Annotated in this window: 58 protein-coding genes and 1 riboswitch (1 of these 59 cut by a window edge); of the genes, 52 read left to right on the top strand and 6 right to left on the bottom strand. The window is 72.4% G+C overall.

The window, feature by feature from the left end; all coding sequences use genetic code 11:
* The 14 genes in view from ACPOLA_RS04420 to ACPOLA_RS04355 are tightly spaced (at most 20 nt apart) and all read left to right on the top strand, a layout consistent with a single transcriptional unit that may run on beyond the window.
* Positions 1-272 carry the 3' portion of an MlaE family ABC transporter permease gene (locus ACPOLA_RS04420; protein WP_435769182.1) on the top strand. 568 nt of this gene lie to the left of the window's left edge, so only the last 272 of its 840 coding nucleotides appear in the window; its start codon lies off the left edge, out of view; it ends in the stop codon at positions 270-272.
* Between the two features lie 7 nt (positions 273-279).
* On the top strand, positions 280-1,596 hold the full coding sequence (locus tag ACPOLA_RS04415; protein WP_435769181.1) for an MCE family protein: 1,317 nt from the start codon (positions 280-282) through the stop codon (positions 1,594-1,596).
* Positions 1,593-2,702 (top strand): MCE family protein, encoded by a 1,110-nt coding sequence (locus ACPOLA_RS04410; protein ID WP_435769180.1) that lies wholly within the window; start codon positions 1,593-1,595, stop codon positions 2,700-2,702. Before ACPOLA_RS04415 ends, ACPOLA_RS04410 begins: the two co-directional genes overlap by 4 nt.
* The gene (locus ACPOLA_RS04405; RefSeq protein ID WP_435769179.1) at positions 2,699-3,679 is read left to right on the top strand and encodes an MCE family protein; all 981 of its coding nucleotides are present in this window, start codon (positions 2,699-2,701) and stop codon (positions 3,677-3,679) included. The genes ACPOLA_RS04410 and ACPOLA_RS04405 overlap by 4 nt, the downstream gene beginning before the upstream one ends.
* A 4-nt stretch (positions 3,680-3,683) precedes the next feature.
* Positions 3,684-4,916: an MCE family protein gene (locus tag ACPOLA_RS04400; protein ID WP_435769178.1), complete on the top strand. Its 1,233-nt coding sequence runs from the start codon at positions 3,684-3,686 to the stop codon at positions 4,914-4,916.
* Positions 4,913-6,265 (top strand): MCE family protein, encoded by a 1,353-nt coding sequence (locus tag ACPOLA_RS04395; protein ID WP_435769177.1) that lies wholly within the window; start codon positions 4,913-4,915, stop codon positions 6,263-6,265. The genes ACPOLA_RS04400 and ACPOLA_RS04395 overlap by 4 nt, the downstream gene beginning before the upstream one ends.
* Positions 6,262-7,533, top strand: a complete 1,272-nt coding sequence (locus tag ACPOLA_RS04390; RefSeq protein WP_435769176.1) for an MCE family protein — start codon at positions 6,262-6,264, stop codon at positions 7,531-7,533. The genes ACPOLA_RS04395 and ACPOLA_RS04390 overlap by 4 nt, the downstream gene beginning before the upstream one ends.
* Complete coding sequence (locus ACPOLA_RS04385) at positions 7,530-8,138, top strand: Rv1363c family protein (RefSeq protein ID WP_435769175.1); 609 nt, start codon at positions 7,530-7,532, stop codon at positions 8,136-8,138. Before ACPOLA_RS04390 ends, ACPOLA_RS04385 begins: the two co-directional genes overlap by 4 nt.
* Positions 8,139-8,149: 11 nt before the next feature.
* Positions 8,150-8,947, top strand: a complete 798-nt coding sequence (locus tag ACPOLA_RS04380) for a hypothetical protein (protein ID WP_435769174.1) — start codon at positions 8,150-8,152, stop codon at positions 8,945-8,947.
* Between the two features lie 20 nt (positions 8,948-8,967).
* Entirely contained in the window at positions 8,968-9,996 is a 1,029-nt protein-coding gene (locus tag ACPOLA_RS04375; RefSeq protein WP_435769173.1) for an NAD(P)/FAD-dependent oxidoreductase, read from the top strand.
* 1 nt (position 9,997) lies between these two features.
* Positions 9,998-10,468, top strand: a complete 471-nt coding sequence (locus tag ACPOLA_RS04370; protein ID WP_435769172.1) for a pyridoxamine 5'-phosphate oxidase family protein — start codon at positions 9,998-10,000, stop codon at positions 10,466-10,468.
* 12 nt (positions 10,469-10,480) lie between these two features.
* On the top strand, positions 10,481-10,681 hold the full coding sequence (locus ACPOLA_RS04365) for a ferredoxin (RefSeq protein ID WP_435769171.1): 201 nt from the start codon (positions 10,481-10,483) through the stop codon (positions 10,679-10,681).
* Entirely contained in the window at positions 10,678-11,577 is a 900-nt protein-coding gene (locus ACPOLA_RS04360; protein ID WP_435769170.1) for a 3-oxoacyl-ACP reductase, read from the top strand. The genes ACPOLA_RS04365 and ACPOLA_RS04360 overlap by 4 nt, the downstream gene beginning before the upstream one ends.
* 2 nt (positions 11,578-11,579) lie before the next feature.
* The gene (locus ACPOLA_RS04355) at positions 11,580-12,350 is read left to right on the top strand and encodes an SDR family NAD(P)-dependent oxidoreductase (protein ID WP_435769169.1); all 771 of its coding nucleotides are present in this window, start codon (positions 11,580-11,582) and stop codon (positions 12,348-12,350) included.
* A gap of 22 nt (positions 12,351-12,372) precedes the next feature.
* Here ACPOLA_RS04355 and ACPOLA_RS04350 read toward each other — a convergent pair whose 3' ends face one another.
* Entirely contained in the window at positions 12,373-12,984 is a 612-nt protein-coding gene (locus ACPOLA_RS04350; protein WP_435769168.1) for a TetR family transcriptional regulator, read from the bottom strand.
* Between the two features lie 239 nt (positions 12,985-13,223).
* Between ACPOLA_RS04350 and ACPOLA_RS04345 the strand changes: the two genes are divergently transcribed.
* The 3 genes from ACPOLA_RS04345 to ACPOLA_RS04335 are packed head-to-tail and all read left to right on the top strand — an operon-like array spanning position 13,224 to position 16,367.
* Entirely contained in the window at positions 13,224-14,477 is a 1,254-nt protein-coding gene (locus ACPOLA_RS04345; RefSeq protein WP_435769167.1) for a glycosyltransferase family 4 protein, read from the top strand.
* 4 nt (positions 14,478-14,481) lie between these two features.
* Positions 14,482-15,231, top strand: coding sequence for a class I SAM-dependent methyltransferase (locus tag ACPOLA_RS04340; RefSeq protein WP_435769166.1), 750 nt, complete (start codon positions 14,482-14,484; stop codon positions 15,229-15,231).
* A complete protein-coding gene (locus ACPOLA_RS04335; protein WP_435769165.1) occupies positions 15,228-16,367 on the top strand; it encodes a prenyltransferase in 1,140 nt (379 codons plus the stop codon). The genes ACPOLA_RS04340 and ACPOLA_RS04335 overlap by 4 nt, the downstream gene beginning before the upstream one ends.
* On the opposite strand, the gene ACPOLA_RS04330 is transcribed toward ACPOLA_RS04335, so the two are convergent.
* Positions 16,344-17,021 carry a class I SAM-dependent methyltransferase gene (locus ACPOLA_RS04330; RefSeq protein WP_435769164.1) on the bottom strand — a complete coding sequence of 226 codons (678 nt, stop codon included), beginning with the start codon at positions 17,019-17,021 and terminating at the stop codon, positions 16,344-16,346. The two genes, ACPOLA_RS04335 and ACPOLA_RS04330, sit on opposite strands and share 24 nt — an antisense overlap.
* Before the next feature lie 93 nt (positions 17,022-17,114).
* Between ACPOLA_RS04330 and ACPOLA_RS04325 the strand changes: the two genes are divergently transcribed.
* Positions 17,115-19,253, top strand: a complete 2,139-nt coding sequence (locus ACPOLA_RS04325; protein ID WP_435769163.1) for an acyl-CoA dehydrogenase family protein — start codon at positions 17,115-17,117, stop codon at positions 19,251-19,253.
* Here the strand turns inward: ACPOLA_RS04325 and ACPOLA_RS04320 are convergent.
* On the bottom strand, positions 19,250-20,539 hold the full coding sequence (locus ACPOLA_RS04320) for an alpha/beta hydrolase fold domain-containing protein (RefSeq protein WP_435769162.1): 1,290 nt from the start codon (positions 20,537-20,539) through the stop codon (positions 19,250-19,252). The genes ACPOLA_RS04325 and ACPOLA_RS04320 overlap by 4 nt on opposite strands.
* Positions 20,540-20,621: 82 nt before the next feature.
* Between ACPOLA_RS04320 and ACPOLA_RS04315 the strand changes: the two genes are divergently transcribed.
* From ACPOLA_RS04315 to ACPOLA_RS04245, 15 genes are all read left to right on the top strand, one after another.
* The gene (locus ACPOLA_RS04315) at positions 20,622-22,034 is read left to right on the top strand and encodes a WS/DGAT/MGAT family O-acyltransferase (RefSeq protein WP_435769161.1); all 1,413 of its coding nucleotides are present in this window, start codon (positions 20,622-20,624) and stop codon (positions 22,032-22,034) included.
* Positions 22,035-22,053: 19 nt separating this feature from the next.
* Entirely contained in the window at positions 22,054-24,252 is a 2,199-nt protein-coding gene (locus tag ACPOLA_RS04310) for an acyl-CoA dehydrogenase family protein (RefSeq protein ID WP_435769160.1), read from the top strand.
* Positions 24,249-24,785, top strand: coding sequence for an FAS1-like dehydratase domain-containing protein (locus ACPOLA_RS04305; RefSeq protein WP_435769159.1), 537 nt, complete (start codon positions 24,249-24,251; stop codon positions 24,783-24,785). Before ACPOLA_RS04310 ends, ACPOLA_RS04305 begins: the two co-directional genes overlap by 4 nt.
* Positions 24,782-25,219: a Zn-ribbon domain-containing OB-fold protein gene (locus ACPOLA_RS04300; protein WP_435769158.1), complete on the top strand. Its 438-nt coding sequence runs from the start codon at positions 24,782-24,784 to the stop codon at positions 25,217-25,219. The genes ACPOLA_RS04305 and ACPOLA_RS04300 overlap by 4 nt, the downstream gene beginning before the upstream one ends.
* On the top strand, positions 25,216-25,629 hold the full coding sequence (locus tag ACPOLA_RS04295) for a MaoC family dehydratase (RefSeq protein WP_435769157.1): 414 nt from the start codon (positions 25,216-25,218) through the stop codon (positions 25,627-25,629). The genes ACPOLA_RS04300 and ACPOLA_RS04295 overlap by 4 nt, the downstream gene beginning before the upstream one ends.
* The gene (locus tag ACPOLA_RS04290; RefSeq protein ID WP_435769156.1) at positions 25,626-26,798 is read left to right on the top strand and encodes a lipid-transfer protein; all 1,173 of its coding nucleotides are present in this window, start codon (positions 25,626-25,628) and stop codon (positions 26,796-26,798) included. Before ACPOLA_RS04295 ends, ACPOLA_RS04290 begins: the two co-directional genes overlap by 4 nt.
* Positions 26,799-26,951: 153 nt before the next feature.
* Positions 26,952-28,784, top strand: a complete 1,833-nt coding sequence (locus tag ACPOLA_RS04285) for a hypothetical protein (protein ID WP_435769155.1) — start codon at positions 26,952-26,954, stop codon at positions 28,782-28,784.
* 8 nt (positions 28,785-28,792) lie between these two features.
* On the top strand, positions 28,793-29,281 hold the full coding sequence (locus ACPOLA_RS04280) for a DinB family protein (protein ID WP_435769154.1): 489 nt from the start codon (positions 28,793-28,795) through the stop codon (positions 29,279-29,281).
* A gap of 209 nt (positions 29,282-29,490) precedes the next feature.
* Positions 29,491-29,620: riboswitch (FMN riboswitch) on the top strand.
* A 130-nt stretch (positions 29,621-29,750) separates the two neighbouring features.
* On the top strand, positions 29,751-30,764 hold the full coding sequence (gene ribD / locus ACPOLA_RS04275) for a bifunctional diaminohydroxyphosphoribosylaminopyrimidine deaminase/5-amino-6-(5-phosphoribosylamino)uracil reductase RibD (RefSeq protein WP_435769276.1): 1,014 nt from the start codon (positions 29,751-29,753) through the stop codon (positions 30,762-30,764).
* Positions 30,764-31,405 (top strand): riboflavin synthase, encoded by a 642-nt coding sequence (locus ACPOLA_RS04270; protein ID WP_435769153.1) that lies wholly within the window; start codon positions 30,764-30,766, stop codon positions 31,403-31,405. The genes ribD and ACPOLA_RS04270 overlap by 1 nt, the downstream gene beginning before the upstream one ends.
* On the top strand, positions 31,402-32,652 hold the full coding sequence (locus tag ACPOLA_RS04265; protein ID WP_435769152.1) for a bifunctional 3,4-dihydroxy-2-butanone-4-phosphate synthase/GTP cyclohydrolase II: 1,251 nt from the start codon (positions 31,402-31,404) through the stop codon (positions 32,650-32,652). The genes ACPOLA_RS04270 and ACPOLA_RS04265 overlap by 4 nt, the downstream gene beginning before the upstream one ends.
* A 1-nt stretch (position 32,653) precedes the next feature.
* A complete protein-coding gene (gene ribH, locus ACPOLA_RS04260) occupies positions 32,654-33,142 on the top strand; it encodes a 6,7-dimethyl-8-ribityllumazine synthase (RefSeq protein WP_435769151.1) in 489 nt (162 codons plus the stop codon).
* Between the two features lie 66 nt (positions 33,143-33,208).
* Positions 33,209-33,472, top strand: coding sequence for a phosphoribosyl-ATP diphosphatase (locus ACPOLA_RS04255; RefSeq protein ID WP_435769150.1), 264 nt, complete (start codon positions 33,209-33,211; stop codon positions 33,470-33,472).
* An 8-nt stretch (positions 33,473-33,480) separates the two neighbouring features.
* Complete coding sequence (gene hisG, locus ACPOLA_RS04250; protein WP_435769149.1) at positions 33,481-34,323, top strand: ATP phosphoribosyltransferase; 843 nt, start codon at positions 33,481-33,483, stop codon at positions 34,321-34,323.
* Complete coding sequence (locus ACPOLA_RS04245) at positions 34,307-34,759, top strand: PH domain-containing protein (protein ID WP_435769148.1); 453 nt, start codon at positions 34,307-34,309, stop codon at positions 34,757-34,759. The genes hisG and ACPOLA_RS04245 overlap by 17 nt, the downstream gene beginning before the upstream one ends.
* Positions 34,760-34,768: 9 nt before the next feature.
* On the opposite strand, the gene ACPOLA_RS04240 is transcribed toward ACPOLA_RS04245, so the two are convergent.
* From ACPOLA_RS04240 to ACPOLA_RS04230, 3 genes are read right to left on the bottom strand one after another with little or no spacing between them, the layout of a single operon-like run.
* A complete protein-coding gene (locus ACPOLA_RS04240; protein ID WP_435769147.1) occupies positions 34,769-35,671 on the bottom strand; it encodes an aldose 1-epimerase family protein in 903 nt (300 codons plus the stop codon).
* Positions 35,672-35,698: 27 nt separating this feature from the next.
* Positions 35,699-36,259 (bottom strand): uridine kinase family protein, encoded by a 561-nt coding sequence (locus ACPOLA_RS04235; protein ID WP_435769146.1) that lies wholly within the window; start codon positions 36,257-36,259, stop codon positions 35,699-35,701.
* Positions 36,243-37,487, bottom strand: coding sequence for an amino acid deaminase/aldolase (locus ACPOLA_RS04230; protein WP_435769145.1), 1,245 nt, complete (start codon positions 37,485-37,487; stop codon positions 36,243-36,245). Before ACPOLA_RS04230 ends, ACPOLA_RS04235 begins: the two co-directional genes overlap by 17 nt.
* A gap of 26 nt (positions 37,488-37,513) precedes the next feature.
* Between ACPOLA_RS04230 and ACPOLA_RS04225 the strand changes: the two genes are divergently transcribed.
* From ACPOLA_RS04225 to ACPOLA_RS04135, 19 genes are all read left to right on the top strand, one after another.
* Positions 37,514-38,089, top strand: a complete 576-nt coding sequence (locus ACPOLA_RS04225) for an SseB family protein (RefSeq protein WP_435769144.1) — start codon at positions 37,514-37,516, stop codon at positions 38,087-38,089.
* A gap of 223 nt (positions 38,090-38,312) precedes the next feature.
* Positions 38,313-39,029, top strand: coding sequence for a translation initiation factor IF-3 (gene infC / locus ACPOLA_RS04220; RefSeq protein WP_435769143.1), 717 nt, complete (start codon positions 38,313-38,315; stop codon positions 39,027-39,029).
* A gap of 38 nt (positions 39,030-39,067) precedes the next feature.
* A complete protein-coding gene (rpmI, locus tag ACPOLA_RS04215) occupies positions 39,068-39,262 on the top strand; it encodes a 50S ribosomal protein L35 (protein WP_435769142.1) in 195 nt (64 codons plus the stop codon).
* Positions 39,263-39,289: 27 nt separating this feature from the next.
* On the top strand, positions 39,290-39,685 hold the full coding sequence (rplT, locus tag ACPOLA_RS04210; protein WP_435769141.1) for a 50S ribosomal protein L20: 396 nt from the start codon (positions 39,290-39,292) through the stop codon (positions 39,683-39,685).
* 4 nt (positions 39,686-39,689) lie between these two features.
* Positions 39,690-40,496: a TrmH family RNA methyltransferase gene (locus ACPOLA_RS04205; protein ID WP_435769275.1), complete on the top strand. Its 807-nt coding sequence runs from the start codon at positions 39,690-39,692 to the stop codon at positions 40,494-40,496.
* A gap of 6 nt (positions 40,497-40,502) precedes the next feature.
* Positions 40,503-41,588, top strand: coding sequence for a sensor histidine kinase (locus ACPOLA_RS04200; protein WP_435769140.1), 1,086 nt, complete (start codon positions 40,503-40,505; stop codon positions 41,586-41,588).
* A gap of 42 nt (positions 41,589-41,630) precedes the next feature.
* Positions 41,631-42,728, top strand: a complete 1,098-nt coding sequence (gene pheS / locus ACPOLA_RS04195; RefSeq protein WP_435769139.1) for a phenylalanine--tRNA ligase subunit alpha — start codon at positions 41,631-41,633, stop codon at positions 42,726-42,728.
* Between the two features lie 16 nt (positions 42,729-42,744).
* Entirely contained in the window at positions 42,745-45,261 is a 2,517-nt protein-coding gene (gene pheT / locus ACPOLA_RS04190; RefSeq protein WP_435769138.1) for a phenylalanine--tRNA ligase subunit beta, read from the top strand.
* A 60-nt stretch (positions 45,262-45,321) separates the two neighbouring features.
* The gene (gene argC, locus ACPOLA_RS04185; RefSeq protein ID WP_435769137.1) at positions 45,322-46,350 is read left to right on the top strand and encodes an N-acetyl-gamma-glutamyl-phosphate reductase; all 1,029 of its coding nucleotides are present in this window, start codon (positions 45,322-45,324) and stop codon (positions 46,348-46,350) included.
* On the top strand, positions 46,347-46,748 hold the full coding sequence (locus ACPOLA_RS04180) for an ACT domain-containing protein (RefSeq protein ID WP_435769136.1): 402 nt from the start codon (positions 46,347-46,349) through the stop codon (positions 46,746-46,748). Before argC ends, ACPOLA_RS04180 begins: the two co-directional genes overlap by 4 nt.
* A gap of 33 nt (positions 46,749-46,781) precedes the next feature.
* Positions 46,782-47,945: a bifunctional glutamate N-acetyltransferase/amino-acid acetyltransferase ArgJ gene (gene argJ / locus ACPOLA_RS04175; RefSeq protein WP_435769135.1), complete on the top strand. Its 1,164-nt coding sequence runs from the start codon at positions 46,782-46,784 to the stop codon at positions 47,943-47,945.
* Positions 47,946-47,962: 17 nt separating this feature from the next.
* Complete coding sequence (gene argB, locus ACPOLA_RS04170) at positions 47,963-48,901, top strand: acetylglutamate kinase (RefSeq protein WP_435769274.1); 939 nt, start codon at positions 47,963-47,965, stop codon at positions 48,899-48,901.
* Positions 48,898-50,157: an acetylornithine transaminase gene (locus tag ACPOLA_RS04165; RefSeq protein WP_435769134.1), complete on the top strand. Its 1,260-nt coding sequence runs from the start codon at positions 48,898-48,900 to the stop codon at positions 50,155-50,157. Before argB ends, ACPOLA_RS04165 begins: the two co-directional genes overlap by 4 nt.
* Positions 50,154-51,089 (top strand): ornithine carbamoyltransferase, encoded by a 936-nt coding sequence (gene argF / locus ACPOLA_RS04160; RefSeq protein WP_435769133.1) that lies wholly within the window; start codon positions 50,154-50,156, stop codon positions 51,087-51,089. The genes ACPOLA_RS04165 and argF overlap by 4 nt, the downstream gene beginning before the upstream one ends.
* Entirely contained in the window at positions 51,086-51,616 is a 531-nt protein-coding gene (locus ACPOLA_RS04155) for an arginine repressor (RefSeq protein ID WP_435769132.1), read from the top strand. The genes argF and ACPOLA_RS04155 overlap by 4 nt, the downstream gene beginning before the upstream one ends.
* Positions 51,613-53,043 (top strand): argininosuccinate synthase, encoded by a 1,431-nt coding sequence (gene argG, locus ACPOLA_RS04150; protein WP_435769131.1) that lies wholly within the window; start codon positions 51,613-51,615, stop codon positions 53,041-53,043. Before ACPOLA_RS04155 ends, argG begins: the two co-directional genes overlap by 4 nt.
* Positions 53,043-53,543: an NUDIX hydrolase gene (locus tag ACPOLA_RS04145; RefSeq protein ID WP_435769130.1), complete on the top strand. Its 501-nt coding sequence runs from the start codon at positions 53,043-53,045 to the stop codon at positions 53,541-53,543. Before argG ends, ACPOLA_RS04145 begins: the two co-directional genes overlap by 1 nt.
* Positions 53,540-55,024, top strand: coding sequence for an argininosuccinate lyase (gene argH / locus ACPOLA_RS04140; protein ID WP_435769129.1), 1,485 nt, complete (start codon positions 53,540-53,542; stop codon positions 55,022-55,024). The genes ACPOLA_RS04145 and argH overlap by 4 nt, the downstream gene beginning before the upstream one ends.
* Positions 55,008-55,613 carry a DNA-3-methyladenine glycosylase gene (locus ACPOLA_RS04135; RefSeq protein WP_435769128.1) on the top strand — a complete coding sequence of 202 codons (606 nt, stop codon included), beginning with the start codon at positions 55,008-55,010 and terminating at the stop codon, positions 55,611-55,613. Before argH ends, ACPOLA_RS04135 begins: the two co-directional genes overlap by 17 nt.
* Positions 55,614-55,972: the final 359 nt, after the last annotated feature.

The raw sequence follows: 55,972 nt of genomic DNA, 5'->3' as shown, positions 1-55,972 counted from the left end.
ACGGTCAGTCGGCGGGCACCTACGACCACTACTTCCTGCAGTTCCTCCCGCCGATCGACATGGTCTGGTCGTTCTTCAAGCTGCTGTTCCTCGCCGTCGCGGTCATCCTGATCCACTGCTACTACGGCTACACCGCCTCGGGCGGTCCGGCGGGCGTGGGACGTGCGGTCGGCAGGGCGATCCGCACCAGCATCGTGACGATCGTGGTCGCGGACTTCTTCCTGAGCTTCGCGATCTGGGGATCCACCACCACCGTCCGGATCACGGGGTGAGCCGCCCATGCTGGTGAACATCCACCACGACAGCGCCCGGGAGCACAACCGGCTGCTGGTCGCCGGCGTCGCCTTCCTCACCGTCATCGGCCTGCTGATCTGGCTGTCGATCGCCATCTACAACAAGGCCTTCGACAACGTCACCACGGTGACGGTGAAGGCCGAGCGGGCCGGGCTCCAGCTGGCGAAGTTCGGTGACGTCCGGATCAACGGTGCCCTCGTCGGTCGGGTCGACCGGATCGACCAGGACGGCGAGCAGGCCGAGATCACGCTGGCGCTGGAGCCGGAGGCGGCGGAGAAGATCCCCGCCAACGTCGGGGTGCACATCGTGCCGACCACGCTGTTCGGGCAGAAGTTCGTCGCCCTGGTCCGGCCCGACGTGCCCTCCGACCGTGCCCTCGAGGACGGCGACGTGATTCCGGCCGACCGGGTGGAGACCAATGTCGAGCTCAGCCGGATCCTCGCCGACCTGTTCCCGCTGCTGCGCGCCGTGCGGCCCGCCGACCTCAACGCCACCCTGAACGCCCTCGAGACCGCCCTCGCCGGGCGTGGCGACCAGCTCGGCCGGACGATGGACGAGCTCGGCCAGTACATCGGGGCCATCGACGAGCACCTGCCGACCCTCCGGCAGGACCTGATCGAGCTCGCCGAGGTGGCCGATGCCTACGACATCGCCGCTCCCGACCTGCTCGACACGCTCGACAACGTCACCGTGACGAGCAAGACCGTGACCGAGAAGGCGAGGGACCTCGACGTCTTCTTCTCCGACCTCACCGGGCTGGCCCGCACCGGCACCCGGCTGCTCAACGACAACGAGCAGAACCTGATCCGGATGGGCGAGGTGACGGCGCCGGTCATCGCGCTGCTGGCGGAGTACTCGCCCGAGTTCCCGTGCCTGATCCGCGGCGCGGCCAACTACGAGCCGATCCTGTCCAAGACCTTCGAGGGCAACTGGGTGAAGCAGTACATCGAGTTCTTCCAGCCCCAGTGGCGTGCGTTCGACGAGCGGGACCTGCCCGTCTACGGCGAGGTCGGACACGGGCCCTGGTGTGCGGGACTGCCCGACTTCGAGATCCCGGCGAAGCCCCGGCCGCTCGACCAGGGGTCCACCCTGGACGAGCAGCCAGGCAGGTTGCCGCTGCCCAACTTCGGGCTGTTCGACCCGATCAGCGCGATCGACAGCGGCCATGCCGGCACCGCCGCGGAGCAGAAGGTGGTCAACGCGCTGCTCGCCGGCCAGAGCGGTCGCGAGCCGGAGGCGTACGGCGCCCTGGGCTCCCTGCTCTACGGCCCGGTCGTGCGCGAGGGGAGGGCGGCCGGATGAGCCAGCCCGTCTCCGTCGCCCAGCTGCGACGCCGGCGCAACGCAGCGACCGTCTCCGCGGCGATCAAGCTGGGGATCTTCACCGTCGTCTCGCTGCTGGTGACCGGCCTGCTCGCCGTCATCATGGGCAACATCGGGTTCGGCGACCGCAACGAGTTCAAGGCGGTCTTCACCAACGCGACGATGCTGGAGGAGGGCGACGACGTCCGGGTCGCCGGCGTCAGCGTCGGCGAGGTGTCCGAGGTCGAGCACTACAAGCGGTCCATGGCGCTGATCAGCTTCAAGGTGGACGCAGGCGTGAAGATGACGACCGCGTCCCGCGCCGAGGTGCGGTTCCTCAACCTGGTCGGCGACCGCTACCTCGCCCTTCAGGAGGGCACCGGGGCCGACGACGCGGAGCCGCTCGAGGACGGTGCGACCATCCCCGTCGAGCGCACGAAGCCGGCGCTGGACCTGACCGTGCTGTTCAACGGGTTCAAGCCGCTCTTCGCCGCGCTGACGCCCGACCAGGTCAACGAGCTGAGCATGAACATCGTGCAGGTGCTGCAGGGCGAGGGCGGCACCGTCCGGAGCCTGCTGTCGCACACGGCGTCCCTCACCACGACGCTCGCCGACCGGGACAAGCTCATCGGTGAGGTGGTCACCAACCTCAGCGAGACCCTCAAGACCGTTGACGACCGTCACGAGCAGCTCAGCACCCTGGTGGTGGAGCTCAAGGACTGGATGACGGACCTGGCCCGCGACCGGGAGACCATCGGCTCGTCCCTGGACAACATCTCCCAGCTCACGGTGACCGTCGCCGACCTGCTCCGTCGCGGCCGCCCGCTGCTCAAGGAGGACATCGCCGCCCTGCGCTCCCTGGCCCGGCTGCTGAACAAGAAGGAGAACCGCGCCAACCTGGCGGAGCTGCTGGACCGGATGCCGGAGACCATGACCGACCAGACCCGCACCGGGACCTACGGCTCCTGGTACCAGTACTACGTGTGCGGCGTCTCCGCCCGCATCCGGCTTCCGCTCATCGCCAACCAGCCGATCATCCGGGAGATCACCAAGTACATCGAGAACTTCTCGTTCCAGTCGACCGCGCCGAGGTGTCAGGACAAGTGAGCCGCACCAACGACGCCCGCATCCTCCGACTGGGGGTGATCACCATCGTGCTGATGGCGGTGGTCTCCGCCGCGACCTTCAACCTCGGCAAGTTCCCGGGGTTCCGCGGCACGACCTACTACGCCGAGTTCAGCGACGCCAGCGGCATCCACAAGGGCAACATCGTCCAGGTCGGTGGCATCCGGGTCGGGCGGGTCACCGACGTGACCCTGGACGGCGACCGGGTGAAGGTGCGGTTCGAGGTCGACGGCGACGTCGAGTTCGGGCCGGACAGCAGCGCCTCGATCGAGGTCTTCAACCTCCTCGGCGAGAAGTACCTCGACCTGCAGCCGGCCGGTCGCGGGCAGCTCGCCGACGGCGCCACCATCCCGCTCGAGCGCACCGAGTCGGCCTACGACATCGTCGGCGTCTTCGGCGACCTCGCCACGACGACCGAGGAGATCGACACCGAGCAGCTCTCCCGGGCGCTCGACACCGTCGCCGACACCCTCGACGTGTCCGCCCCCGAGATCCGGGCGTCCTTCGACGGCATCGCCCGCCTCTCCCGCAGCGTCGCCTCGCGCGACGAGGAGCTCCAGACCCTCTTCGAGAGCTCGCAGGAGGTCAGCAAGGTCCTGGCCGCGCGCAGCGACGACATCGTCAAGCTGATGCGCAGCAGCGACCTGGTGTTCAAGGAGCTCACGAAGCGCAAGCGCGCGGTGCACGACCTCCTGGTCAACGCGCGTTCGCTCGCCAGGGAGCTGCGCGGGCTCGTGCGGGACAACGAGGCCCAGATCGGCCCGGCGCTGGCCGAGGTCGACGGCCTGCTGTCCTTCCTCCAGTCCAAGGAGAAGAGGCTCAAGCAGACGCTCGACGCGCTCGGCCCCTACGTGTCGATCCTCAGCAACATCGTCGGCACCGGTCCCTGGTTCGACGCCTACGCGTCCAACCTGCTGGCCCTTCCGACCGGCGAGTTCGTTCCCGGATTTCCGGAGTGATGTCATGGTGAACACGGTCCTGAGGCGCATCGACCGCCGGCTGCTGATCCTGCTGGTCGTGCTGTTGGTCGGCGCCGCGCTGGTCAACGTCTTCCGGTCGCCGCAGGAGGTCAAGACGGTGACGGCCCACTTCCCGCGGGCGGTGAGCGTCTACGAGGGCACCGACGTGCGGATCCTCGGGGTCAACGTCGGCGAGGTGACGGCCGTGACGCCGGCCGGCAACTCGGTGCGGGTCGAGATGGAGTACGACGCGTCGTACGACGTGCCGGCGGACGCCCAGGCGGCGATCGTGACGCCGACCCTGGTCGCCGACCGGTTCGTGCAGCTGACCCCGGTCTACAAGGGCGGCGAGGTGATGGCCGACGGCGCCGAGATCCCGCTGCCGGAGACGGGCGTGCCGGTCGAGCTCGACCGGATCTACGCCAGCCTCCAGACGCTGACGCGCGCGCTGGGGCCGAACGGCGTCAACGCCGACGGCACGCTGGACAACCTGCTCGAGGCGGGCGAGAAGGCGTTCGAGGGCCAGGGGGCTCGGGGCAACGAGATGATCCGCGAGCTCGCCCAGGCGGCGGAGACCTTCGGCGACGGCGCCGGGCCGCTGTTCGAGACGGTCACCTACCTGGCGAAGTTCACCCGGACGCTGGCCCAGAACGACACGCTCGTCCGCGCCTTCATGACCGACCTGACCGGCGTCTCGGCGATGCTGGCGGAGGAGAGCGACGAGCTCGAGGCCGCGGTGGAAGCGGTGGCCCGCGCGGTGGGCAGCGTCGAGGGCTTCGTGAAGGACAACCGGGAGGCGCTGGTCGCCGACGTCCGGAAGCTGACCGACGTGATGAGCACCATCGCCTCGGAGAAGGAGAACATCAAGAAGGCGGTCGAGGTCGGTCCGGTCGCGATGGGCAACCTGCACATGGGCTTCGACCACGTGAGCGGCTCGCAGAGCTCGCGGGTCGGCATCGGCGGCTACGTCTGGGACGCCGACGGGTTCATCTGCGCGATCATCCAGCAGAACCGGCTGATGCCCGTGCCGTTGCGCGACGTCGCCTGCGACGTGATCGAGGCGCTGATCGAGCCGATCGTCGCCAACCTGCCGTGGCTGCCCCCGGAGTACGACTCCTACCTGCCGAAGCAGGCCGCGAGCGAGCGCGGCGTCCGGCTCCCCGAGGTCAAGGAGGTCGCCTACTCCAGTGGCGACGACGCCTCGGTCGAGACCCTCCTCGGTGGAGGTGCCCGATGATCGGGGCGCTCCGGCTCCGGGCGGCCGGCAAGGTCGTGGCCGCAGCGGTGGCCGGCGTCCTCCTCGCCGGCTGCAGCGACTTCGACGGGGCCTACGACCTGCCGCTTCCCGGTCACCCGGTCGACGCCGACGACGGCTTCGAGGTGACCGCCCACTTCCGCGACGTCCTCAACGTGGTGCCGCGCTCACCCGTGATGGTCGACGACGTGGTCGTCGGCGAGGTGACCGAGGTGGAGCGCGTCGGCTGGAACGCCAAGGTGACCCTGCTGCTGAGGCAGGACGTCAAGCTGCCCGACAACGCGATCGCCGACATCCGGCAGGTCTCCCTGCTCGGCGAGAAGTACGTCGCGCTCGAGGCTCCCGAGGAGCAGGAGCCGGTCGGGCGGCTGTCCGCCGGCGACACGATCAAGCTGCCGGCCACCGGCCGGAACCCGGAGGTCGAGGAGGTGCTCGGCGCCCTCTCCTTCCTGCTGAGCGGCGGCGGCGTCGCCCAGCTCGGCACGATCATGCAGGAGGCCAACCAGGTGATGTCCGGCCGGGAGGGCCGGCTCAAGAGCCTGATCTCCTCCCTCGACTCCGTCGTCGGGACGCTCGACGCGCAGAAGGTCGACATCATCAACGCGCTCGAATCGCTCAACAACCTCACCTCCACGCTCAACGCCGAGAAGGAGACGATCGGCGAGGCTCTGGACGCCGCCGGACCCGCGATCGAGGTGCTCGCCGCGCAGCACGACGAGCTGGTGTCCATGCTGGGGGCCCTCGACGAGCTGGGCCGGGTCGGCACCCGGGTGATCAACGCCAGCAAGCAGGACGTGCTGGAGATCCTGCGGGACCTGAGCCCGATCCTCAGGAAGCTGCGGCAGGCCGACGAGCAGCTGGCGCCGGGGTTGAACCTCCTGGTGAGCTTCCCGTTCCCGCAGTCGGCCAACAAGATCGTGCAGGGCGACTACGCCGACACCATCGCGCGCGCGGAGATCGACCTCGCCAACCTCTACAAGTCGCTGCGGATACCGGAGGTCCAGCTGCCGCCGCTCGACGACGTCGTCGACCAGGTGGTCCGCTGCCTGCGCAGCGGCAAGCTCACCGGCACCGCGTGCGCCAAGGTGCTCAACGACGTCAACCTGCTCAAGGACCTGCAGGACCAGTGCAAGTCGAAGGACCTGCGTGGCAGCCCGGTCTGCCGGCTCCTCAACGCGCTGCCGGAGGTCGACCTGGGCAAGCTCCTCCAGGGAGGCGGCGGGCTGCTCGGGCGGGACGGCCCTCTCTCGGGACTGACGAAGGGGCTGACCGGGTCCCAGGCGTCGTACGGCGACCAGTCCACGGAGAGCCTGTTGGGAGCATCGGCATGAGTCGCGGGGTCCGCATCCGGCTGATCGCGTTCGTGGCCCTGAGCGCGGTCGGCATCACCTACATCACGGCGAGCTACCTGGGGGTGGTCGACCGGCTGCTGGGTCGCGGGCTCACGGTCACGGCGAGCCTTCCCGGGTCGGGAGGACTGTTCGAGGGCAGCGAGGTCACCTATCGCGGCGTCAAGATCGGCAAGGTCTCCCGCCTGGAGGCGACCGAGGAGGGCGTCGACGTCACCGCCGAGCTGGAGCACGGGACGAAGCTCCCGTCCGACTCCCGCGTCGTCGTGCACAACCTCTCGGCCGTCGGCGAGCAGTACCTCGACTTCCAGCCGCCGGACGACGAAGGACCGTACGCCCAGGACGGCACCCGGTTCGTCGGCGACGAGCGCTCGCTGCCCGTCGACGAAGGGGACCTGCTCGTCGACCTCGACCGGTTCGTCCGGTCCGTGGACAAGGACAGCCTGCAGGTGGTCGTCGAGGAGCTCGGCCTGATGTTCGGCGACACCGGCCGCGAGCTGCAGCGGTTGCTCGACGGCGGCTCGGAGTTCATCGCGGAGGCCAACGCCCACACCGACGAGACGATCCAGCTGCTCGACAGCGGGCTGACGGTGCTGCGCACGCAGCGCGGGCAGAAGGAGAACATCCGGCGTTTCGCGCGTGATCTCGAGACCCTCAGCTCGGCGCTCCGACGCAAGGACGCCGACCTCCGCACGGTCCTCAGCGCCACCCCCGGCGCTGCCCGCGCGCTCGACCGGATGCTCAAGGACCTCGAGCCGACGCTGCCCGTGCTGCTGGGTGACCTGATCAGCGTCGGGCAGATCCTGGTCACCGAGCTGGCCGGCATCGAGCAGCTCCTCGTCACCTACCCGGCGCTGCTCGCCGCCGGTCCCACCGGCAGCACCGCCGACGGCTGGGGACACGTCAACGTCCAGCTCGACTACAGCGTGCCTCCCTGCACCCAGGGCTACCTGCCGCCGGAGGAGTGGCGATCGACGCAGGACCTCACCGACAAGAAGCCGGCCGACGTGAACTGCACGGCGCCGCCCCCGTACGCCATCAGGGGACACCAGCACGTCCCCGCGGAGCGGAGGAACCGCGCGTCCGCCCCGCGCGTCTACAGTGGCGCCTACGACCCGTCCACCGGCGCGGTGCCCGGACTGGTCGACGAAGCGGGGGCTCCGGTCAAGCTGCGACCGTCGGAGAACCTGTCCGTCCTGGGAGGGGATGCGTGGAAGTGGCTGTTGGTGGGTCCGGTGGCGAGCCGGTGACGGAGGAGGCCACCCGGGTCCGCCTCAACATCGGGCTGTACGCGGCCGCCGTCGTGTGCCTGTGCGTCGCGGTCCTCGGCGCGGTGCTGATGCACGATGCGGGCAGGCTGCCGTTCCAGGACGCCGCCGCGAGCGGCGGCGCGGAGTACGCGCCGCGGGCGGGGGAGGACGTGGGCCGCGGCACCGTGGAGGCGGTGCCCGCGGCGAGCGAGGAGGAGCAGCGCCGCACGGCCGCGCAGCTGAGAGCGGCGACCAGGATGGTCGACGCCTTCGTCAACTTCAGCTACGAGGACCCGGACGCGACCATCGACGCGGTGAGGTCGCTGTCGACGGGGACCTTCCTCGAGCAGTACTCGAAGGGTGCCGCGGACCTGAAGAAGATCGCCCGACGCGCCAAGTCGGAGATGGTGGCCGACGTGGTCTGGTCCGGGCTGGTCGCCGGTGACGAGGACTCCGCCACCGTCATCGTCGCCACCAGCGGCACGGTGAAGAACAAGACGACCAAGTTCAAGCCGGAGGCGCGCAACTACCGCATCCAGGTCGAGCTCGAGCTCGACGGCGGACAGTGGCTGACGCGTGACCTGCAGTACGTGGCGCTGGGTTGAGGAGAACGACGATGAGCCGCCCCCATGCCCGCCGCCCTGCCAGCTCGCGCGGCGCCACCCCACGACCGCGCAAGATCGCCGGTCAGTCACCCGGCGCCCGTTCCGAGGTGGCCGATGCGCCGGACGAGCTCCGCGGCGACGAGAGCTCCGATGCGCCGGCGACCGAGTCGTCCGACAGGCTGGGTCTCGGCAAGGCGGCTCGAGCCGCCCGATCCGCCGAGCCGTCGCCGCCCCTGCTGTCCAGCCCGCGGGTGACCCGGGTGCTGATCGCGGTCCTGGCGGCGCTCGCCCTCGTGCTCGCCGCCCAGGCCGTCTGGTGGCTCGTCGGCGAGGAGGCGGAGCCCGCAGTCGCCCGCGACCCGGGGCGGGTGGCCGTGCCCGAGGATCTGCCGGTGGTCGCGAGCGAGCTGGCGGTGCTCGAGGGTGTCGACGCCGCAGCCAAGGCGGCCGAGGAGATCGTCGCGGTCGACCACGCCAAGTACGACGACGAGGTCGACGCCGCTGCGGCCCTGATGACGGCCGACTTCGAGGAGCAGTACCGGGAGACGGCCCGCGACATCGAGAAGCAGCTGGTGGACCAGCAGACGAAGGTCCAGGTGAACGTGGTCGCCCAGGGAGTCGTGCGGGCCAACCGCACGGAGCTCGAGGCGCTGATCTTCCTCAACCAGGTGGTCGAGCGGGTCCGGGACAAGGAGCCGGAGACCGTCGTGACGCCGTTCAAGGTGCTGGTCACGATGGTGCACACCGATCAGGGCTGGCTGGTCGACGACCTCGAGACCGACGCCTCGGCGGAAGACAACGGCGAGTAGAACACGTTACAGTTCTGCCCGTGTCCACCTCTGAGAGCGGAGCAGCGTCGCCCGCCGTGTCCGGAGGCACCGTCGAGTGCGACGTCGTCGTCGTCGGTGCCGGACCCACCGGTCTCTTCGCCACCTACTACGCCGGGTTCCGCGGGCTGCGGGTCGCGCTGGTCGACTCGCTGCCGGAGCTCGGCGGCCAGGTCACGGCGATGTATCCGGAGAAGCAGATCCTCGACGTCGCCGGGTTCCCCTCGGTCAAGGGCCGCGACCTGGTCGACGGACTGGTGACCCAGGCGCTCACCGCCGAGCCGGTCCAGCTGCTCGGCCGCACCGCGAGCGACCTCGTGGTCGAGGACGACGGCCTGACGCTGACGCTCGACGACGGCACGCTGGTCCGCAGCCGGACCATGATCGTCACCGCCGGGATCGGCAAGTTCAGCCCGCGGCCGCTGCCGGCCGCCGACGGCTGGCTCGGCCGGGGCGTGGAGTTCTTCGTGCCGAGCTTCGAGCCCTACGCCGGCAAGGACGTGATCATCGTCGGTGGCGGCGACAGCGCCTTCGACTGGGCGCTGCACTTGGAGCCGGTGGCCCGGTCCGTCACCCTGGTGCACCGGCGCGACGCCTTCCGTGCCCACCAGCGCACGGTCGAGCAGGTGCGCGCGTCGTCGGTGGAGATCGTCACCAAGGCGGAGGTCACCGCCCTCGTCGGTGAGGACGGCGGCGACTCCGGGCCGCTGGCGAAGGTCGAGATCACGGTCGACGGCGTGAGCGAGGTGCGTCCCGCCCAGGCGGTGGTCGCCGCGCTCGGGTTCGTGGCCGACCTCGGACCGCTCCAGCAGTGGGGCCTGGAGACCCACCGGCGCCACATCGTGGTCGACTCCGCGATGCGGACCAGTCTCGACCGCGTGTTCGCGGCGGGTGACATCACGGAGTATCCCGGCAAGGTCCGGCTGATCGCCGTCGGCTTCGGCGAGGCCGCCACGGCGGTCAACAACGCAGCGGTCGTCATCGACCCGTCGGCCCACGTGTTCCCGGGCCACTCCTCGGAAGGAAGCTGACATGGCAGGAAGTGGACGCGACCAGGTCAAGCTGTCCGAGGCGGAGGTCCAGGCGCTGCTCGAGGACAACCTGAAGGTGCAGGTGGCGGCCAACGGCCACGACGGCTTCCCGCACCTGACCACGCTCTTCTACGTCGTGCGCGACGGGAGGATCGCGTTCTGGACCTACGGCCGGAGCCAGAAGATCCGCAACCTCGAGCGGGATCCCCGCGTCAGCGCGCTCGTGGAGGACGGCGTGGACTACTTCGAGCTTCGCGGCGTCTCCATCCAGGGCCGCGCGGAGATCGTCCGCGACTACGACGACATCTACGCGATCGGGTCCGCCGTGGTGACCCGGATGCTGGCGGCGGAGTCCTTCGAGGCGCTGGGCGACTTCGGCCGGGAGACCGTCGAGAAGCAGGCGACCAAGCGGGTGGGCGTGATCATCCATCCCGAGAAGGTCGCGTCCTGGGACCACCGGAAGATGACCTGAGGAAGGAACGCGATGAAGATCAAGGTGGACTTCGACCTGTGCGAGTCCAACGGGCTGTGCGAGGCGATGGCGCCGGAGGTGTTCGAGCTCGATGACGACGACTTCCTCCAGCTGCACACCGACGAGACGACCGAGGACAACATCGACGACGTGAAGCGTGCCGTCGCGGCCTGCCCGCGCGCCGCGATCACCCTGGTGGAGGACGACGCGTGAGCACAGACCTGGACGGCAAGGTCGCGATCGTCACCGGAGCCGGGGCGGGCCTGGGCCGGGCCGAGGCGGTGGCGCTGGCCCGCGCCGGAGCGCGGGTCGTGGTCAACGACCTCCCCGGTGCGGGCGAGGCGGCGGCGGACGAGATCCGCTCGCTCGGCGGCGAGGCGACCGTCGTCGCCGGCGACGTCAGCGAGCGCTCGACGGCCGACGCGATGATGGCCGCGGCCGTCGAGGGGTTCGGTGGCCTCGACATCGTGGTCAACAACGCCGGCATGACCCGCGACCGGATGCTCTTCAACATGTCCGACGAGGAGTGGGACGCCGTGATCGCCGTCCACCTGCGCGGGCACTTCCTGCTGTCGCGGAACGCGGCGTCGTACTGGCGCGGCAAGGCCAAGGAGAGCGAGTCGGGCACGGTCTACGGCAGCGTGGTGAACACCGCCTCCGAGGCGTTCCTCAGCGGCTCGCCCGGCCAGGCCAACTATGCCGCGGCGAAGGCCGGCATCGCCGCCCTGACGCTCTCGACCGCCCGCGGACTGTCGAGGATCGGGGTGCGGGCCAACGCGATCTGCCCCCGGGCCCGGACCGCGATGACGGCGCAGGTCTTCGGCGAGGACGACTCCGGCCAGGCGGTCGACCCGTACTCGCCCGACCACGTCGCCCCGCTGGTCGCCTATCTCGCCTCGCCGGCCGCGGAGCGGGTCACCGGCCAGGTCTTCGTCGTGTACGGCGGCATGGTGGCGCTCGTCGCCGCGCCGGTGGTCGAGCAGCGGTTCGACGCCGCCGGGGACCTCTGGACGGCCGACGACCTCGACAAGCAGCTCGGCGGGTTCTTCGCCGACCGCGACCCGCACGTCGGCTTCGCGGCTGACTCGATCATGGAGCTGAAGGCCTAGCCATGGGACGACTGGACGACAAGGTCGCGATCGTCACCGGCGGCGCTCAGGGACAGGGCGCCGGGATCGTGCGCGCCTACGCCGCCGAGGGCGCGAGGGTGGTGATCGCCGACGTCGCCAAGGAGGCGGGCCAGGCCCTTGCCGACGAGCTGACCGCGAGCCTCGGGGACGGCGTGGTGCACTTCGCGCACCACGACGTGAGCGACGCCGCCTCCTGGGCGACGCTGGTCGAGGACGCCACCACCCGCTTCGGCCCCGTCACGGTGCTGGCCAACAACGCCGGAATCCTGCGGTTCGGCGAGATCGAGACGATGCCGGCCGAGGAGGTCGAGCTGCTCTGGCGGGTCAACCAGCTGGGCTGCTTCCTCGGCATGCAGGCGGTCACACCCACCATGCGCGAGCACGGCGGCGGCTCGATCATCAACGCCTCCTCGGTGGAGGGGCTGGCGGGCATGCCGTCGTGCACCGCCTACGCCGCGACGAAGTGGGCGATCCGCGGCATGACGAAGTGTGCGGCGATGGAGCTCGGTCCCGGCGGCATCCGCGTCAACTCCGTGCACCCCGGCATGATCGACACCCCGATGACCCGGGTCCACGGCGGCGACGCGGCGATGGAGTACGGCGCAAGCAAGGTGCCGCTGCGCCGGGTCGGCCACCCCGAGGACGTCGCTCCGCTCTACGTCTTCCTGGCGAGCGACGAGTCGTCGTACATCAACGGCGCCGAGATCGCGGTCGACGGGGGAGTGACCTCCACCCACGCGTTCGGGGCCTGAGGGCCCGGGCTGACCGGGGACGTCAGTCGCGGAGGATGAGCCGTACCGCGGTCTCCATGTGCTGGGCGGTCTCCGCGGCCGTCGACCGGCCGGTCACCCACGCCACGAGCGCGGAGAGCCAGACGTCGCCGATCACCCGTGCGACGGCGACGTCGCCGTCGGTGACGTCGGCCTCGTCGGGGACGCCGCCGTGCATGGCGTGGGTGACGATGGACGTCATCGACATGCCGACCTTGTGGATCTCGTCGGAGACGCTGCTGTCGGCGAACATGAAGGCCCGGGTCAGCGCCTCGGTCAGGTTGACGTCGGACTGCATGCCCGTGGCCATCCGGCGGAGCACGTAGAGCACCCGGTCGGCCTGCGTGTCACCGGGGATCTGGCGCTCGCGGAAGCGGAGAGCGGCCTCCTCGAACTGCCGCCCGAGGCCCGACACGAGGAGATGGATCTTCGACGGGAAGTAGCGGTAGAGCGTGCCGAGGGCCACGTCGGCCTGCTCGGCGACGGCCCGCATCTGCACCGCGTCGAAGCCGCCTTCCTTGGCCAGCTCGTAGGTCGCGTCGAGGATCCGCTTGCGGCGGTCCCGCTGCGCCGCAGAGCCGGGCGCGTCGGCCGAGGCCGGGTTGGCGATGGTCACAGTGTCCCCCGTGTCTCCCATGGGCAGTCCCGCCGAGTATGCCCGCCGCTGGAGTGCGCACCCGAGCCGGGATCGTTCAGTTTCTCGCGGGAGCACCCGCCCTCGTAGGCTACTGGTCCGTAACGCATAATAGAAACACGTTCCAGTTCGTTTCGGCCCTGCTCCCCGTGAGCTCGGCGCCGTGACTCAACGCCATGAGCCAGCGCCATGAGCCAGCGCCCGAAGGGGGAGGAGTTCGCATGCGGATCGCGATGCTGTCCTACCGCAGCAAGACCCATGTCGGTGGCCAGGGCGTGTACCTGCGCCACCTGAGCCGCGAGCTGACCCGCCTGGGCCACACCGTCGAGGTCTTCTCCGGCCAGCCCTATCCCGAGCTCGACGAGGGCGTGCGGCTCACCAAGGTCCCGAGCCTGGACCTCTACCGGGAGCCGGATCCCTTCCGCGTCCCCAAGCTGCGCGAGTTCCGCGACCTGGTCGACGTGCAGGAGTTCGCGATCATGTGCACCGCCGGCTTCCCCGAGCCGCGGACGTTCGGCAAGCGCATCGCCCGGGTGCTGGCGGAGCGCCGTGGCGACTTCGACATCGTCCACGACAACCAGGTGCTGGCCCACGGCATGCTCGACCTCGAGCAGGTCACCGGCGTCCCGCTGATCACCACCATCCACCACCCGATCACGTTCGACCGGCGGATCGACCTGTCCCAGACCCGGAACCCCTGGCGGAAGTTCACGATCCGCCGCTGGTACGGCTTCCTCCGGATGCAGGCGTACGTCGCCCGGCGGGCCCGCTGGATCCTGACCCCGTCGGAGGCGTCCAAGCGCGACATCGCCCGCGACTTCGGCGTCGACCCGGCGCGGATGCAGGTCATCCTGCTGGGCGTCGATGACAACTTCGTGCCGCCGAGCAAGCCGCGCGTGCCCGGTCGGATCATGGCCATGGCCAGTGCCGACGCGCCGATGAAGGGCATCGCGACCCTGCTCGAGGCCTTCGCCAAGCTGCGCACCGAGCGCGACGTCGAGCTGGTGCTGGTGACCCGGCCCGCGCCGGGCGGTCGCACCGACCGGCTCATCGAGCGGCTCGGCATCGGCGACGCCGTCCGGTTCGCGCACGGGCTGACCGACGACGAGCTGGTCGAGCTGATGGGCTCGGCGGAGGTGGCCTGCGTGCCCTCCCTCTACGAGGGCTTCTCGCTGCCGACGGCGGAGATGATGGCGTGCGCGACGCCGCTCATCGTCTCCCGCGCGGGCGCCATCCCAGAGGTCGTCGGCGAGGACGGCGAGTGCGCCGACCTGGTGACGCCCGGCGACGTGGGCGAGCTCCTGCACGCGCTGGAGCGGATGCTCGACGACCCCGAGCGCCGGGCGCGGATGGGCGCGGCGGGCCGCCGGCGCGTCGAGGAGCAGTTCAGCTGGCGGGCGGTCGCCGTGAAGGTCGCCGCGGCGTACGAGAAGGTCATCGCGGACTTCGAGTCCGAGAGGAACGAGGAGAGCTGACCAGATGCTGACCGTTGACTTCGACCGGCTCGGCCTCCGGCCCGGTGACCGGGTCCTCGACATGGGTGCCGGCGCCGGCCGCCACAGCTTCGAGATGTACCGCCGCGGCGCCGACGTGGTCGCCTTCGACATGGACGCCGACGAGCTCGCCGGCGTCAAGGACCTCTTCGTCGCGATGGCCGAGGCCGGCGAGGTGCCGGCGGGCGCCGAGGCCGACGTCAAGCAGGGCGACGCGCTCGCGCTGCCCTTCGGCGACGGCGAGTTCGACCGGATCGTGGCCGCCGAGGTGCTCGAGCACATCCACGACGACGTCACCGCGATCCGTGAGCTGATCCGGGTGCTCCGCCCCGGCGGCACCCTGGCGGTCTCCGTGCCCCGCTGGCTGCCCGAGGTCGTGAACTGGAAGCTCTCCGACGACTACCACAACGCCGAGGGCGGCCACATCCGGATCTACACCGACCACGAGCTGGTCGACAAGGTCACCAAGGGCGGCCGGCCCAACGACGGCACCCCGGGCGAGGCCATGGTGTTCGAGGGCAAGGGCTACGCCCACGGCCTGCACGCGCCGTACTGGTGGATCAAGTGCGCCGTCGGCGTCGAGAACGACGGCCACCCGCTGGCGAAGGCCTACCACCGGCTCCTGGTGTGGGAGATCATGAAGAACCCGCTGCCGCTGCGACTGGCGGGCCGGGTGCTCGACCCCCTGATCGGCAAGAGCATGGTGCTCTACTTCCGGAAGCCGGACGCGGCGTGACCGAGGCGAGCACCCCCTCCGAGGTGCCCCTGAGCAGGCTGCCCTGCGTCGACGGCGTGCTGAGCGCCGCCGAGGTCGCCGACACCGCCGCCGCCATCGCCGCGATGCAGGAGCCGTGGGGCGCCGTGCCGTGGACCACCGGCGAGCACGTCGACATCTGGAACCACGTCGAGGCCGCGATGGCGATGCTGGTCGGCGGCCAGGTGGAGGCCGCCGAGCGCGCCTACGCGTGGGTGCCGACGATGCAGCGTGCCGACGGCTCGTGGCCGATGAAGATCGTGGGCGGCCGGCCCGAGGACGAGCGCGGCGAGTCCAACATGTCGGCCTACCTCGCGGTGGGGCTGTGGCACCACTGGCTGGTGCGGCGCGACATCCGCTTCGTCGAGCAGTACTGGCCCTCGGTGCGTGCGGGGCTCGACTTCGTCGTCTCCCTCCAGCAGTCCTTCGGCGGCATCCAGTGGACCCCGCAGGACGACTTCTGCCTGCTCACCGGGAGCTCGAGCATCTACCACTCGCTGCGGGCGGGCGTGGCCCTCGCGGACCTAATGGACGACCCCCAGCCGGAGTGGGAGCTGGCCGGCGGCCGGCTCGGCCACGCCGTCCGGGCGCACCGCGACCTGTTCGCCGACAAGTCGACGTACTCCATGGACTGGTACTACCCGGTCCTCGGCGGCGCTGTCCGCGGCGAGGCGGCCCGCGCGCTGATCGACTCCCGCTGGGGTGACTTCGTCGTCCCCGGCCTGGGCATCCACTGCGTCGACACCAACCCCTGGGTGACCGGCGCCGAGACCTGCGAGCTGGCGATGGCGCTCGACGCCATCGGCGACAGCCGCCGCGGCCTGGCGCTGCTGCGCGACATGCAGCACCTCCGGGAGGCGGACGGCCGCTACTGGACCGGCTGGGTGTACGACGACCCGGCCCGGCGGGCGGAGGGCGAGCCGCGCGACGTGCACTGGCCGGTGGAGCACACGACCTACACGGCCGCGGCGGTGCTGCTGGCGGTCGACGCGCTCGGCGAGACCTACGGCCACGGCACGCCCGGCTCGGGGATCATGCGGGGCACCTCGCTGGCCCCGCACTTCGACGAGATCGCGCTGGAGTGCAGCTGCCCCTCAGCCGACCGGGTCGCCCACTGAGCCGGAGGTCCGCTCCAGGACCCGCATCGAGCCGACCGCGTCGACCTCGGTGAACTGCCCGCTCTCGAGCGCGGGCAGGTAGATCTGCTCGTAGGGCGGACGCCCGCCCTCCGCGGGATCCGGGAAGACGTCGTGGATGGCGAGCAGGCCGCCCCGCACCACCCACCGCGGCCAGCCCGCGAAGTCGTCGCGGGCCGGCTCCTCGCCGTGCCCGCCGTCGATGAAGAGCAGGGAGAGCGGGGTGCGCCAGTGGGCCGCCACCGTGGTCGAGCGGCCGACGATCGCCACCACGTGGTCCTCCAGGCCGGCTCGGGCGATCGTCCTGCGGAAGACCGGCAGGGTGTCCATCCGGCCGAGGTCGGGGTCCACGAGGCTCGGGTCGTGGTGCTCCCAGCCGGCCTGGTTCTCCTCGGAGCCCCGGTGGTGGTCGACGGTGAACGCGACCGCGAGGTCACCGGTCGCGGCGGTGACCGCGCGGGCGGCGGCGCCGAGGTAGATGCCCGACTTGCCGCAGTAGGTGCCGACCTCGAGCGCCGGACCGTGGGGGAGCCGCTGCAGCGCGACCCGGTGGAGCAGCGCCCCCTCGTCCTCCGGCATGAAGCCCTTCGCGGCGCGGGCGTGCTCGAGCAGGTCGGCGGGCAGGTCGGCGGTCACCCGCCGGACTCTAGTAGAGTGGAACACGTTCTAGTTTGGCTCCCGCTGGACGAGGTGCGAGCGCGGCGGGCCCCGGAGACTCCAAGGAGCAGCATGTCGATCGGGATCAGCGCCGAGCAGGTCGAGCTGGCCGACACCCTGCGCAAGTGGGCGGCGAGCCTCGGTGGCATCGAGGCAGCCCGCGCGGCCGAGGCCGACGCCGCCGCGCGGTTCGACGACCTCTGGGCGGCGGCGGAGGAGATGGGCGTCCACGCCATCGCGGTTCCGGAGTCGGCCGGCGGCGGGGGCGGCACCCTGCTCGACCAGGCGATCGCGCTCGAGGCGTGCGCCCACGAGCTGGTCCCGGCCGGTCTGCTCGGCGCGGCGGTAGGCAGCGTGCTGACCGGAACCCCCGGCCGCTACGGCGTCCAGGTCCGTCCGGGCGGCGTGGTGTGGGACGGCGGCAACGCGGCCGAGCGGCTGCTGCTGAGCGGCAGCGAGGCGGCCACCGAGCACACCCCTGGGCTCACCCCTGTGCTCGGCGTCGACCTCACCGCACGGCACGCTGTGCCCAGCGACGCCCAGGCGGGCCAGCCCGGCCTGACCGCCGCGCCCGACGAGCGCCGGTGTCGTACCGCCGTCACGCTCGCCGCCGCGGAGGCGGCGGGCGTGGCCCGCTGGTGCCTGGGGACGGCGGTCGACTACGCCAAGGTGCGTGAGCAGTTCGGCCAGCGGATCGGCGCCTTCCAGGCGATCAAGCACCTGTGCGCCCAGATGCTGGAGACGGCCGAGGCGGTCACCGCCGCCGCCTGGGACGCCGCCGCGTCGGCGGACGGCGACGAGGAGCAGTGGGCGTTCGCCGTCGACGTCGCGACGGCGGTGTGCTTCGACGGCGCCGTCGAGGTCGCCAAGAGCTGCATCCAGGTGCTCGGCGGCATCGGCTTCACCTTCGAGCACGACGCCCACCTCTACCTGCGCCGCGCGCTCTCCCTCCGTGCCCTGGTCGGCCCGGCCGATGCCGCGGCGGAGCGGCTCACCGCCGCGGCCGTCGCCGGCGTACGACGTCGGGTGGACGTCGACCTCGAGGGCCGCGACGCCGCCATCCGTCCCGAGGTCCGGGCGACCGCGGAGGCGATCGCCGCCCGGCCGGCGACGGAGCGACGGGCGGCGCTGGTCGACGCCGGCTACCTCACCCCGCACTGGCCCCGGCCCTACGGGCTCGGAGCCGACCCGACCCTGCAGATCGTGATCGACCAGGAGCTCGCGCGGGTCGGCGTCGAGCGACCGGACCTGGTCATCGCCGGGTGGGCGGTCCCGACGATCCTCGCCCACGGCACCGACGAGCAGCGGGAGCGGTTCGTGCGCCCCTCCCTGATGGGCGAGCTGGTGTGGTGCCAGCTGTTCTCCGAGCCCGGCTCCGGATCCGACCTCGCCTCGCTGCGCACCAGGGCGGTCAAGGTGGACGGCGGCTGGTCGCTCTCGGGCCAGAAGGTGTGGACCTCCGTCGCGGAGCGCGCCGACTGGGGCATCTGCCTGGCGCGGACGGACCCGGACGCGCCGCAGCACAAGGGGATCACCTACTTCCTCGTCGACATGAGGTCGCCAGGCATCGAGGTCCGGCCCCTTCGCGAGATCACGGGGGAGGCGCTCTTCAACGAGGTGTTCCTCGACGACGTCTTCGTGCCCGACGAGAACGTCGTCGCCGAGCCCGGCGACGGCTGGCGGCTGGCGCGCACGACGCTGGCCAACGAGCGGGTGGCGATGGCGAGCGCCCGCCTCACCAAGAGCGTCGAGCGGGCCGTGCAGATCGCCGGCGAGCGCGACCTGCCGGCCACCCACCGGGTCAGGATCGGCCACCAGGTCGCGCTGGCCACCGTCTGCGGACTGCTCGCCGTGCGCACCACGCTGCGGGCCCTCGGCGGCCACGGCCCCGGCGCGGAGTCCAGCGTGGCGAAGCTCCTCGGCGTGCGGAGCCGGCAGGACTCCTCCGAGCTCGTGGTCGAGCTCCACAGGGACGCGATCGCGGTGCTCGGCCCGATCGAGCGCGCGGGCGGCCCCAACGACAACGAGGCCGACAACGAGGCCGACAACGAGGCCGTCAACGAGGCCGACAACGAGGCCGACAACGACTCGCAGCTCGCCGCGGACGTGTGGGAGGCGCTGAACACGCGCTGCCTGTCCATCGCGGGGGGCACCACCCAGATCCTGCGCAACGTCGCAGGGGAGCGGATCCTCGGCCTGCCGCGTTCCTAGCCGGCGCTGCCCTGCTGGTCGGTGAGCTCCTCGGTCCGCTCGTCGGGCTGCGCCCGCTCCCGCTGCCAGCTGTTCCAGTGCCAGGTGAGGAACCGCTCGGTGGCCCGCACCAGGTGCTGCGAGCGGATGGAGGGGAAGACGTCGAACGCGTGCTGGGCGCCGGGGAGCTCGGCGTAGACGACCGTGCGCTTCGACGTGGCGCGCAGCGCGTCGACGAAGGACCGTGCCTGGCGGGGGTCGACCAGCGTGTCGCGGGCGCCGTGGATGACGAAGAAGTCCGGGTCGTCCGGCGTCACCCGCAGCAGCGGGGACGCCAGCTCGTAGATCTCGGGGTGGTCGCGGAACGCCTCCTTGATCACCCAGCCGGAGAGGAACTCGTCGCGCAGCAGGCGCGCCGACTTCAGCCCGCTCGCACCGGCGAAGTCGTAGACGCCGTAGTAGGGGACGGCGGCCTGCACCGAGGTGTCGGCGTCCTCGAAGCCGGGCTGGAACTCCGGGGCGTTGGGCGTCACCGCGGCGAGCGCGGTCAGATGGCCTCCGGCGGAGCCGCCGGTGATCGCGACGTACTCCGGGTCGCCGCCGTAGTCGGCGATGTTGTCCTTGATCCAGGCGATCGCCGCCTTGACGTCGACGATCTGGGCCGGCCAGGGTTCGCGGGGCGCGAGGCGGTAGTTCGGCGCGACGCACACCCAGCCCCGGGCAGCCATGTGCTGCATCAGCGGCAGGCCCTGCTGGTCCTTGTTGCCGATCGTCCAGCCGCCGCCGTGCACCTGCAGCAGCACCGGCGCGCCCCGGGCCGGCGTCACCTCGGAGGTGTAGACGTCGAGCAGCCCCCGCCGGCCGTGGGGGGCGTAGCGCACGTTGCGGTGCACCTCGACGCCCGCCTTGCGCGCCGCTCGACGGAACGCGAAGGGGTTGGCGATCCGGCTCCACGGGACCGCGAGGTCGGCCGGCGACGGCCGCGCGTCGAGCCGGTCGACGTAGTCCTCGCCCAGGCCCTCGACGAGGGCGTCCTCCGCGTGCTGCATCGCCTCCCGGCTCTGTTTGATCAGGTACGCCAGGCCCGCCGTCGAGGCCCCGGCGAGGGCCAGCCCGCGCACGTCGCGGCGAGCGCCGACGGCGTGGGCTGCGGCGTCGGCGGCGGTCAGGCCCAGCAGGTGCGGCGCGAGCTCACCGGCGATCCAGCCGGCGAAGAACGCCGGGATTCCCGCGCGGAAGCCGGGGATCGGCCGGATGGCGTTGGCCGTCAGTGCGGCGGTGACGACCTGGCGCCGTACGAAACCCATGACCTGCACTGTAACGACGTCGTTGTCCCGGACTGATACCTGTTCTATGTTCGCAGCCGAGGGCGCGAAGTCAGGAGTGGCAATGGATCGGCTGTCGGGTCTGGACGCGAGCTTCCTCTACCTCGAGACGCCCGCCCAGCTGATGCACGTGTGCGGGGTGATCGTGCTCGACCCGAGCACGATGCCCGAGCCGTACACCTTCGAGCTGCTCCAGGAGGCCATCGACGATCGGGTCCACGACGTGCCGGAGTTCACCCGCAAGATCCGCGGGGTGCCCCTGGGCCTGGACCACCCGGTGTGGGTGCGCGACCGCAACTTCGACATCGAGCGCCACGTGCACCGCCTCGCCGTGCCCAGCCCCGGCGGCTACCGCGAGCTGATGGACCTGTGCGCGCACCTCGCCGCGCTGCCGCTGGACCGCTCCCGCCCGCTGTGGGAGATGTGGGTGATCGAGGGCTACCGGCCCGACGGCGTCGACGGGGAGCGCGTGGTGGTGTTCGCGAAGATGCACCACGCCACCGTCGACGGCGTCTCGGGCGCCAACCTGCTCTCGCACCTGTGCTCGATCGAGCCGGAGGCCGCGCCGCTCGTGCCGGATCCGCCGCCGCGCCACCCGCGTGACCCCGGGAAGGGCGAGCTGCTGGGCCGCGCCGTGGTCGGCGCGGCCGCCCGTCCGCTGACCGTGGCCAAGGTGCTCAAGCCGTCGGCCGAGCTGGTCACCAAGACGGTGGGGCGCGCCCGGCGCGGCATGGCGATGGCTGCGCCGTTCTCGGCGCCGCGCACGTCGTTCAACGGGACGATCACGGGGCACCGGTCGATCGCCGTCGTGGACCTGCCGTTCGACGACATCAAGCGGGTCAAGAAGGAGACCGGCACCACGGTCAACGACGTGGTGCTCGCCGTGGCCGGGGGCGCGCTGCGGCGCTACCTCGCCGACCGCGACGAGCTGCCGGAGTCCTCGCTGCTCGCCACCGTGCCGGTCAGCGTCCGGGACTCCTCGCGGCGGTCCGCCGGCGCCAACAAGGTCTCCGCACTGTTCACCAAGCTCGGCACCGACATCGACGACCCGGTCGAACGGCTCGCCATGCTCGCCGAGCGCAACCGGCGCGCCAAGGAGCACCACGACGCGATCCCGGCCGACGCCCTCCAGGACTGGGCCGAGTTCGCCGCGCCGCGGACGTTCGGCCTCGCCGTGCGCACCTACGCGAACCTCCGGCTCGCGGAGCGGCACCCCGTGGTCCACAACCTGGTGATCTCCAACGTCCCGGGGCCGCCGATCCCGCTCTACTTCATGGGCGCCCGGATCGACGTCCTCTGCCCGCTCGGCCCGGTGTTCCACGGAGCGGGACTGAACATCACCGTGATGTCCAACGCCGGCTGCATGCACGTCGGGGTGATCGCCTGCCGCGAGTCGGTGCCCGACGCCGACGCGCTGGCCCAACACTTCCCGGCGGAGCTGCGCCGACTGGGAGCGGCCCTCGCCACGCAGGACTAGAACACGTTACAGTTTCGCCGTGGATGCTGACGCGATCAACGCAGTCCGCGCCGTGGTCGGCGAGGTGCTGGACAGGGAGAACGACGCCCGGAACTGGTCCGCCTGGGCCGCGGCCGGCCTGACGGCGCTGCCGGTCCCCGAGGAGCACGGCGGCGACGGCCTGGGCCTCGCCGAGGTGGCCGTGCTCCTGCGCGAGTCGGGGCGGCGAGCGGTGCAGGCCCCGGTGTGGGAGACCCTGTGCTGCGGCGCGCTCACCCTGGCGGCCCACGGGACGGAGACCCAGCGCAAGGAGCTGCTGCCCGGCGTCGCCGCCGGCGACCTGCTCCTCACGCCGGCCCTGCGCGAGCCCGGTGTCGGACTGGGGGACGCACCCGGTGCGACCGTGACCGACGGGCGGGTCACCGGCCGCAAGGTCGGCGTCCGTCGGGCCGCGGAGGCGGCGCGGCTCCTGGTGACGGCCGTCGACGGCGACCGCACCGTGGTCGCGCTCGTCGACCCGACCGGGCCCGGCGTCACGCTGCACGAGGCCAGCGCCTCCAGTGCGGTGCCGCAGCACACCGTCGTCCTCGACCGGGCGCCGGCCGAGCTGCTCGACGACGGCGCCGCGTCCTACCTCCTCGACGTGGCGCGCGCCGGTCTCGTCGCCACGGCCGCGGGCGTCCTCGCCGGGGCACGCGACCTGACGGCCGACTACGTCAAGGGCCGCCGGCAGTTCGGCCGGGCCCTCGCGGAGTTCCAGGCCGTGTCCCTGCAGATGGCGGACGTGTACGTCGCCTCCCGCACGCTCGACCTCGCCGCCGACAACGCCGTGTGGCGGGTCGCCGAGGGGCTCCCGGCCGACGACGACCTGAGGGTCGCCGGCTACTGGGCGAGCCAGGTGGCGCCGTACGCCTTCCGGACCTGCCACCACCTGCACGGCGGGATGGGCGTCGACGTCACCTATCCGCTGGTCGGCTTCACGACCTGGGGCACCGACCTCGCGCACGCTCTCGACACCACCGCCGCGCAGGTCCCGGTCGAGGACCCCGCCGCCAAGAACCTCGAGCTCAGCGACGACCAGCGGGCGCTCAAGGCCCGCATCCGTGACTACTTCGGCGGCCTCGCCGAGGAGTTCGGCCACCCGGCCGACCCCGGAGCCGTCGACGGCGCGTGGGACCGCCACGGGCCGTCCTACCAGCGGCTGATCAGGCGGATGGGCGAGGACGGCTGGATGGGCGTCGGCTGGCCCGAGGAGTACGGCGGCCACGGGCTCGGCGAGGTGGAGCAGACCATCTTCGCCAACGAGGCGCAGTACCACGACGTGCACCTGCCCGCGGTCACCCTGCAGACGGTCGGGCCGACCCTGATCCGCTACGGCACCGAGAAGCAGAAGGACCTGTTCCTGTCGCGCATCCTCGCCGGGGACGTGCACTTCGCGATCGGCTACTCCGAGCCCGACGCCGGCACCGACCTCGCCTCGCTGCGCACCACGGCGCGGCTCGTGGAGGGTGACGGCGACCCCTACTACCTGGTCAACGGGCAGAAGCTCTGGACCACCGGTGGGCACCAGGCCGACTACCTCTGGCTGGCGTGCCGCACCGACCCCGACGCCCCCAAGCACAAGGGCATCTCGATCCTGATCGTCGACACGTCCGACCCCGGCTACAGCTGGACCCCGATCGTCACCGCCGACGGCTCCCACCACGTCAACGCCACCTACTTCAACGACGTCCGGGTCCCCGCGGACATGCTGGTCGGCGAGGAGAACCAGGGCTGGAAGCTGATCACCACCCAGCTCAACCACGAGCGCGTGATGCTCGGCCCCGCCGGCCGGATCGAGGGGCTCCGCGACCGGGTGCTGCGCTGGGCCGACGCAGCCGGCGTCCGCGACGAGGCGGACGTGGCGGACCTCCTCGGCAAGGCCACGGCGGTGTTCCGCATCAACGAGCTGCTCAACTGGGAGGTCGCGCGCGCCGCCGCGTCCGGCGACGTGAAGGTCGCCGACGCCTCGTCGTCGAAGGTGTTCGCCGCCGACCAGGTCCAGCACCTCCTCGCCGACCTGATCGCGCTCGTGCACCGGCACGGCGATCCCGGGGAGCCGGCGACGCGGGAGCTGCTCGACTACCTCGACGCGCAGGCCAAGCGCAACCTGGTGCTCACCTTCGGCGGTGGCGTGCAGGAGGTCCAGCGCGAGCTGATCTCGATGTTCGGGCTCGGCCTGCCGAGGGTGCCGCGATGAGCGCTGAGCTGGTGGACCCCGCCGTCCACGAGAAGGTGATGGCCGAGGCCGAGCGGATCCGGTCGTGGGGCGAGGCCGCCGAGCGGTTCGCCCGCGACCCGGTCAACCAGCCGACGATCAGCAACTGGCTCGAGGCGATGGGCCTCGACAACCCCCGCTTCCTGCAGGGAGAGGCGCCGCCGTCGATGGCACAGGTGTGGACGATGTACGGCCTCGGTGGCCGCCCGTCCGACGACGACCCGCTGCACGCGATGATGAAGGTGCTGACCGAGGCCGGCTTCACCGCCGTCCTCGGCACCAACTGCGAGCAGGAGTACGACCGCTACCTGCGGGTGGGCGAGCGGCTGCGGGTGACCACCGCCCTCGACTCCGTCGTCGGGCCGAAGGCGACGGCGATGGGCGTGGGCTACTTCGTCACCTCGCGCAACACCTGGTACGTCGAGCAGCCCGAGAGCGACGGCGGCGGGAGCGAGAAGGTCGCCACGATGCTGTTCCGGGTGCTCAAGTTCGTCCCGAAGGGCTCGGCGTCGTGACCGGCCCCGTCCGTCCGGTCGTCAACCGCGACAACGCCTACTTCTTCGAGGGCACGGCACAGCGCGAGCTGCGGATCCAGAAGTGCAACGCGTGCGGCGTGCTGCGCCACCCCCCGGGACCCGCGTGCCCGGAGTGCGGCGCGTTCGACCGCGGCCACGTCGTGGCGGCGGGGGAGGGCACGGTGTTCTCCTACCTCGTCCACCACGCGCCGCAGGTCCCCGGCAAGGAGCTGCCCCTCGTGATCGCGCTGCTCGACCTCGACGAGGGGGTGCGGATGGTCGCCGAGGTCACCGGCGTCCCGCCCGAGGGACCCGACGGCCTGCGGATCGGCGACCGGCTGGCGGTGGACTGGAACGTCGTGGACGACGAGCTGACGCTGCCGATCTGGCGTCGTACCGCCCGCGCGGCGGAGATCGAAGGAGGAGCGGCATGAGCGCCGTGCTGGACAGGCTCGAGGTGGGACAGCGGCTGCCGGAGTGGACGCTGCCGATCACCCCGACGCTGGTGGTGTCGACCGCGATCGCCACGCGGGACTTCCAGGACGTGCACCACGACCGCGACATCGCGCAGGCGGCGGGGTCCAAGGACATCTTCGTCAACATCCTGACCTCGACCGGTCTCTGCGAGCGCTACGTCACCGACTGGGCCGGACCCGACGTGCAGATCAGGGGCATCGCGATCCGGCTGGGCGCGCCGGCGTACCCCTACGACACCTTCACCTTCACCGGCGAGGTCGCCGAGATCGCCGACGGCGTGGCGACGGTCAAGGTCGTGGGCTCGGTCTCCCTCGGCGACCACGTGACCGGCACCGTCCGGATCGCCCTCGAGGGGAGCGCCGCATGAGCAGCCGGACGCTGTCGGGCAAGGCGGCCGTCGCCGGCATCGGGGCCACCGAGTTCTCCAAGGAGTCCGGCCGCTCCGAGCTCCAGCTCTCGGTCGAGGCGGTGCAGCACGCACTGGCGGACTGCGGGCTGCGGCCCGCCGACGTCGACGGGCTCGTCACGTTCACGATGGACACCTCCGCCGAGATCGCCGTCGCCCGCGAGCTCGGCATCCCGGAGCTGCGGTTCTTCAGCCGGATCAACTACGGCGGCGGCGCCGCGTGCGCGACCGTCCAGCAGGCCGCGATGGCGGTCGCCACCGGCGTCGCCGACGTCGTCGTCGCCTACCGCGGGTTCAACGAGCGCTCGGGCGACCGCTTCGGCCAGGTGTCGAAGTGGGCGGCCGCGCAGGTCAACACCAACGGGCTCGACAACGCCTGGACCTACCCGCTGGGCCTCTCCACCCCCGCCGCCACGGTGGCGATGCAGGCGCGCCGCTACATGCACGAGTACGGCGCCACGTCGGAGGACTTCGGCCGCGTGGCCGTCGCCGACCGGCGGCACGCCGCGACCAATCCCGACGCGTTCTTCTTCGGCAAGCCGATCACACTCGCGGACCACCAGGCCTCGCGGATGATCGCCGACCCGCTGCATCTGCTCGACTGCTGCCAGGAGTCCGACGGAGCGGTCGCGCTCGTGGTGGTCTCCGCGGAGCGGGCGAGGGACCTGCCGCAGGCGCCGGCGTACATCACCGCGGCGGCGCAGGGCTCCGGACGCGACCAGTTCGTGATGACCTCCTACTACCGCGACGACATCGGCATCCCGGAGATGGGCGTGGTCGGGCGCGAGCTCTGGAAGCAGTCCGGGCTGACGCCCGACGACATGCCGATGGCGATCCTCTACGACCACTTCACGCCCTACGTGCTCATGCAGCTGGAGGAGCTCGGCTTCTGCGGGCGGGGCGAGGCGAGGGACTTCATCCGCGACGGCGCCATCGAGGTGGGCGGCCGGCTGCCGATCAACACCCACGGCGGCCAGCTCGGCGAGGCCTACATCCACGGCATGAACGGCATCGCCGAGGGCGTGCGGCAGATCCGCGGCTCCTCGGTCAACCCGGTCGCCGACGCCCAGCACGTCCTGGTCACCGCCGGCACCGGTGTCCCGACCAGCGGGCTGATCCTCTCGGCCTAGCACAGTCGGCCCGGCCGGCCAGTCCGCCCAGCCGGCCAGGCCGGCCAGTCGGCCCGGTCGGCTCGTCGGTTCTCGGGTCAGCCGGCACAGGCACGCACTACGCTGCCGAGGACGCGCGCTCGCGCCTCGCCCCCCACGCGCGACAGGAGCACCATGACGCTCGTCGACCCCGCCCTCCCCGTCCCCTCGCCGGAGCGCCCGCGAGGCCGTCGTACCGCCGCGGTGGCCGTCGCTGCCGTGGGTGTCGTCGCCGTGGTCGGCGGCGGCGTGTGGGCCTGGCAGCTCTGGTCGGCCCAGGGCCCGCAACCCGCCCAGGCGCTGCCCGCCGACACCCTCGCCTACCTGGCGATCGACCTCGACCCGCCGGGCGGCCAGAAGGTGGCGGCGTACGACGCGCTTCGGAAGTTCCCGTCGCTGAAGAAGGAGCTGGGTCTCGACAGCCAGGACGACCTGCGTCGCTCGGTGGTCGAGGCGCTCGGCAGCGAGGCATCCTGCGACCTCGACTTCGACGACATCGCCGACTGGGCGGGAGATCGCCTGGCGCTCGCCGTGGTCGACCAGGGCCGGCCCGAGCCGGTGCTCGTGGTGCAGGTCGCCGACGCGGAGCAGGCGCGCGCGGGCCTGGACGACGTCGCGCGCGGCTGCGAGGGGGCCGAGCTCGGCCACGTCGTCGACGGTGACTGGGCGGTGCTGGCGCGCAACGACGCCGTCGCCCGCGAGGTCGTGGCCGACGCAGCCAGGTCCAGCCTCCAGGACGATGCCGACTACCTCCGGCTCACCCGCGCGGCCGGCGATCCCGGCGTGGTGACGCTGTTCGCGGCGCCGGAGGCGGGACCCGCGCTGCTCGAGGCCGGGCAGCGCGACCCCATGCTGCTCTTCATGGCGGAGCCGGCGCTCGAGGCGGCGGACCCGTTGACCGGCGTGCTGGAGGCGATGGTGTTCGTCCCGCTCATCGGCGTGATGTGGGGCGATGAGCATTCCATGGAGGCGGGCAGCGACGCCGGCCCGGCCGGCGAGCTGGCTCCCTACGAGCCGACTCCCGAGGAGCTGGCGCTGCAGGAGCGATGGGAGAACGCCGACCAGCTCACCGAGGAGGAGATGGAGCAGCTGGTCGAGGACTCCGAGGAGGTGTACGGCGCTCCGACGGAGGAGGAGGAGGTGGAGTACGACGAGCACGGCATGCCTCACGAGATGGAGGTGCCCGAGGAGCTGCGGGCGGCGTTGCAGGACTTCTCCGGCATCGGCGGCGTGGTGCGCTTCGCCGACGGGACGCTTGAGCTCGAGACGGTCGGTGACGAGCTGCTGCTCACCGGGAGCGTCGCCGGCGGCGACGGCGGCCGAGCGGCGGTGGCCGACCTGCCGGCGGACACGGCGGCCGCCACCGGTGGCGACGTCGCGGAGGGCTGGCCGGACGCCTTCGTGGCGGGCTCCCCGCTGTACTTCTACGGCACGGGGGAGGAGCGGGAGGTTGCGACCGCGAGGTTCGAGGAGGCCACCGGCCTGTCCGTGCCCGAGGACCTGGCGGCGCTCGGTGGCGACCGCATCGCCGTCGTTGCCGGGCCGGGCCTCGACTTCGAGCGGGACCCCGCACAGCAGCCGGTCGCGGTCCGGGTCACCGGGGACGCCGACCGCATCGAGGCGGCCCTCGACAAGCTGCGCGACGGCGTGGGCAGGGAGCTGGCTCCGTTCCTGACGTCGGTGCGGACCGGCGACGGCGTCGTGATCGGTCCCGACGAGGCCTACCTCGAGCAGGTCGCCGAGCCCGCCGCACGGCTGGGTGAGAGCGACCGCTTCCAGCGGGTGGTGCCCGACGTGGAGGGCGCGACGACGGTCACCTTCGTCGACTTCGACGCCAACGACTGGCTGGTGCGGTCGATGACCACCGACGCCGACCGCGCCGACGCCGAGCCGCTCGACACCGCGGGCCTGACCGTGACCGACTCCGGTGACGAGCACCGCGTGGTGCTGCGGCTGACGCTGGACTGAGCGCCCTCATGAGCGACCAGCACGACGACACGACGGCCTCCGAGCGGAAGACCCTCCAGGACCTCCTCGCCGGCAACCGGGCCGAGATCCTCTCCCTCGTCGACGGGCTCACCGAGGAGCAGGTACGGCGCCGCCTCGTCCCGTCGCTGACCACGCTGCTCGGCCTGGTCAAGCACGCGTCGTTCGCGGAGCGCGTCTGGTTCCACGTCACCCTGGCCGGGCGCACCCGCGAGGAGCTCGGCTTGCCGCCCGACGTCGACTCCAGCTTCCGCCTGGGCCCCGACGACACCATCGCCTCGGTCACCGCCGAGTTCCGCGAGGTGTGCGCGGAGTCGGACCGGATCGCCTTCGACTACGACCTCGACGACACCGGCCTGCACCACCGGCGCGGCGAGGTCAGCCTGCGCTGGATGTACGGGCACATGATCGAGGAGTTGGCCCGTCACGCCGGGCACGGTGACATCCTGCGCGAGCAGATCCTGGCCGCGGACGGCTGACCGCCGGCGGCGAACCGCTTCCCGGCTACTCGTCGACCCAGTGGTTGTCGTGCGCGGTCATGAACGCGGCGTACTCCTCCTTCGACCACTCCTCGCCCTCGGCGAGGCGCTGGAGCCCCTTGAAGTACGGGCAGGTCCGCCAGGGACCGCCACGTGACCGGCACCACAGGACCGACCGCGCCGTCGTGTGCGACCATGGTCCGAAGAGCTCGCGTGCTCTGGGGTCGGTGAAACTCCGAGCCGGCGGTGAAAGTCCGCGACCCGGCCACAGCCAGTGGCCGGTTGACCAGGTGGAACTCCTGGACCGACGGTCAAAGTCCGGATGGGAAGCGCACGCTGAGCGTTCCGTGTCGCGGTCCGCCGCCCACGGGACGCCCCCTCGCCCCGGAGTCCGAGCAGGCAGGAATCGGATCCGGAGAGGACGACGGTGAGCGGAAGCAGCGGGCCCTTCGCCCAGGAGTACGACGCGATGCGTCGCGCGCTCGTCCTGGCGGCCAGCCCCGGCGTGCCGCTGCACCCCAACCCCCGCGTCGGGTGTGTCCTGCTGGCGCCCGACGGCACCGTCGTCGGCGAGGGCTACCACCACGGCGCCGGCAGTCCCCACGCCGAGGTCGAGGCTCTCGCCGCCGCCGGCGACCGGGCGCGCGGCGCCACCGCCGTGGTGACCCTCGAGCCGTGCAACCACACCGGCCGCACCGGTCCCTGCACGCAGGCCCTCCTCCGTGCCGGCGTACGACGCGTGGTCGTCGCCCAGCGCGATCCCAACCCGGTCGCGAGCGGTGGCCTGGAGGTGCTGGCCGCGGCGGGCGTTGAGACCGACGCCGGCCTGCTGGCCGAGGAGGCGACCGAGCTCAACCGGGCCTGGACGTTCGCGCACGTGCACGGGCGGCCCTACGTCACCTGGAAGCTCGCGACCACGCTCGACGGGCGCAGCGCCGCCGCCGACGGCTCCTCGCGCTGGGTCTCCTCGCTGCCGGCCCGCCGCGACACGCACATCCTGCGCGGCCTGTGCGACACCGTGCTGGTCGGCACCGGCACCGTCGCCGTCGACGACCCGCAGCTGACCGTCCGCGACGAGGCCGACCGGCCGGTGGCCCACCAGCCGCTGCGGGCGGTGATGGGGGAGCGGGACATCCCCGGCGACCGGCGCGTGCTCGACGGCCAGGCGCCGACGGTGCACCTGCGGACCCGCGACCCGCAGCAGGCCCTCGCCTCGCTGCACCACGACCACGAGCGCAGCCACGTGTTCCTCGAGGGCGGTCCCACGCTCGCTGCCGCTTTCCTTCGCGCCGGGCTCGTCGACGACGTCGTGGCGTACGTGGCCCCCGTGCTGCTCGGTGCGGGGACGTCGGCCGTCGCCGACCTGGGGATCACCAGCATCGGCGACGCCCTCCGCCTCGAGCTGGTCGAGGCCACCGTGATCGGCGAGGAGGCCGAGGCCAACGTCCGGCTGCTCCTCCGCCCCGAGAGGAAGGACGCCTGATGTTCACCGGGATCGTGGAGGAGCTCGGCACCGTCGCCGCCATCGAGGACCAGGGCGACGCCGTGCGGCTCACCATCGAGTGCGAGGTCGCCGTCTCCGACGCCGGCCCGGGCGACTCGATCGCCGTCAACGGGTGCTGCCTGACCGTCGCCGACCTCGACCGCCCGGCCCAAGGCGCCGGCCGCTGGACGGCCGACGTGATGGCCGAGACGCTCGCGAAGACCAGCCTGGGCGCCCTGCGCGTGGGCGACCGGGTCAACCTCGAGCGCGCCGTGACCGCCGACAAGCGGCTGGGCGGCCACATCGTCCAGGGCCACGTCGACGGGGTCGGCGAGGTGGTCGCCCGCACCCCCAGCGAGCACTGGGAGGTGGTCGAGATCGCGATGCCCCGCTCGCTGGGCCGCTACCTGGTCGACAAGGGCTCGATCACCGTCGACGGCACATCGCTGACCGTGGTCGAGGCGGGCGAGTCCAGCTTCACCGTCAGCCTCATCCCCGAGACCCTCGCCCGCACGACGCTGGGGTTCCGGGCGCCCGGCGACCAGGTCAACCTCGAGGTCGACGTCATCGCCAAGCACGTGGAGAAGCTCGTGCGCGCCTACACGAGCGACAGCTCGAGCACCGAGAAGGAGAAGCCATGACCGAGAAGGTCAGCCTGGACCCCGTCGAGCGCGCCATCGCCGACATCGCCGCCGGCCGGGCGGTGGTCGTCGTCGACGACGAGGACCGCGAGAACGAGGGCGACATCATCTTCGCGGCCAGCAAGGCGACGCCCGAGCTGATGGCCTGGACGATCCGCCACTCCAGCGGGGTGATCTGCGCCCCGATGCCGGGCGCCATGCTCGACCGGCTCGAGATCCCGCTGATGACGCCGCACAACCGCGACAAGATGCGCACCGCCTACACGATCTCGGTCGACGCCCGCGACGGCGTCACGACCGGCATCTCGGCGGCCGACCGCGCCCACACCGTCCGGGTGCTCGCCGACTCGGCCACCGAGCCGTGGGAGATCACCCGGCCCGGCCACGTCTTCCCGCTGCGCTACCGCGACGGGGGCGTGCTGGTCCGGCGCGGCCACACCGAGGCCGCCGTCGACCTGTGCCGGCTCGCGGGCCTCACCCCCGCCGGCGTGCTCGTCGAGGTGGTCAACGACGACGGCACCATGAAGCGGGCACCGGAGCTCCGCCAGTTCGCCGACGAGCACGGGCTGGCGATGATCTCGATCGAGGACCTCGTCCGCTACCGGCGGCGCACCGAGCGCCACGTGGTGCGCGAGGCCGAGACCCGGCTGCCCACGAACCACGGCGAGTTCACCGCCATCGGCTACACCATCACCGTCGACGGCAGCGAGCACGTCGCCCTCGTGTACGGCGACCCGGCCGCGCTCGCCGACGGCGGTCCGGTGCTCACCCGGGTCCACTCCGAGTGCCTGACCGGTGACGTGTTCGGCAGCAGCCGGTGCGACTGCGGCCCGCAGCTCAACGAGGCGCTCGACCGGATCGTCGCCGAGGGCCGCGGCGTGGTCGTCTACCTGCGCGGTCACGAGGGCCGCGGGATCGGCCTGGTCGCCAAGCTGCAGGCCTACCAGCTGCAGGACGGGGGCCGCGACACCGTCGACGCCAACCTCGACCTCGGCCTCCCGGCCGACGCGCGCCACTACGGCGCTGCCACCCAGATCCTCAAGGACCTCGGCGTCACCGAGGTCCGGCTGCTGACCAACAACCCCACCAAGGTCACCGACCTCGAGGACTACGGCATCGAGGTGGCCGAGCGGGTGCCGCTCACGCCGCACCCCAACGACCACAACCTGGCCTACCTGCTCACCAAGCGCGACCGGATGGGCCACGACCTCCCCAACCTCACCGACCTGACGGCAGGAGCGAACTGAGATGGCCGGACACGGAGCACCCGACCTCGAGCCCGTCGACTGCCACGACCTGCGGGTCGCGGTGGTCGCCGCCAGCTGGCACCAGGAGGTGATGGACGGGCTGATCGCCGGGGCGCAGCGCGCGTTCGCCGACCACCGCCTCGAGGCGCCGGTCATCGTGCGGGTGCCGGGCACCTTCGAGCTGCCCGTGATGGCGGCCGCCCTCGCGCCGTCGTACGACGCCGTGATCGCGCTCGGCGTCGTGATCCGGGGCGGCACGCCGCACTTCGACTACGTCTGCACCGCCGCCACCGACGGGCTGACCCGGGTCGCGCTCGACCACCAGACGCCGATCGGCTTCGGCGTGCTCACCTGCGACGACGAGCAGCAGGCGCTGGACCGCGCCGGGCTCGCCGGGTCGACCGAGGACAAGGGCTACGAGGCGGCCTCGGCGGCGCTGCAGACCGCGGCGACCCTGAAGCGGATCGGCCGCCACGGCTACGCCGGGTGACCATGCCGTGACGGCCGGTGGGACCGCCGCGGCCACCGCGGCGGTCACGCCGTAGGCTGCTGCCCCGTGAAGACGTTCGACGAGCTGTTCGCCGAGCTCAGCGAGAAGGCGCGGGACCGCCCCGAGGGCTCGGGCACCGTGCGGGCGCTCGACGCGGGCGTCCATGCGATCGGCAAGAAGCTGATCGAGGAGGCCGCGGAGTCCTGGATGGCGGCCGAGCACGAGGGTCCCGAGCGCACGGCCGAGGAGATCAGCCAGCTGCTCTACCACGCCCAGGTCCTCATGATCGCGAGCGGCCTCTCGCTCGAGGACGTCTACACCCACCTCTAGGACCCGCCATGCTGAAGATCGCCGTCCCCAACAAGGGGGCCCTGTCCGAGGCCGCCTCGACGATGCTGCGCGAGGCCGGCTACGCCCAGCGCTCGGACTCCAAGCAGCTCACGAAGCTCGACCCGGACAACGAGGTCGAGTTCTTCTACCTGCGCCCCCGCGACATCGCCCTGTACGTCGGCGAGGGCACCCTGGACGCCGGCATCACCGGCCGCGACCTGCTGCTGGACTCGCAGGCGACCGCCGTCGAGTCGCTCCAGCTCGGCTTCGGCCGCTCGAAGTTCCGCTTCGCTGCGAAGCCCGGCACGGCCAGCAGCTCCGACGACCTCACCGGCAAGCGGATCGCCACCTCCTACGACGGCGTGGTGGCCCGCTACCTCGCCGAGCGCGGCATCGACGCGTCGGTGGTCCGCCTCGACGGTGCCGTCGAGACCAGCATCCAGCTCGGGGTCGCCGACGTGATCGCCGACGTCGTCGAGACCGGGAGCACGCTGCGCAACGCGGGGCTCGAGGTGTTCGGCGAGGTGATCCTGGAGTCGGAGGCGGTGATGATCAGCCGTGCCGACGCCGACCCGGCCGCGCTCGACATCTTCACCCGACGGCTGCAGGGCGTCCTGGTGGCGCGGACCTACGTGATGATGGACTACGACATCCGCGAGGAGCGCGTCGAGCAGGCCGTCGCCCTGACCCCCGGCGTCGAGAGCCCGACCGTGAGCCCGCTGCACCGCGAGGGCTGGGTCGCCGTGCGGTCGATGGTCCCGCGGGCCCGGGTCCAGCGGGTGATGGACGAGCTCTACGACCTCGGCGCCCGAGCCATCCTCACCACGGACATCCATGCCTGCCGCCTCTGAGCCGCCGCTGCCGCGCACGTACCGGCCGTTCGGCCCCCGCCTGGCGGCGGCCGCGTTCGGCGCGGTCCTGGTCGGCGCCTTCGCCTGGCTGTGGCTCACCTTCGACCAGGAGACCAAGGACGAGGTCAACGTCCTCCAGAAGGCCACGGTGATCGGCTTCGTGCTCGTCGGCCTGCTGCTGCTCAACGGGATGGCGCGGTCGCGGGTGGACGCGACCGACCGCGGCCTGACCGTCGTCAACGGCTACCGCAAGCGCGGCCTCGAGTGGGCGGAGGTGGTTGCGCTGCGGATGCCGGTCGGCGCACCCTGGCCCTCCCTCGACCTCAGTGACGGCACCACCGTGCCGGTGATGGGCGTCCACGCCTCCGACGGCGAGCGCGCCAGGCGCGCCGTGCTCGAGCTCAAGGCCCTGGTGGCCGCGCGCAGCAGCGGCTGACCGGCCTGGTCACAGGGAGCGGATCCCCCAGGAGGCTGCGAACCGCTCACCGGGCTCGAGCACGACGAGGTCCTCACCGGAGTTGAACGCGTCCGGGGGTGCGGTCATCGGCTCCACGGCCAGCGACGACCTCGGCGTCCGGGTCTCGTCGCCGGTGTAGACCTGCAGCCATCGGTGGTGCTCGTCGACCCACAGGGCCACCGCGCCGCCGTGGCCGACCACGGTCGTCGTGGCCGTGCCCCGGCCGTCCCGGTCGAGGTCGGTGAAGGCGTGGTTGACCACCGTGGTGCCGATCCGCCGCGGCGTGCGGAAGTCGGCGTCGGTCCCCGTCACGTCCTCGCGACCGACCGGGAGCAGCCGCTCGTCGTCGGTGAGCAGCCGGGTGTTCGCCGGCAGCTGGAGCTCCCATCCGTCGCACGGCCCGACGCCGGCCATCAGGTACGGGTGCGCCCCGGAGGCGTACGGCGCGGGGGAGTCGGCGAGGTTCGTCGCCGCCTGGGTCACGTGGAGGCCGTCGTCGCCGAGGGTGTAGCTCACCCGCAGGTCCAGCGCCCACGGGTAGCCGGTCTGCGCTGCGAGGAAGCAGGACAGCTCGATCCGGTCGGGCTCGTGCGCGGCCACCGACCACGCCGCCCAGCGCACCAGGCCGTGGGAGGCGTTGGACCGCGAGGGCTCGGTGAGCGGCAGCTGGAGCGACCGACCGGCGAACTCGTAGCGGCCGTCGCGGATCCGGTTGGGCCACGGCACCAGCAGCTGGCCGCTGCCGCCGCCGGGCATCGCGTCCTCGGCGAAGCCCTCGACCAGGGGCCGCCCGTCGTAGGTCAGCTCCCGGAGCGCCGCCCCGGCCTCGGTGAGGACGGCGCGGTAGCGCCCGGACGCGATGACGTACTGCTTCCCCGTCGGAGCGCTCACGTCGTCACCCTAGTGGCGGCCGCGGCATCAGCCGGTCCGGACGATCAGGTCGGCCCGGTCGCGGGTGCGCTCGCGCTCGTGGAGCGCGACCTCGTCCTCGAGCCAGGTCAGCCAGTGCTCACGATGCTCCTCGCCGTCGCGCGCCAGTCCCCGCGCGAGCCGCAGCCCGCGCTCCGCCTCGACCCAGGCGAGGAAGGTGACCCACTCGTCGTACGCCGCCCCGGCGGAGCCCACGCCCTCGAGCACCAGCAGGGGAGACGGCTGGACCACCCGCTCCTCGGCCCAGCCGTCGGCCAGCCAGTCCCAGCGCCGCCAGCGCCCGGGCCGGCCCTGCGTCAGCGGCCGGAGCAGCTCCTCGACGGAGGCTGCCAGGCCCGGAAGGCCTCGCCAGCCCTCCAGCATCTCGTCGGTGGCGATCACGACGGCACCTGGCTCGACGAGGGCCAGTTCGCGGGCGATGCTGGTCTTGCCGGCCCCCGCGAGCCCGTCGATGCAGATCAGCCGCCCCTCTCCCAGTGTGGGCGGGCGGAGCAGCGTCTCGTCCAGCACCCGCCGCGCCACCGAGGCGGGATCAGAAGGCGAGGCCATGGCCCCGGTAGGTGCGCACCTCGTCGACGAACCGGTCGCCTCGGAGCAGCTGCACGGTGGTGCCGTGCTCGAACGGCTCGCCCGACTTGGCGTGCCGGAACCACACGAGGTCGCCGACCGCGAGGGTCCCCGCGTTGGTGCCGACCAGCGGGGTCTGCACCTCGCCCGCTCCCTCGAGCCCGGTGAGCCGCAGTCCGGAGGGTGCCCAGGGCGTGGGCGCCCGGTCGGCGCCCGTGGGGCCCGAGGCGATCAGGCCGCCCCCGTGCACCGTCGCCACGTCCGGTGCCGGCCGGCGCGTCACCGGCAGTCCGAAGAACGCCGCCGGCTCCGGCGCGAAGGCGCGGTAGTGGTCGAACAGCGTCGGGCCGAGCAGGCCGGAGCCCGCCGTCACCTCGGTGACCACCGGGTCGGCCGCCGAGGACTCGAGCGAGCCCGAGCCGCCGGCGTTCCACAGCCGCAGCCCGTCGAAGCCGCCGTATCCCTCCAGGGTGCGGAGCGCCTCGGCGATGGCGGCGCGGCGCACCTCCAGCTGGGCGACCGACAGCTGCTTGATCCGGCGCACCACCGCGGACCTGGCCCGCTGGTGCGGCACGGCGTCCGGCACGCCCGCGACCTGGCCCTCGTAGGTCATCACGCCGACGAGCTGGAAGCCGCGACGGTCGACGACCGTTCGGGCGAGCTCGGTGACCGAGCCGATGTCGAACAGCGGCGAGCGCCGCGGCCCGACCTGCTGACCGGCCCAGCGGAGCCCGGCGTCGACGTCGATCGCGACGCGCACCGGCACCGCGGTGGAGGATCGCAGGCTGTCGACCAGGTCGAGGTGGGCGCGGTCGTCGACCATGATCGTGATCCTCGACGCGGCGCGCGGTGAGGCGACCAGCCGGCCGAGGGCGGCTCGGTCGACGGTGGGGTAGGCCACCAGGATGTCGTCGCAGACGTCCTGCTCCTCCAGCCACAGCGCCTCGGCCAGGGTGTAGGCCAGCACGCCGCGGAACCCGTCGGTGTCCAGCGCCCGCCGGACGAGGGCCGGCACGCGGAGCGACTTCGACGCCACCCGGATCGGCGTGCCGGCGGCCCGGCGGACCAGGTCGGCGGCGTTGGCGTCGAAGGCGTCGAGGTCGACGACGAGGAGCGGGGTCGGCAGCGGCTCCGCGTGCGCCCGGACCGCGTCGCCGAGCCGCGCCGCCAACCGGTTGCGCGCGACGAAGGAGGAATGCACGCGGGCCATCGTTCCATGCGTGGGACGATGGGCCGGTGACCGAACCGCCGCACCAGCGCCCCGATGCGCGCCGGCTCCAGGGCTCGGCGTACGTCGACGACGACGGCTCCGCCGACCCGGCCCTCGCCGCCGCCCTCCGCGCGTACGACGCCGGCTCGGCGCCGTACCCCGCGGCGGTCGCCGCCCTGGCGGAGGCACGGCTGCTGGTGCCGGTCGTCGCCATGCTGGGTGAGGCCGGCGAGGGCGCCGCCGGCGCCGACGGCAGGCCGCTGGCGACCGACAAGTCCAGTGACATGGCGGCCGTGCTGCTCACCGGCGCCGACGGCCGGCTGGCCCTCCTGGCGTTCACCGACCTCGACGCCCTCGGTCAGTGGCGTCCGGACGCGCGGCCCGTCCCCGTGCCCGCCCACCTCGCGGCGGCCACCGCGGTGCAGGAGGGTGCCGACGCCCTGGTGGTCGACGTGGCGGGCCCCCACCGGCTGGTGGTGTCGGGGGAGGACCTGCACCGGGTGGCCGCGGGGTGGCGTCCGGTGCGGCTCGAGGACGGCGGCTGGGCGTGGCTCGGGTCGGCGCCCGGCGAGGGCGCGGCGGGCGACGGCGATTCGCGCTGACCGGAACAATCCGGCTACCATCAGGCGTTGACCGATCCGTCGGAGACCCGCGAGGGCTTCCGGCAGATCCACAAGCGGGGACCAGTACCATCGTCTCCCACCCGCACCGGCCGCCAGGTCGTCGGGTCCGGTCCGTGGAGAGCGTGGCGCCGCCGTCGACAGACGCGCGGCCGTCGGGCTCGTGACTGGCTTCCGCTTGGACAGCGGGAGCCTTTTGTGTTGTGTGGGCCCCCGATCGAACGAGTTTGGAGGACACATCAGCACCGAGCTGCGCATCAACGACCGGATCCGGGTTCCCGAGGTCCGGCTCGTGGGACCCAACGGCGAGACCGTCGGCATCGTCCCCACCGACCAGGCCCTCAAGCTGGCGCAGGAGGCCGACCTGGACCTGGTGGAGATCGCCCCGATGGGGAAGCCGCCTGTCTGCAAGCTCATGGACTACGGGAAGTTCAAGTACGAGAACGCCCAGAAGGCCCGTGAGGCACGACGGAACCAGACCAACGTCATCATCAAGGAGATGAAGCTCCGGCCGAAGATCGACGCGCACGACTACGAGACCAAGAAGGGTCACGTCGTCCGCTTCCTCAAGGCCGGTGACAAGGTCAAGATCACGATCATGTTCCGCGGTCGCGAGCAGCACCGCCCCGAGCTGGGCTTCCGGCTGCTGCAGAAGCTCGCGGCGGACGTCGAGGAGCTGGGCTTCGTCGAGTCGGCCCCCAAGCAGGACGGCCGCAACATGACCATGGTGATCGGTCCGCACAAGAAGAAGGCCGAGGCCAAGGCCGAGATCAAGGCCGCCAAGGAAGAGCGTCGCGCCGAGCGCGAGGCCGAGCAGGCCGAGGAGCGCGCCGCCCAGGCCGAGCGCACCGCGGTCAGGCCCGCGGCGCAGAAGAAGGAGCGGGGTCGCTCGGAGAACCTCGACCCCGAGATCGACGCCTGAGCGTCGGTCCACGAGTTCGAGCAGGAAGAGAGAGAGCGATGCCGAAGAACAAGACGCACTCCGGTGCCAGCAAGCGGTTCAAGGTGACCGGCTCCGGCAAGATCCTTCGCGAGAAGGCCGGCAAGCGTCACAACCTCGAGAAGAAGGCCTCCAAGGTCACCCGTCGCCTGACGGGCACGGTCGAGGTCGCCAAGAACGACGTTCCCCGCGCGAAGAAGCTGCTCGGCCGCTGACGGCCCGGCGCTAGAAGGAGAAGAGAGATGGCACGCGTCAAGCGCGCAGTCAACGCGGCGAAGAAGCGTCGTACCACCCTGGAGCGGGCCAGCGGCTACCGCGGCCAGCGCTCGCGGCTCTACCGCAAGGCCAAGGAGCAGGTAACCCACTCCCTGGTCTACAGCTACAACGACCGCAAGAAGAACAAGGGCAACTTCCGGCGCCTGTGGATCCAGCGGATCAACGCGGCCGCCCGCGCGGAGGGCATGACCTACAACCGCTTCATCCAGGGGCTCAACCTGGCGGGCGTCGAGGTCGACCGCAAGATCCTCGCCGACCTGGCCGTCAACGAGCCGGCGGCGTTCTCCGCGCTGGTCGCGCAGGCCAAGGCCGCGCTGCCCGAGGACGTCAACGCCCCGTCCGAGACCGCCGCCTCGGCCTGACGCCCTGGCCTCGGACTCCGGCCCGGTCCTGGCCCGCTCCAACCAGCGGGTCAAGGACGCGGCCAAGCTGCACCGCCGCTCGGCACGGTCCGAGCGGCGGTGTTTCCTTGCCGACGGCCCGAAGGCGGTCGAGGGCGCGCTCGGCGCTCCGGGCCGCGTGGTGGAGGTGTTCGCCACGCCCGCCGCGGCCGAGGAGCACCGGGCCCTCCTCGACGGCGTGGCCGTCACCCTCGTCGACGCCCGGGCGATGGACGCGCTCAGCGACAGCGTGAGCCCTGCCGGTCTGGTCGCCGTCTGCCGGTTCCTCGACGTGCCGGTCACCTCCCTCGCCCCCGGGGCCGGGCTGCTGGCGATCTGCGCCGAGGTGCGCGACCCCGGCAACGCCGGCACCGTGATCCGCACGGCCGACGCCGCCGGGGCTGCCGGGGTGGTGCTCGCCGGCGACTCCGTGGACGCCTACAACCCCAAGACGGTCCGGGCCTCGGTGGGCAGCCTGTTCCAGCTGCCCCTCGCCGTCGAGCGCGACCCGGCCGTCGCCGTACGGACGGCGCAGGAGGCCGGCCTCGTGGTGCTCGCTGCGGACGGCGGCGGCGAGGTCGACCTGTTCGAGGCCGACGACCTGCTCGCCAGGCCGACGGCCTGGCTGTTCGGCAACGAGGCGCGGGGCCTGCCGCTGGAGCTGGCCGAGCTCGCCGACCACCGGGTGCGGATCCCGATCCTGGGCGGGGCCGAGTCGCTCAACCTGGCGACCGCCGCGGCGGTGTGCCTCTACGCCAGCGCCCGGGCCAGGATGGGCGGACAGGCCGAGTAGGCCAGGATGGGTGACCAGCGCGAGGAGGGTGAGGCTTCGATGACCGACGCGATCGACCTGCTGCCGGACGGCGTGGTCCTGGCCGACGCCCACGGCAGGGTCACGGCGGTCAACCCCGTCGCCGCCGCCATGCTCGACGTGGACGCCGCCTCGTCGGTCGGAGAGCTCCTCGACGACGTCCTCGCCCTGACCGACCACGACGGTCGGGGCTGGTGCGAGGCCAACGAGCCCTTCGCCGGGATCCGCACCCGCAAGGCGGTCCCCGAGCAGACCTGGCTGCTGCCCGACGGCACCGAGGTGCTGGTCACCGCCCGGATGCACCGGGCGACCCGGGTGGGTCCGGTCGACTCGCTCGCCGTGGCCCTGCGCTCGGGCCGCGGACGCGCGCGGCTGGACCGCGACCGCTCCGACCTGGTCGCCACGCTGGCCCACGAGCTGCGGTCTCCGCTGACCGGCGTCAAGGGCTTCGTGCACGCCCTGCTGAACCGCTGGGACAAGCTGACCGACGAGCAGAAGAAGCTCATGCTCACCACCGCCGGCGCGGATGCCGACCGGCTCGGCCGGCTGATCACCGAGCTGCTCGACGTGGCGCGGATCGACACCGGCCGGCTGCAGCTCCACCGTCGCCCGACCGATCTCGGGCTCAAGGCGACCCGGGTGGTGGAGTCGTTCGGCGTGGCGAGCTCGACGCCGGTGGCGCTCCACGTCGACGACGACCTGCCCAGGGTCGACGCCGACCCCGACAAGGTGGTCCAGGTGATCACCAACGTCGTCGAGAACGCCATGCGGCACGGCAGCGGGACGGTCGAGGTGCACGTCGGGCTCTGGGACGAGGACCCGTCGTTCGTGGCCCTCACGGTGACCGACGAGGGCGAGGGCATCCCGCCCGAGCTGCGCAAGCGGGTCTTCACCAAGTTCTGGACCGCGGGCAGCGGTGGCGGGTCGGGTCTGGGCCTCTACATCGTGCACGGCCTGGTGAAGGCGCACGGCGGCACGGTCGTCGTCGACGACCGTCCCGGCGGTGGCGCCCGGGTCGTCACGACCTGGCCGGTCGACCCCCAGGCGCTGGACCTCCTGGGGCTGCCGGGCTAACCGGTTCGCGGGGCGGACCGACCCCTTCCTAGACTTGGCCCAATGTCCGGCCCGAACACCGACTACGACCCCGTGGAGGTCGCCGCCGTGAGCCCTGCAGAGGTCGAGGCGGCGCGCGACGCCGCCCTGGCCGCGATCGCAGCCGCTGCCGACCTCGGCGAGCTGAAGGCGGTCCGGCTCGAGCATGCCGGCGACCGCTCGCCGCTCGCGCTCGCCAACCGCGAGATCGGTGCGCTCCCACCCCAGGCGCGCAAGGAGGCCGGGCAGCGCGTGGGCCAGGCCCGGGGGGCGGTCAACCAGGCACTCGCGAAGCGGCAGGCCGAGCTGGAGGCGGAGCAGGAGGCGCGGATCCTCGTCGAGGAGGCCGTCGACGTCACTCTCCCGACCGACCGTGACCCGGTCGGCGCCCGCCACCCGCTGACGACCGGTGCGGAGCTGATCGCCGACATCTTCGTCGCGATGGGGTGGGAGGTCGCCGAGGGCCCGGTCATCGAGGCCGAGTGGCTCAACTTCGACGCGCTCAACCTCGGACCGGACCACCCCGCCCGCACGATGCAGGACACGTTCTGGACCGAGCCGGCGGACGACCACGTCGTGCTGCGCACCCACACCAGCCCGGTGCAGGCGCGCACCATGCTGACGCGGACGCCGCCGATCTACGTCGTCTGCCCGGGTCGGGTCTTCCGCACCGACGAGTACGACGCCACCCACTCGCCGATGTTCCACCAGGTCGAGGGCCTCGCCGTCGACGAGGGCATCTCGATGGCGCACCTCAAGGGCACCCTCGACCACTTCGCCGGCCAGATGTTCGGCGAGGGCATCACCACGCGCTTCCGACCGTCGTACTTCCCGTTCACCGAGCCGTCGGCTGAGGTGGACCTGCGCTGCTTCGTGTGCCGGGGCATCGAGTCCGAGGCCTGCCGCACCTGCCGGGGCGAGGGCTGGATCGAGTGGGGCGGGTGCGGCATCGTCAACCCGCGCGTGCTCGCGGCCTGCGGCGTCGACGCCGAGCGCTACTCCGGCTTCGCGTTCGGCATGGGCATCGACCGCACTCTCATGTTCCGCCACGGCCTGGAGGACCTGCGCACTCTCTTCGAGGGCGACGTCCGGTTCACCACCGCCTTCGGCTCCGAGCTCTAGAAAGGGGAGGCCACCGATGAAGGCCCCCGTCTCCTGGATCAGGGAGTACGTCGACCTGCCCGCGCACGTCTCCACGGAGGTGCTCACCGACCGGCTCACCTCCCTCGGGCTCAAGCTCGAGGGGATCCAGGCCGCGGGTGCCGGCATCCAGGGCCCGCTCGTCGTCGGCCGGGTGCTGACCAAGGAGCCGGAGCCGCAGAAGAACGGCAAGGTCATCAACTGGTGCACCGTCGACGTCGGTCCTGAGCTGAACGCGGCCAACGGGACCGACGAGGCTGCTCAGGGGGTGGGCATCGTCTGCGGCGCCCACAACTTCGAGGCCGGCGACCTCGTCGTCGTGGTGCTGCCGGGAGGCGTGCTGCCCGGGGGCTTCGCCATCTCGGCGCGCAAGACCTACGGCCACGTCTCCGCGGGCATGATCTGCTCCGCGGCCGAGCTCGGGATCGCCGGGGACGGCGACGGGATCATCGTGCTCCCGCCCGGTGCGGGGGCGCCCGGGGACGAGGCGTTCGACCTCCTCGGCCTCGGCGAGGAGGTGATCGAGTTCGAGATCAACCCCGACCGCGCCTACGCCCTCTCCCTGCGCGGCATCGCCCGCGAGGCGGCGCTCGGGTTCGGTGTGCCGTTCGCCGACCCCGCGGAGCGGTCGCTGCCCGCGGTCGACGGCAGGGCCTGGCAGGTCGAGGTCGACGACGCCACCGGATGTCCGGTCTTCGCGGCGAGGCTGGTGAGCGGGTTCGACCCGACCCGCCCGACGCCCGACCACATCCGGCGGCGGATCGAGCAGGCCGGCATGCGCTCGATCTCGCTGGCGGTCGACGTCACCAACTACGTCATGCTCGAGCTCGGCCAGCCGATCCACGGCTACGACGCCGACAAGGTCCAGGGCGCGCTGGGCGTCCGTCGGGCCAGGCCGGGGGAGCGGGTCACCACGCTCGACGGGGTCGACCGCGAGCTCGCGCCCGGGGCCGACGGCGACCTGGTGATCACCGACGACTCGGGTCCGATCGGGCTGGCCGGCGTGATGGGCGGCGCCACGACCGAGATGTCCGAGACCACCACCCGCGTCCTCATCGAGGCGGCCCACTGGGACGCCGTCTCGATGTTCCGCACCGGCAGGCGCCACAAGCTCGCATCCGAGGCGGGCAAGCGCAACGAGCGCGGCGTCGACCCGCTGCTGCCCGGCGTCGCGGCCGACCGCGTGGTCGAGCTCCTGGTGCAGCACGGCGGCGCGACCGCCGAGCCGGGCTTCACGCTCGTGGGCACGGCCCCGGAGCGCCCGACCATCGCCGTCGACCCGGCGCTGCCCGCGCGGCTCAGCGGCATCGACATCTCCGCCATGACGACGGTGGAGCACCTCCGGGCGATCGGCGCCACCGTCGGCGAACGTGCCGAGGGCTCGATCGAGGTGACTCCGCCGACCTGGCGTCCGGACCTCACCGACCCCTACGACCTGGTCGAGGAGGTGGTCCGCGTCGTCGGCTACGACGAGGTGCCGAGCGTCCTTCCGCGGCGGGCCACCGGCCGCGGGCTCACCCGCGCGCAGCGCCTGCGCCGCCGGATCGGTCGCACCCTCGCCGGCGCCGGCTGTGTCGAGGTGGTGAGCTTCCCCTTCGTCGGCGAGGGGACCTTCGACCGGCTGGGGCTGCCGGCCGACGACCCGCTGCGCAACACCGTGCCGCTGGCCAACCCGCTCTCCGCGGAGGAGCCGGCGTTCACCACCACGCTGCTCCCGGGGCTGCTCGACGCGGCCGGCCGCAACATCGGCCGCGGCGCGCCGGGGGTCTCGCTGTTCGAGACCGGCACCGTCGCCTTCCCCGCCGACAACGGGCCCGCCCCGATCTACGGCGTGCACACCCGTCCCACGGAGGCCGAGCTGGAGAAGCTCTTCGAGGCGCTGCCGGTCCAGCCGCTGTTCCTCGGCGTCGTCCTCGCCGGCGAGCGGGTCCGGCCGGGGTGGTGGGGTCCCGGCGAGAGCGCCGGCTGGAGCGACGCGATGGCCGTCGTACGCCGCCTCGCCGACGAGCTCGGGGTGCGGGTCGAGGTCGCGGCGGCGGCGCGGATGCCGTGGCACCCCGGACGCTGCGCGGTCGTGTCGGTCGACGGCGTCGAGATCGGTCATGCCGGCGAGCTGCACCCCAACGTGTGCAAGGCCTTCGGCCTGCCCCTCCGGAGCGCGGCGGGGGGGGGGGGGGGGGGGGGGGGGGGGGGGGGGGGGGCGGGGGGGCGGCGGGGGGGGGCGGTCTCCTCGCTGCGGGTCGCGAAGGAGGACGTCGCACTCGTCGTCGACAGCGACACGACGGTCGCCGCCGTCGAGGCCGCCCTGCGCGAGGGCGCCGGCGAGCTCCTCGAGTCGGTGCGACTGTTCGACGTCTACACCGGGGAGCAGGTCGGCGAGGGCCGCAAGTCGCTGGCGTTCGCCCTCCGGTTCCGCGCGGCCGACCGCACGCTGACCGAGGCGGAGACCGGTGCGGCACGCGACGCGGCGGTGGCGCGGGCCGCGGAGCTGACCGGGGCGACGCAGCGGAGCTGACCGCGCCGCGGGCGCCACCCCGGTGTCGGTGACATGCAGGACCGTGTATATTCATGCATCATGAAGGCACGCGTCGCAGTCGCCGGAGCCAGCGGGTACGCCGGCGGTGAGGTGCTCCGTCTGCTCCTGGGACACCCCGGCGTCGAGATCGGCGCGCTGACCGCCGGCAGCAACGCCGGCGAGCCGCTGGGCGCGCTCCAGCCCCACCTCGTCCCGCTCGCCGACCGGGTCCTGCAGCCGACCACGATCGAGGTCCTCACCGGCCACGACGTGGTGTTCCTCGGCCTGCCCCACGGCCAGTCCGCCGCGATCGCCGAGCAGCTGGGCGACGACGTGGTGGTGATCGACTGCGGAGCCGACTTCCGGCTCGCGGACGCAGCCGACTGGGAGCGGTTCTACGGGAGCCCCCACGCCGGCACCTGGCCCTATGGCCTCCCCGAGCTGCCCGGCAACCGCGAGGCCCTCCGCGGCGCCCGGCGCGTCGCCGTGCCTGGCTGCTACCCGACCGTCTCGTCCCTGACCCTCGCCCCGGCGGTCGCTGCCGGCCTGGTCACCCCGGACGTGGTGGTCGTCGCCGCCTCCGGCACCAGCGGGGCGGGCAAGGCGGCCAAGCCGCACCTGCTCGGCAGCGAGGTGATGGGCAACGCGAGCGCCTACGGCGTCGGCGGGGTGCACCGGCACACGCCGGAGATCAGCCAGAACCTCGGCCGCCTCACCCAGCAGCAGGTGCGGGTCAGCTTCACCCCGCTCCTGGTGCCGATGGCGCGGGGCATCCTCGCGACCTGCTCGGCGCCGCTGGCGGACGGCGTCACGGCCGACGACGTCCGGACCGCCTACGAGAAGTCCTACGGCGACGAGCCCTTCGTGCACCTCCTGCCCGCCGGGCAGTGGCCGCAGACCCAGGCGGTGCTCGGGTCCAACGCCGTGCACCTCCAGGTCGCCGTCGACGAGGCCGCTGGGCGGCTGGTCGCCGTCGGCGCCGTCGACAACCTGGCCAAGGGGACGGCTGGGGCGGCCGTGCAGTGCATGAACCTCGCGCTGGGACTCGACGAGGCGACCGGCCTCACCACGGTCGGACTGGCGCCGTGACCCGCAGCCACCGGCTGGCCCGCTATCCCGAGACGCTCGCCGTGGTCCGCCTGCCGGCGGGCGCGGAGGTGCCGGCGTGGGCGGAGTCCTCCTCGATCTTCTCGATCACGGCGACCGCCCAGGAGACCTCGCTGGTCTGCGCGGGCCGCAGCGTGCCGGCGAAGGTCCGTCACGAGAAGCCCTTCACCGCCTTCGCCGTCGAGGGGCCGCTGGACTTCGCCCTCACCGGCGTCCTCGTGGAACTGCTGACACCGCTTGCCGAGGAGGAGATCAGCGTGTTCCCGCTGAGCACCTTCGACACCGACTGGATCCTGGTCCGCACCGCCGACGCGGACCGGGCCGAGGAGGCCTGGCGACGAACGGGGCACGCGGTCTTCGCCGCCGACCCCGCCCGCTGACCTCCCCCTTCCACGCAGGAGAACCCACTCGACATGAGCGTCACCCACCCCGCCGGCTTCGTCGCCGCCGGCGCCGCCGTCGGCCTGAAGTCGCCCAAGGACGGCAAGCCGCCCCTCGACCTCGCGCTGGTGGTCAACCAGGGCCCCCGGTTCGACTCCGCCTCCGTGTTCACCGCCAACCGGTGCAAGGCCAACCCCGTGCTCTGGAGCGAGCAGGTCGTCAAGGACGGCACGGTCCGCGCGGTGGTGCTCAACTCCGGCGGCGCCAACTGCTACACCGGCCCCGACGGCTTCGTGACCACGCACCGCGTCGCCGAGGAGGTCGCGACGGTGCTCGGCATCGGCGCGGTCGACGTGGTCGTCTGCTCGACCGGCCTGATCGGCCTCGCCAACGACCGCCAGGTCCTCCTCGACGGCGTGCACACGGTCCACGGGCTGCTGGCGAGCGACGGCGGCCAGGCCGCCGCCGAGGCGATCATGACCACCGACAGCGTCAGCAAGCAGGTGGTCGTCGAGCGGGACGGCTGGTCGATCGGCGGCATGGCCAAGGGCGCCGGGATGCTGGCGCCCGCGCTGGCCACGATGCTCGTGGTGCTCACCACGGACGGGGTGGTGCCGGCCGCCGACCTCGACCGCGCCCTCCGGGCGGCGACCAGGGTCAGCTTCGACCGGCTCGACTCCGACGGCTGCATGTCGACCAACGACACGGTCACCGTGCTGGCGAGCGGCGCGTCCGGGATCCAGCCGAGCCTCGACGACCTCACCGCCGCGCTGACCGAGGCCTGCACGTCACTGGCGCGGCAGCTGCTCGCCGACGCCGAGGGCGCCGACCACGAGATCGCGATCACGACGGTCAACGCGGCCAGCGAGGACGACGCCGTGGAGGTCGGCCGCAGCGTGGCCCGGAGCAACCTGTTCAAGGCGGCCGTCTTCGGCAAGGACCCCAACTGGGGGCGGGTGCTGGCCTCGATCGGCACGACCGGCGCGGCCTTCGACCCGGCCGACCTCGACGTCGCGATGAACGGCGTCTGGGTGTGCCGCAACAGCACACCGGCCGAAAACCCCGCGCAGGTCGACCTGTCCGGCCGCGAGGTGACCGTCACCATCGATCTCAAGGCGGGGGACGCGGAGGCCACCGTGTGGACCAACGACCTGACCCACGCCTACGTGCACGAGAACAGCGCCTACAGCTCATGACGACGCCCGAGGACAAGATGATCATCGAGCACGTGCTCCACAAGCCCGGCAAGCCCGACCCCAAGAAGGCCGAGACCCTCGCCGCCGCCCTGCCGTGGCTGAAGGCCTACCACGGCAAGATCGTCGTGGTGAAGTACGGCGGCAACGCCATGACCGACGAGACCCTCAAGCGCGCCTTCGCCGAGGACATCGCGTTCCTCCGCTTCGCCGGGTTCCGCCCGGTGGTCGTGCACGGCGGCGGTCCCCAGATCTCCCAGATGCTCGACCGGCTGGGCATCGAGTCGGAGTTCCGCGGCGGGCTGCGGGTGACCACGCCGGAGGCGATGGACGTCGTCCGGATGGTGCTCGTCGGCCAGGTGCAGCGCGAGCTGGTCGGGCTGATCAACGAGCACGGGCCGCTCGCCGTCGGCCTGTCGGGCGAGGACGCCGGCCTCTTCACCGCCGAGCCGACCGGCGCCGTCGTCGACGGCGAGCAGGTCGACCTCGGGCTGGTCGGCGAGGTCGCACAGGTCCGCCCGGAGGCGGTGCAGGACCTGATCGAGGCCGGCCGCATCCCGGTGGTCTCCAGCGTCGCACCCGACGTCGACGGACAGGTCCACAACGTCAACGCCGACAGCGCCGCGGCCGCCCTCGCCGCCGCGCTGGGCGCGGAGAAGCTCCTCGTGCTCACCGACGTGGAGGGCCTCTACCTCGACTGGCCGGACCCCGAGGAGGTCATCGGCGAGATCAGCCCCGAGGTCCTCGAGGAGCTGCTGCCGACCCTGGCGAGCGGGATGATCCCGAAGATGGGTGCCTGCCTGCAGGCCGTCCGCGGCGGCGTCAAGCGCGCCACGGTCGTCGACGGTCGCCAGAAGCACGCCGTCCTGCTCGAGCTGTTCACCGACGAGGGCGTCGGCACCCAGGTGCTGCCCGGCGTCGAGACCAAGACGCGCAAGGCCCGGGAGGTGCAGGGATGACCACGAGCAGTGAGTGGACCGAGCGCTACGCCGGCTCCCTGATGAACGCGTTCGGCCCGCCCAAGCTGATCCTCACCCGCGGCGCGGGCGCCCACGTGTGGGACGCCGAGGGCCGCGAGTACGTCGACCTCCTCGGCGGCATCGCCGTCAACTCCCTGGGGCACGCCCACCCGCGGCTGGTCGCGGCGGTCACCGAGCAGCTCCAGACGCTCGGCCACATCTCGAACTTCTTCGCCAGCACGCCCCAGATCCGGCTGGCCGAGCGGCTGGGCGAGCTGCTCCAGCATCCCGGCCGCGACCGCGTCGAGACGCGGGTGTTCTTCGGCAACTCCGGGGCGGAGGCCAACGAGGCGGCGTTCAAGCTGACCCGGCGCACCGGCCGTACCAAGATCGTCGTCGCCGCCGGCTCCTTCCACGGTCGCACCATGGGCGCCCTGGCGCTGACGTCGAAGCCGGCCTACCGCGAGCCCTTCGAGCCGCTGCCGGGCGACGTCGTCTTCGTCGACTACGGCGACGAGGCGGCCCTCGAGTCCGCCGTCGACGACCGCACCGCCGCGGTGCTGCTCGAGCCCGTGCAGGGCGAGGCGGGCGTCGTGGTGCCCCCGCGCGACTACCTGCCCGCGGCGCAGCGGATCGCCCACGACCGCGGTGCCCTGCTGTGGCTCGACGAGGTGCAGACCGGCATCGGCCGGACGGGGGCGTGGTTCGCCCACCAGCACCCCGACCTGGTCGGCGAGCCCGTGCTCCCCGACATCGTCACGCTCGCCAAGGGCCTGGCCGGGGGCATCCCGATCGGCGCCTGCATCGCCACCGGCGGCAGCGGCAAGCTCTTCGACCCCGGCAACCACGGCACCACGTTCGGCGGCAACCCCGTCGCGGCGGCGGCGGCGCTCACGGTGCTCGACGTGGTCGAGGACGAGGGGCTGATGGCGCACGCCACGGCGATGGGCGAGCGGCTCCGCGCCGGGCTCGGTGCCGACCGGCGGGTGACCGAGACCCGCGGCTCCGGGCTGCTCGTCGGGCTGACGCTCGCGCGGCCCCGGGCGGCGGAGGTCGTCACCGCGGCACAGGACGCGGGGTTCATCGTGAACGCGGCCACACCCGAGCGCATCCGGCTCGCGCCGCCCCTGGTGCTCACCGAGGACGACGTCGAGGCCTTCGTGGCGTCGTGGCCGGGCATCCTCGACTCGGCACACGTCCGGGCGGGCGCCGGCACCGACGTCGGGGCCGACGGAGCAGGGGTGGCGGGACCGTGACCCGCTCCTTCCTGCGCGACGACGACCTCACGCCCGCCGAGCAGGCGGAGGTGCTCGCCCTGGCGGCCGAGCTCAAGGCGCATCCCTACGACCGCAAGCCGCTCGCCGGGCCGCGCACGGTGGCGATGATCTTCGACAAGCCGACCCTGCGCACGCAGGCCTCGTTCGCGGCCGGGATCGCCGAGCTCGGCGGGCACGCGGTGCTCGTCGACGGCACGCTCGCCGGCATCGGGAAGCGCGAGTGCGTCGCCGACGTCGCCCGCGTGCTCGGGCGGCAGGCCTCGCAGATCGTGTGGCGGACCTTCGCCCAAGTAGACCTGGAGGAGATGGCGGCGATGTCCGGCGTGCCGGTCGTCAACGCGCTCACCGACGACTTCCACCCCTGCCAGCTGCTCGCCGACCTCCTCACCGTGCAGGAGCACAAGGGCCGGCTGGCCGGTCTGACGGTGGCCTTCCTCGGCGACGGGGCCTGCAACATGGGCAACTCCTGGCTGCTGGCCGGCGCGCTCGCCGGGATGCACGTGCGGATCGGCGCCCCGGCCGGCTACCTCCCGGAGCAGTCGGTGTTCGACCGCGCCGCCGAGCTCGCCGCCGGCACCGGCGGGTCGGTGGCGGGGGAGCAGGACCCCGACGCGGCCGTCCACGGCGCGGACGTCGTGGTCACCGACACCTGGGTGTCGATGGGCAAGGAGGACGAGGCCGAGCAGCGCCGCGCCGTGTTCGGGCCGTACGCCATCACCCCCGACCTGGTGGCGAAGGCACAGCCGGACGCGATCGTGCTGCACTGCCTGCCGGCGTACCGCGGCTCCGAGATCGCCGCCGAGGTGCTCGACGGGCCGCAGAGCGTGGTGTGGGACGAGGCGGAGAACCGCCGCCACGCGCAGAAGGCGGTCCTCGCGTGGCTGCACGAGAGGTCCGGAGAGCCGTCGTGAGCGAGCACGCCCTGACGCCCCTGACGAAGAGCGCCCGGCACGCGCTCATCATCGACCTCCTCGAGAACGGCGAGGTGCGGTCCCAGCACGAGCTCGCCGACCTGCTCGGCCGCCGGGGCGTGCACGTCACCCAGGCGACGCTGAGCCGCGACCTGGTCGAGCTCGACGCGGTCAAGGTGCGGGGCCCCAGCGGCGTGCTCGTCTACGCGGTGCCCGCCGAGGGCGGCAACCGCACACCGGTGGCCGGGGAGAGCGCCGCGGCGCAGCACCGGCTGTCCAAGCTCTGCTCGGAGCTGCTGGTCAGTGCCGAGGCGAGCGCCAACCTGGTCATCCTGCGCACGCCGCCCGGCGCCGCGCAGTTCCTCGCCAGCGCCATCGACAAGGCCGAGCTCGCCGACCTCCTCGGCTGCATCGCCGGCGACGACACCGTGCTCGTGATCGGGCGCGACCCTGCCGGGGGAGACGCCCTGGCCCACAAGTTCGCCGCTCTCGCAGAGCGGGCACAGCCTGAAAGGAACGACAGTTGAGCAAGGTCCTCACCTCCCTGCCGGTCGGGGAGCGGGTCGGCATCGCCTTCTCCGGCGGCCTCGACACCTCCGTCGCGGTCGCGTGGATGCGCGACAAGGGCGCGGTGCCGTGCACCTACACCGCCGACATCGGCCAGTACGACGAGCCGGACATCTCCGGGGTGCCCGCCCGCGCCCTCGAGTACGGCGCCGAGATCGCCCGTGCGGTGGACTGCCGCCGCGAGCTCGTCGAGGAGGGGCTCGCCGCGATCGCCTGCGGCGCCTTCCACATCCGGTCCGGCGGCCGTGCCTACTTCAACACCACGCCGCTCGGCCGGGCCGTCACCGGCACCAAGCTGGTCCGGGCGATGCACGAGGACGGCGTCGACATCTGGGGCGACGGGTCGACGTTCAAGGGCAACGACATCGAGCGCTTCTACCGCTACGGCCTGCTCGCCAACCCGGCGCTGCGCATCTACAAGCCTTGGCTCGACGGCGAGTTCGTCACCGAGCTCGGCGGCCGCGCCGAGATGAGCCAGTGGCTCACCGAGCACGGGCTGCCCTACCGCGACAGCAAGGAGAAGGCGTACTCCACCGACGCCAACATCTGGGGCGCCACGCACGAGGCCAAGACCCTGGAGCACCTCGACGTGTCCCTCGAGACCGTCGAGCCCATCATGGGCGTGAAGTTCTGGGACCCCTCGGTGTCCATCGAGACCGAGGAGGTCACCGTCCGCTTCGAGGACGGCCGCCCGGTCGCGATCAACGGCACGACGTACGACGACCCGGTTGCCCTGGTCATGGAGGCCAACGCCATCGGCGGCCGCCACGGCCTGGGCATGTCCGACCAGATCGAGAACCGGATCATCGAGGCCAAGTCCCGCGGCATCTACGAGGCGCCCGGCATGGCGCTGCTGTGGATCACCTACGAGCGGCTGCTCAACGCGATCCACAACGAGGACACCGTCGCCATCTACCACTCCGAGGGCAGGCGGCTCGGCCGACTCCTCTACGAGGGTCGCTGGCTGGACCCGCAGGCTCTGATGCTTCGCGAGTCGATCCAGCGCTGGATCGCGTCGCTGGTGACCGGCGAGGTCACCGTGCGGCTGCGCCGGGGCGAGGACTACACGATCCTGGCCACCGACGGCCCCACGTTCTCCTACCACCCGGAGAAGCTCTCGATGGAGCGCACCGAGAACGCCGCCTTCGGGCCGATGGACCGCATCGGCCAGCTCACCATGCGCAACCTCGACATCGCCGACTCCCGCGCCAAGCTCGAGCTCTACGCGGCCCAGCCGCTCGACCAGGGCCAGGTGCTCGTCGAGCACGGCACGCTCTACGGCGAGCTGGAGGCGGGCGGCGCCGAGCAGATCACCGAGAACCCGGGGCTGAGCGGCGAGGAGGAGGCGCTCCTCGAGGAGGCCGCCATGGAGCTGGGCGCCGACTGATGTCGTCCGAGACTCCCGCCCCGGTAGGGGGATCCACCGCCACCCGCCGCACCGTCGCGCGGGTGCTGCCGGTCAGCGCCGACGGCCGGGTGCTGCTGCTGCTCGGCTGCGACCCGGCCCTTCCCGAGGAGCGCTACTGGTTCACCGTCGGCGGTGCCGCCGACCCTGGAGAGTCGCTGGCCGAGGCCGCCGCGCGGGAGCTCCGCGAGGAGACCGGGCTGGTGGTCGCACCCAGCGAGCTCGGCGCGCCGTTCGGGCGCTACGAGGTCGAGTTCTCCTGGAACGGACGCGCCTACGTCAACGAGGCGACCCTCTTCGCGGTTGCGCTCGAGGAGACGCCGGTCAGCTTCGAGGGGCTGGACCTGCTGGAGTCGCAGTCCATCTTCGACGCCCGGTGGTGGACACCGGAGGACCTGCACCACGACGGCGGTGCGGTCGACCCGCGCCTGATCGACCACATGCGCGCGGCCATCGCGCACCTCCGAGGAGGAGCGGCATGACCGACCACGGCGGCGAGAGCCACACCGGCGACACCGGCGGGCAGACGCAGGGCGGCAGGCTGTGGGGCGGCCGCTTCGCCGGTGGCCCGTCCCCCGAGCTCGACGCCCTGTCGCGCTCCACGCACTTCGACTGGCGACTGGCGCCCTACGACATCGCCGGCTCCCACGCCCACGCCAAGGCCCTGGGCGCGGCCGGCCTGCTCACCGGCGCGGAGGAGGCCGCGCTGCACACCGGTCTCGACGCGCTCGCGGCGCGGGTCGCCGACGGGTCGCTGCGCCCGGCGCCGGACGACGAGGACGTCCACGGGGCCCTGGAGCGCCTCCTCATCGAGGAGGTGGGCGCCGAGGTCGGCGGCAAGCTGCGGGCGGGCCGGTCCCGCAACGACCAGATCGCGACGCTCTTCCGCCGCTACCTCCTCGACCACGCCACCGTCGTCGGGCGGCTGGTGCTCGACCTGGTCGACGCGCTCGCCGGGCAGGCCGAGCGGCACCTCGGCGACCGGCCGGCGATCATGCCGGGCCGCACCCATCTCCAGCACGCGCAGCCGGTGCTCCTCGCGCACCACCTGCTCGCCCACGCCTGGCCGCTGCTCCGCGACGTCCAGCGGCTCGAGGACTGGCGGCGTCGGGTGGCCGGCGACTCGCCGTACGGCTCGGGAGCACTGGCGGGCCAGAGCCTCGGGCTCGACCCCGAGCTGGTCGCGCGCGAGCTGGGCTTCACCGGCTCCTCGGCCAACTCCGTCGACGGCACCGCGGCGCGGGACTTCGTGGCCGAGTTCGCGTACGTCGCCGCCCAGACCGGCGTCGACGTCAGCCGGATCGCGGAGGAGATCATCCTCTGGGCCACCAAGGAGTTCGGCTTCGTGACGCTCCACGACTCGTGGTCGACCGGGTCGAGCATCATGCCGCAGAAGAAGAACCCCGACATCTCCGAGCTCGCCCGCGGCAAGGCCGGGCGTCTGGTGGGCAACCTGACGGGCCTGCTCACCACGCTCAAGGCCCTGCCGCTCGCCTACAACCGCGACCTGCAGGAGGACAAGGAGCCGGTCTTCGACTCGATCGACACGCTCGAGGTGCTGCTCCCCGCCTTCACCGGCCAGGTCGCCACCCTGGTCTTCGACACCGCCCGGATGGCCGAGCTCGCGCCCCAGGGGTTCTCGCTCGCCACCGACATCGCCGAGTGGCTGGTCAAGCAGGGCGTGCCGTTCCGCGTCGCCCACGAGCTCGCGGGAGCCTGCGTGCGCCGCTGCGAGGAGCTCGGCGTGGAGCTCGACGAGCTGACCGACGAGCAGTTCGCCGCCATCTCGCCGCACCTGACGCCCGACGTCCGCGACGTGCTGACGGTCGAGGGGTCGGTCGCCGCGCGCGACGGGCGGGGCGGCACGGCACCGGTCCGGGTGCGCGAGCAGCTCGCCGAGCTGCGCACCGCGGTCGCAGCGGCCCGCGACGCGCTGGGTGTCGCCGGTGACCCCGCTCGCTGAGCAGCTCTCGGGCCCGCCCGAGGAGATCGCCCTCCGGCTGCTGGGTGCCGTGGTCCGGCACGGGCAGGTCGCCGTCCGGCTCACCGAGGTCGAGGCGTACGCCGGCGCGAGCGACCCGGGCTCGCACGCCTTCCGCGGCCGGCGGGTGCGCAACGCGACCATGTTCGGTCCCGCCGGCCGCCTCTACTGCTACCTCAGCCACGGCATCCACGTGTGCGCCAACGTGACGGTGGGCGAGGAGTTCGGCCCCGGCGCGGTCCTGATGCGGGCGGGGGAGGTCGTCGAGGGCATCGAGGTCGCCCGCGAGCGTCGGCCCGGCGCCGCCGACCGCGACCTCGCCCGGGGGCCGGGTCGGCTCGGCAAGGCGCTCGGCCTGACCCTCGGCCACGACGGCACCGACCTGACCACCGGCGCGGTCCGGCTCGAGCTTCGCGGCCGGGACCAGGCACCCCCCGACCACCGTGCGGGCCCGCGCACCGGCCTCCGGCTGGCGGCCGATCGGCCGTGGCGGTTCTGGATCGCGGGGGATCCGACGGTGTCGCCGTACCGTCGGCACCCCCGTGCCGAGGGGCCAGAGCAGCCCGGGTGACCCCCGTTTTGCATCCCGCAGACGGCTGTGGGTAATGTTCCCTCTCGCCGCAGCACGCGGAGACAGCCCCCGGCCGCAAGGCCGAAAGGGGGAGGTCCAGTGCCCAGGCACCGGGGTCCGAACCCATCTCAAGATCCGGCGGTCACGCCGAGTTGACGAGGGGAAACGACCCGGGTAACGTTTCACAGGTTGCCCCGCGACCGAAGGCCGCTAGCCGGTCCGAAGCGCGAGTGCGTGTGATGTTTGAGAACTCAACAGTGTGTCATGCATATGTTTGTTGTGTATTTGTTTGTGCCAGCGCCCTTGTTTGTGGGGGTGTTGGTGGGTTTTCGGCAATGATGATTCTGGCAGAAGATGCC

It is taken from the genome of Nocardioides proteolyticus, from assembly GCF_051280635.3.
Classification (GTDB): domain Bacteria; phylum Actinomycetota; class Actinomycetes; order Propionibacteriales; family Nocardioidaceae; genus Nocardioides.
The sequence above is the reverse complement of the archived record's forward strand: the minus strand, read 5'-3'. Positions and strand labels throughout refer to the sequence as shown.

Coding starts and splice junctions, on each gene's coding strand:
- ACPOLA_RS04200 (WP_435769140.1), top strand. CDS start 40,503: ATGGGTGACCAGCGCGAGGAGGGTGAGGCTTCGATGACCGACGCGATC.
- ACPOLA_RS04320 (WP_435769162.1), bottom strand. CDS start 20,539: ATGGGTTTCGTACGGCGCCAGGTCGTCACCGCCGCACTGACGGCCAAC.
- ACPOLA_RS04230 (WP_435769145.1), bottom strand. CDS start 37,487: ATGGCCCGCGTGCATTCCTCCTTCGTCGCGCGCAACCGGTTGGCGGCG.
- ACPOLA_RS04285 (WP_435769155.1), top strand. CDS start 26,952: ATGACGCTCGTCGACCCCGCCCTCCCCGTCCCCTCGCCGGAGCGCCCG.
- ACPOLA_RS04315 (WP_435769161.1), top strand. CDS start 20,622: ATGGATCGGCTGTCGGGTCTGGACGCGAGCTTCCTCTACCTCGAGACG.
- pheS (WP_435769139.1), top strand. CDS start 41,631: ATGTCCGGCCCGAACACCGACTACGACCCCGTGGAGGTCGCCGCCGTG.
- argB (WP_435769274.1), top strand. CDS start 47,963: ATGATCATCGAGCACGTGCTCCACAAGCCCGGCAAGCCCGACCCCAAG.
- ACPOLA_RS04270 (WP_435769153.1), top strand. CDS start 30,764: ATGTTCACCGGGATCGTGGAGGAGCTCGGCACCGTCGCCGCCATCGAG.
- ACPOLA_RS04325 (WP_435769163.1), top strand. CDS start 17,115: ATGTCGATCGGGATCAGCGCCGAGCAGGTCGAGCTGGCCGACACCCTG.
- ACPOLA_RS04370 (WP_435769172.1), top strand. CDS start 9,998: ATGGCAGGAAGTGGACGCGACCAGGTCAAGCTGTCCGAGGCGGAGGTC.
- ribH (WP_435769151.1), top strand. CDS start 32,654: ATGGCCGGACACGGAGCACCCGACCTCGAGCCCGTCGACTGCCACGAC.
- ACPOLA_RS04295 (WP_435769157.1), top strand. CDS start 25,216: ATGAGCGCCGTGCTGGACAGGCTCGAGGTGGGACAGCGGCTGCCGGAG.
- ACPOLA_RS04380 (WP_435769174.1), top strand. CDS start 8,150: ATGAGCCGCCCCCATGCCCGCCGCCCTGCCAGCTCGCGCGGCGCCACC.
- argC (WP_435769137.1), top strand. CDS start 45,322: ATGAAGGCACGCGTCGCAGTCGCCGGAGCCAGCGGGTACGCCGGCGGT.
- argJ (WP_435769135.1), top strand. CDS start 46,782: ATGAGCGTCACCCACCCCGCCGGCTTCGTCGCCGCCGGCGCCGCCGTC.
- pheT (WP_435769138.1), top strand. CDS start 42,745: ATGAAGGCCCCCGTCTCCTGGATCAGGGAGTACGTCGACCTGCCCGCG.
- hisG (WP_435769149.1), top strand. CDS start 33,481: ATGCTGAAGATCGCCGTCCCCAACAAGGGGGCCCTGTCCGAGGCCGCC.
- argH (WP_435769129.1), top strand. CDS start 53,540: ATGACCGACCACGGCGGCGAGAGCCACACCGGCGACACCGGCGGGCAG.
- ACPOLA_RS04415 (WP_435769181.1), top strand. CDS start 280: ATGCTGGTGAACATCCACCACGACAGCGCCCGGGAGCACAACCGGCTG.
- ACPOLA_RS04395 (WP_435769177.1), top strand. CDS start 4,913: ATGATCGGGGCGCTCCGGCTCCGGGCGGCCGGCAAGGTCGTGGCCGCA.
- ACPOLA_RS04145 (WP_435769130.1), top strand. CDS start 53,043: ATGTCGTCCGAGACTCCCGCCCCGGTAGGGGGATCCACCGCCACCCGC.
- ribD (WP_435769276.1), top strand. CDS start 29,751: ATGCGTCGCGCGCTCGTCCTGGCGGCCAGCCCCGGCGTGCCGCTGCAC.
- ACPOLA_RS04265 (WP_435769152.1), top strand. CDS start 31,402: ATGACCGAGAAGGTCAGCCTGGACCCCGTCGAGCGCGCCATCGCCGAC.
- ACPOLA_RS04365 (WP_435769171.1), top strand. CDS start 10,481: ATGAAGATCAAGGTGGACTTCGACCTGTGCGAGTCCAACGGGCTGTGC.
- ACPOLA_RS04400 (WP_435769178.1), top strand. CDS start 3,684: ATGGTGAACACGGTCCTGAGGCGCATCGACCGCCGGCTGCTGATCCTG.
- ACPOLA_RS04390 (WP_435769176.1), top strand. CDS start 6,262: ATGAGTCGCGGGGTCCGCATCCGGCTGATCGCGTTCGTGGCCCTGAGC.
- ACPOLA_RS04355 (WP_435769169.1), top strand. CDS start 11,580: ATGGGACGACTGGACGACAAGGTCGCGATCGTCACCGGCGGCGCTCAG.
- rpmI (WP_435769142.1), top strand. CDS start 39,068: ATGCCGAAGAACAAGACGCACTCCGGTGCCAGCAAGCGGTTCAAGGTG.
- ACPOLA_RS04235 (WP_435769146.1), bottom strand. CDS start 36,259: ATGGCCTCGCCTTCTGATCCCGCCTCGGTGGCGCGGCGGGTGCTGGAC.
- ACPOLA_RS04165 (WP_435769134.1), top strand. CDS start 48,898: ATGACCACGAGCAGTGAGTGGACCGAGCGCTACGCCGGCTCCCTGATG.
- ACPOLA_RS04245 (WP_435769148.1), top strand. CDS start 34,307: ATGCCTGCCGCCTCTGAGCCGCCGCTGCCGCGCACGTACCGGCCGTTC.
- ACPOLA_RS04305 (WP_435769159.1), top strand. CDS start 24,249: ATGAGCGCTGAGCTGGTGGACCCCGCCGTCCACGAGAAGGTGATGGCC.
- ACPOLA_RS04340 (WP_435769166.1), top strand. CDS start 14,482: ATGCTGACCGTTGACTTCGACCGGCTCGGCCTCCGGCCCGGTGACCGG.
- ACPOLA_RS04345 (WP_435769167.1), top strand. CDS start 13,224: ATGCGGATCGCGATGCTGTCCTACCGCAGCAAGACCCATGTCGGTGGC.
- rplT (WP_435769141.1), top strand. CDS start 39,290: ATGGCACGCGTCAAGCGCGCAGTCAACGCGGCGAAGAAGCGTCGTACC.
- ACPOLA_RS04410 (WP_435769180.1), top strand. CDS start 1,593: ATGAGCCAGCCCGTCTCCGTCGCCCAGCTGCGACGCCGGCGCAACGCA.
- ACPOLA_RS04290 (WP_435769156.1), top strand. CDS start 25,626: ATGAGCAGCCGGACGCTGTCGGGCAAGGCGGCCGTCGCCGGCATCGGG.
- ACPOLA_RS04280 (WP_435769154.1), top strand. CDS start 28,793: ATGAGCGACCAGCACGACGACACGACGGCCTCCGAGCGGAAGACCCTC.